The organism is Pseudomonas paraeruginosa PA7, from assembly GCF_000017205.1.
GTDB classification, from domain to species: domain Bacteria; phylum Pseudomonadota; class Gammaproteobacteria; order Pseudomonadales; family Pseudomonadaceae; genus Pseudomonas; species Pseudomonas paraeruginosa.
Genome location: NC_009656.1, coordinates 2,988,304 through 3,044,735 on the forward strand (window position 1 = coordinate 2,988,304; position 56,432 = coordinate 3,044,735).

A 56,432-nucleotide genomic window follows, 5' to 3' on the forward strand; every position below is an offset into this window, starting at 1 on the left:
CAACTGCGGTGCCTTCGCCGAGAGCCTGGTGGAGAGCGAGCTGTTCGGCCACGAGAAGGGCGCCTTCACCGGCGCGTTGCAGAGCAAGGCCGGCTGGTTCGAGGCGGCCAACGGCGGCACCTTGTTCCTCGACGAGATCGGCGACCTGCCGCCGAGCATCCAGGTCAAGCTGCTGCGCGTGCTGCAGGAACGCGAGGTGGTGCGGCTCGGTTCGCGCCGGCCGATCCCCATCGACGTGCGGCTGGTGGCGGCGACCAACGTCGACCTGGCCGACGCGGTGGTCGCCGGACACTTCCGCGAGGACCTGTTCTACCGCCTGCACGTGGCGACCATCCAACTGCCGCCGTTGCGCGAGCGCCGTGGCGATATCCTGCCGCTGGCCGAGTACTTCATCGTCGAGCACTGCCGGCGCCTCGGCTACACCAGCGCGAGCCTGAGCCCGGAAGCCGAGCGCAAGCTGCTCGGGCATTCCTGGGCGGGCAATATCCGCGAGTTGGAGAACGCCATCCACCACGCGCTGCTGGTCTGCCGCAACCGCCTGATCCAGCCGGCCGACCTGCACCTCATCGACATGCGTGCGCGCCAGGAGCCGAACGGCTTGCGCCGCGCTCCCGAAAGCGCCGCCGGCTCGGCGTTGGAGGCGGCGCTGCAGGCGCTGTTCGAGGAAAACCGCGAGGATCTCTACGAGCACATCGAGGAAACCGTGTTCCGTGCCGCCTATCGCTTCTGCCACGGCAACCAGTTGCAGACCGGACGCCTGCTGGGGATCAGCCGCAACATCGTGCGCGCCCGCCTGGAGAAGATCGGCGAGCTGGAAACTTCGCCACGGCACAACGTGGTCTCGCTGCTGGGCAAGTGAGCGTGGCGCTTTACAGTCTTTCACAATTCCCCCACAAAACCGGCAAGAACCCGGACGGCGGTTGTTCTACAACGGAGCGGTGAATCTCGTTGGCCGGACCAGGGACGTCGCCATGCTTCGCTCCGCTCGCCTGTGTCGCTCGCTCCCGGTAGCCGCTTTCCCGGCCGCGCCGAGTCCGCCCGGTCCTCCAGTCACAGCAACCTTGGTTTCCCTACCCGGCGAAGAGGATCGCTGCATGCCGTACTGTTCGCCGGAACAACTCGCCGACCTCGGCCCGCTGCTGGATTGCCTGCGCCGCTGGCCGCGCATCCGCGAGCCGCGGCTGGGGGTGTTCTACCTGGGCGACCAGCCGTTCTGCCAGTTCCATTCGCGCAATGGCCAGCGCTGGGCCGACGTCAAGCGCCGCAAGGGGCGCCTGCCGCCGTTCGTCCTGCCGCCGGGCGACCAGCATTCGGCGCGGGCATTCCAGATATTCCTGCTCCAGGCCTACAAGCTGAACTGAACTGTTGCCCGGGCAACAGTCGGACAGCAGCGCTGTTGCGTGGCTGACAGGCCGAGGCCGGAAACCCGCCGCAACTGCCCGGAAAACGCACATTTCCCCGTTGGTACGGCCCTTGCTCCAAGGCACTGCACCTAGCGCAACAGTCCACAGGGAAATCCCATGACCAGCCCCTTCAAAGTCGTCGCCGTCTCCGGCGGCACCTATCGCCCGTCCCGCACCCTGGTACTCACCCAGGCCCTGATCGCCGAGCTTGGCCAGTCGCTGCCGATCGACAGCCGGGTCATCGAGCTGACCGACATCGCCGCGCCGCTGGGCGCTACCCTGGCGCGCAACCAGGCGCCGGCGGAACTGCAGGCGGTGCTCGACGAGATCGAAGGCGCCGACCTGCTGCTGGTCGCCTCGCCGGTCTACCGTGGCTCCTATCCGGGCCTGCTCAAGCACCTGTTCGACCTGATCGACCTCAACGCCTTGATCGACACCCCGGTGCTGCTCGCCGCCACTGGCGGCACCGAGCGCCACGCGCTGGTCCTCGACCACCAGTTGCGCCCGCTGTTCAGCTTCTTCCAGGCGATCACCCTGCCCATCGGGGTCTACGCCAGCGAGGCCGACTTCGACAACTACCGGATCGTCAGCGAACCGCTGAAGGCGCGCATCCGCCTCGCCGCCGAGCGCGCCGCGCCGCTGTTCGGCGGACGCTCCGAACTGTTGAAGATCGCCTGAGGTGCGCCGATGAACGTGTTCTGGTTCCTCCCGACCCACGGCGATGGCCACTTCCTCGGCACCAGCCAGGGCGCGCGGCCGGTCTCGCTGCCTTACCTGAAGCAGGTGGCACAGGCGGCCGACAGCCTCGGCTATCACGGCGTGCTGATCCCCACCGGACGCTCCTGCGAGGACTCCTGGGTGGTGGCCTCGGCGCTGGCGCCGCTGACCGAGCGCCTGCGCTTCCTGGTGGCGATCCGTCCGGGAATCGTTTCGCCGACCGTCTCGGCGCGGATGGCGGCGACCCTCGACCGCCTGTCCGCCGGGCGCCTGCTGATCAATGTGGTCACCGGCGGCGATCCCGACGAGAACCGCGGCGACGGCATCCATCTCGGCCACGCCGAGCGCTACGAGGTCACCGACGAGTTCCTTCGGGTCTGGCGGCGCGTCCTGCAGGGCGAGGCGGTGGACTTCCACGGCAAGCACATCCACGTGGAGAACGCCAAGGCGCTCTATCCGCCGCTGCAGCGGCCGTATCCGCCGCTGTACTTCGGCGGCTCCTCGGAGGCCGCCCATGAATTGGCCGGCGAACAGGTGGACGTCTACCTGACCTGGGGCGAGCCGTTGCCGGCGGTGGCGGCGAAGATCGCCGACGTGCGCCAGCGAGCGGCTCGCCATGGGCGTACGGTGAAGTTCGGCATCCGCCTGCATGTGATCGTCCGCGAAACCGCCGAAGCAGCCTGGCGCGCCGCGGACAGGCTGATCGAACACATCTCCGACGAGACCATCGCCGCCGCGCAGCAGTCCTTCGCCCGTTTCGACTCCGAAGGCCAGCGACGCATGGCCGCGCTGCACGGCGGCCGCCGCGATCGCCTGGAGATCCAGCCGAACCTCTGGGCCGGGGTCGGCCTGGTGCGCGGCGGCGCCGGCACCGCGCTGGTCGGCGATCCGCGGCAGGTGGCGGAGCGGATCGGGGAATACGCCGAGCTCGGCATCGACAGCTTCATCTTCTCCGGCTATCCGCACCTGGAAGAGGCTTACCGCTTCGCCGAACTGGTCTTCCCGCTGCTGCCCGAACCCTACGCGAGCCTGGCCGGCCGTGGGCTGACCAACCTGACCGGGCCGTTCGGCGAGATGATCGCCAACGACGTGCTGCCGGCTCGCGCCGGCGCTTGAGCGGCCGAGCCACGAGGAGAAACGCCCTGTGAATGCGAAGACCCGCCCCGAGGCGCAAACGCCGTTGCAGATCGCCCGGCGCCTGGCTGCCGATTTCGCCGAGAACGCCGCCGAGCGCGACGTCGCCGGTGGCACCCCGAAGGCCGAGCGCGACGCGTTGCGCCGCAGCGGCCTGTTGTCGCTGATCATCCCGCGCGAATACGGCGGCCTGGGGGCGAGCTGGAGCGAAACCCTGCAAACCGTGCGCGAACTGGCCCGGGTCGACAGCTCGATCGCCCACGTCTACGGCTTCCAGCACCTGATGCTGGCCACCGTGCGCCTGTTCTCGCGGCCCGAGCAATGGCAGCCGTGGTTCGAGCTGACCGCGCGCAACCGCTGGTTCTGGGGCAACGCGCTGAACCCGCTGGACAACCGTACCGTGGCCCGGCGCTTCGACGGCTGGCGCGAGTTCTCCGGGAAGAAGAGCTTCTGCTCCGGCGCCCGCGATTCGGAGATGCTCATCGCCTCGGCACTGGACGGCGAGGGCGGGGCGCTGCTGATCGCCGCCATCCCCACCGCGCGCAGCGGTATCAGCCTGGGCCAGGATTGGGACAACATGGGCCAGCGGCAGACCGACAGCGGCAGCGCGATCTTCGAGCGGGTGCGGGTGGAGGAGAGCGAGTTGCTGCTTGATCCCGGGCCGCTGAGCACGCCGTTCGCCTGCCTGCGGCCGCTGATCGCCCAGTTGATCTTCACCGAGGTGTTCCTCGGCATCGCCGAAGGCGCCTTCGAGGAGGCTCGCCAGTACACCCTGCGCGAAGCGCGACCGTGGTTCCGCTCCGAGGTCGCCGAGGCCAATGCCGACCCCTATGTGCTGGCGCGCTACGGCGAATTCTGGGTCGGCCTGGAAAGCACCCGGGCGCTGGTCGAGCGCGCCGCGCAGCGCCTCGACGCCGCCTGGTCCAAGGGTCCGGCGCTGGACGCCAGCGAGCGCGGCCAGCTGGCCCTGGCCATCGCCGCCGCCAAGGTCGCCGCGACGCGCAACGGCCTCGACCTGTGCAACCGCATGTTCGAAGTCACCGGCGCCCGCTCCACCCACGCCGCCCTGCGCCTGGACCGCTACTGGCGCAACCTGCGCACCCAGACCCTGCACGACCCGCTGGACTACAAGATCCGCGAGCTGGGCGACTGGGCGCTGAACCAGTCACCGCCGCAACCGACCTTCTACTCATGAACGCTTCTACCCGTACTCCCGACCGGCTGCTGACGCTGCCACGTTCGCCGAACCTGGCGACCTCGATCCGCGCCACCGCCCAGGTCTTCGAGGACCCGAAGTCCCAGGCCCTGCTCGAACACCTGCGCCAGGTGGCGCCGAGCGAGGCCAGCGTGCTGGTGATCGGCGAGACCGGCACCGGCAAGGAACTGGTGGCGCGGCATATCCACAACCTCAGCGCGCGGCGCAACGGCCCGTTCGTGGCGGTCAACTGCGGGGCCTTCTCCGAGTCGCTGGTGGAAGCCGAGCTGTTCGGCCACGAGAAGGGCGCCTTCACCGGCGCCCTGGCGGCCAAGGCCGGCTGGTTCGAGGAGGCCAACGGCGGCACCCTGTTCCTCGACGAGATCGGCGACCTGCCGATGCCGATCCAGGTCAAGTTGCTGCGCGTGTTGCAGGAGCGCGAGGTGGTGCGCCTGGGGTCGCGCAAGAGCATCCCCATCGACGTGCGCGTGCTGGCGGCGACCAACGTGCAACTGGAGCGGGCGATCAATGCCGGGCACTTCCGCGAGGACCTGTACTACCGGCTCAATGTCGTCAGCCTCGAGCTGTCGCCGTTGCGCGAACGACCCGGCGACATCCTGCCGCTGACCCGCCACTTCATCGCCGAATACAGCCGTCGCCTGGGCTACGGCCAGAGCCAGTTGAGCCCGGAGGCGGCGCAGAAGTTGCGCGCCTATTCCTGGCCGGGGAACATCCGCGAGCTGGAGAACGTCATCCACCATACCTTGCTGATCTGTCGCGACGGGCTGATCCGCGCGGATGACCTGCACCTGTCCAACCTGCGCCTGGAGCGTGGCGAGGAGCCGGCGCGCGGGGCCCCGGCGAGCGGCGCCGCCGAGCACCTGTTGCAGCAGGCTTTCCAGCGTCTGTTCGAAGAGCAGGGCGAGAACCTCCATGGGCGGGTCGAAGATGCCCTGCTGCGCGCGGCGTACCGTTTCTGCCACGGTAACCAGGTGCATACCGCCAACCTGCTGGGACTCAGCCGCAACGTCACGCGCACACGGCTGATCGCCATCGGCGAACTGGTGGTGAACAAGCGCGGTGGCCAGCGGATCGATGGCGAGCGGGCGGTGCGGTTGTCGATCTGAGTTCAGGCGCTCGGGATCGCGGCGGATAAGCGCAAGCGGTTATTCGCCCAACCTCCCGCGACTATCCGCCGTGCCGGCGCTGCGGCATTCGCCCAAACCCAGCCGGGCGCAGTAGACTCGGCGCTTTGCGGAGCGTCTGGCTCCGCGCTCTGCGCCAGGTGGAACTGCCCGATGCCCGATACCTCTCCCGATCTGCCGGCCACGTCGCCGCTCGCCGTCTATCGCCAGGCCGTGGAACAGCGCGGTTTCGCTCCCGACGAGGCGCAGCGGCGCGCGGCCGAGGCGCTGGAGCGTTGTTTCCAGGCCCTGCACGAAGCTCACCGCCACGGCGCGATCCAGGGGGTCTACCTGTGGGGACCGGTAGGGCGCGGCAAGACCTGGCTGATGGATCACTTCTACCAGTGCCTGCGCGTGCCCGCGCGGCGCCAGCACTTCCACCACTTCATGCAATGGGTGCACCAGCGCCAGTTCGAACTGACCGGTACAGCCGACCCGTTGCGCGCCCTGGCCCGCGAGTTGGCGCGGGACGTGCGGGTGCTGTGCTTCGACGAGCTGTTCGTCAGCGACATCGGCGACGCCATCCTGCTCGGCAGCCTGCTGCGCATCATGTTCGAAGAGGGCGTGGTGCTGGTGGCCACTTCCAACCAGCCGCCGGAGCAGTTGTACGCCGACGGTTTCAACCGCGAACGCTTCCTCCCGGCGATCGAGGCGATCCAGCGGCACATGGCGGTGGTCGCGGTGGATGGCGGCCAGGACCACCGCCTGCATCCCGGCCGGGCCGAGCAACGCTACTGGGTGGTGGAGGCGGGGCAGGCGGGCGGTTTCGCCGAACTCTTCGCGCGCCTGAGTGCCGGCGAAGCGGCATCCACGCAGCCCATCGAGCTGGGTCACCGCCCGCTGGCGGTGCACCGGCACAGCGAATCGGTGCTCTGGTGCAGCTATGCGCAGCTCTGCGAGGAGCCGCTGTCGGCGCTGGACTTCATCGGCCTTTGCGACCGCTACCGGGCGATCCTGATGGACGACCTGCCGTGCCTGAGCGCCAGCCAGCGCGAAGGCCGCATAGCCCGTGGCACCGAGAACGGCGCGCAACTGGTGGAGGCGGGGGATCGCGAATTGCCGCAGCTGTCGGTGCACGACGATGGTGTGCGGCGCTTCATCGCGCTGGTGGACGAATGCTACGACCGTAAGGTGCCGCTCTACCTGGAAGCCAGGGTGCCGTTGGAGGCACTCTATACCGAGGGCTACCTGGCCTTCGCCTTCCGTCGCACCCTCAGCCGGCTGCGCGAGATGCAGCTGGCACGCTTCGGCAGCGACAGCGCCGGCTAGCGCCGCGCCGCCGAAGCGGGAACTGCGGATCGCCGCCCGCGCTCATCCGCCGGCCAGGCCGAGGCTCAGTAGCCGTGCCGGCGCAGCAGCGCGTCCATGTCTTGCGCCGCCGGGCGGCCCTGGAACTTCAGCAGTTCCGAGGTGCGGTTGGTGAAGAAACCGTCGACGCCGGCCGCGCCTAGGGCCTTGAAGTCTTCCGCCGAGTCCACCGAGTAGGCATGGATGAACAGCCCGCGCGCGTGGGTCATGCGGTTCATCCAGGGTTTCACCAGGTCGGCGTAGCTCTGTTCGCCGCGTTCGCTGAGGCTCGCCGAGGGCCCGGTGCCCAGCGCGCCGTGGGCCTTGGCCCAGTCCAGCCAGGCGCCGAACTCGGCTTCGGACTTCACTTCCTGCCTGGCGTAGAAGGCCGCCTTGTCGGTTTCCCCGGATTCCTTGAAAGTCACTGGCGAGCGGGCTTCCAGGTAACCGTCGCCGAGCCACAGCAGGAGAATCTTCGGCACTTGCGGCATGCTTTCTTGCAGCAGTTCCAGGCTGCTCTTCTCGAAGGTCTGCAGGATCACCCGGCCATTGCCGTGGGCCACGTCGACATGCCCGGCGGCGGCGCGCTCGCGAGGTTGCAGCCAGCCGCGGCGTTCCAGCAGCTTGCGCAGGTCGTCTTCGATGCCGGGGAATTGCGCCGGTACCTTGGTTTCCAGGTACAGGCCCGGCTTGTTGGCGCCGCCCTCGGCGATATCGAGCATCTCGTCGAGGGTGAGGATGCGCAGGCCGACGAAGCCGGGCCGGGCGCGCTCGGGGAAGGCGCGATTGAACCAGGAGCCGGCGTCCAGGCGCTTGAGTTCGGCGAGAGTGAAGCTGCTCACCGGGTCCTTGGCGCGCCCCGGGAAGACCTCGGCGACGTCGGTGGTGCGCTCCAGGGTGTCGTCGTGGAGGGCGACCAGCACGCCGTCGCGGCTGCGCTGCACGTCGGCCTCCAGATAGTCGGCGCCGAGGTCGCGGGCCAGCAGGTAGGCCGCGGCGGTTTCCTCGGGGGCGTCGTACGAGGCGCCGCGGTGGGCGATGACCGCCGGCCAGGGCACGCCGGCGGCGGCGCTGAGGGCCTTGCCGGACGGCTCCGTGGCCTGGGCGGCGAGCCCCGCCGTCAGGCCGAGGAGGCCCAGGGTCTTGAATGTTCCTTGCCAGAATCTTTGCCGCATGAGGCGCCTTTCCTTCTTTCTTTTCACGGGATTGCCGACCAGTCTGGCGTCGCCGGATGACCGGAGGACGACAGATACAGGTCTGTCCGGCGCGGGGAAAGATGCGCTGTCGCGGCGACGCTGGTTCCTGTCGCCCTCGGCAAAGCACCAGCCCTCCCAGGCCGGGAGGGCGGATTCTACAGGCGTTTGTTCAGCAGGCGGGCCAGGCGGTCGCCGCCGAACTGGATCAACGTGACCAGCAGCACAAGGACGATGATCACGGTGAGCATCACCTGGGTGTCGAAGCGCTGGTAGCCGTAGCGGTAGGCCAGGTCGCCCAGGCCGCCGGCACCGATCGCGCCGGCCATGGCCGAGGAGTTGATCATGGTCACCAGGGTGATGGTGAAGCCGCCGACGATGCCCGGTCGCGCCTCCGGCAACAGTACGTTGCAGATGATGTGGCGGCGTTCGCAGCCCATCGCCTGGGCCGCTTCCACCAGGCCGTGGTCGACTTCGCGCAGGCTGACCTCGGCGATCCGCGCGAAGAACGGCGTGGCGGCGATGGTCAGCGGCACCACCGCGGCCCAGACTCCATAGCTGGTGCCGACGATCATCCGGGTGAAGGGAATCAGCGCCACCATCAGGATCAGGAAGGGTACCGAGCGCAGCACGTTGACCAGACCGCCCAGGATGCGATTGAGCAGGCGCGCCTCGAAGATCCCGCCCGGCCCGGTGGTGACCAGTACCAGGGCCAGCGGGATACCCACCAGCAGGACGATGGCGGAGGACGCGCCGATCATCAGCAGCGTATCGAGGAAACCTTGCCAGAGCCGTTCAAGCATGGGCGACATGGCCGAGCACCTCCACCTTGTCCGCCACCAGCGCGGCCTTGGCCAGCACGCCGGGAAGCTCGCCGGGCGGCGCGCCGACCTGTAGCAGCAGGCGCCCCAGGGCGCGGCCCTGGATCCGCTCTATGCCGCCGTGGAGCAGGTCGACGCGCTGGCCGATGGCCCTGGCGATGGCCAGCAGGTCCGGCACCCGTCGGCTGGCGCCGGTGTACTGGAGATCGAGCAGCACTGGGTCGCCGGCGCCGGGAGCCTGGCGCAGGCGCGCCTGGAGGTCGGCCGGGAGGGCGGCGCGCAGGCTGCCGAGCAGGCTTCGGGTGACGGCATGGCGCGGATCGCCGAAGACTTCCCAGACTTCGCCCTGTTCGACGATGCGGCCGCATTCGAGGACCACCACGCGGTCGCAGATCTCGCGGATGACCGCCATCTCGTGGGTGATCAGGACGATGGTCAGGCCCAGCCGGCGGTTGATGTCGCGCAGCAGCGCGAGGATCGCCTGGGTGCTCTCCGGGTCCAGCGCCGAGGTGGCTTCGTCGCAGAGCAGGATCTGCGGCTGGTGCACCAGCGCGCGGGCGATGCCGACGCGCTGTTTCTGTCCGCCGGAGAGCTGTGCCGGATAGGCGTCGCGTTTTTCCTCCAGGCCGACCAGTTGCAGCAGCCCGGCGACCCGCTCCTCGATCCGTGCCCGGGGCACCCCGGCCACCCGCAGCGGCAGGGCGATGTTCTGCCATACGGTCTTGGCCGACATCAGGTTGAAGTGCTGGAAGATCATGCCGATGCGTCGGCGCAGGGCGACCAGGCGCTGGCCGTCGTAGCCGCCGATGTCTTCGTCGTCGATCAGCACCTGCCCCTCGCTGGGACGCTCCAGGCGATTGAGGGTGCGGATCAGCGAGGACTTGCCGGCGCCGCTGCGGCCGATGATGCCGAACACTTCGCCGCGGTGGATTTCCAGGTCGATCTCCCGCAGGGCCTGGACCCCGCCGGGGTAGCGCTTGCCCAGGCCGTGGAGGCGGATGTGCGGCGTGGAGGCGCGCGTGTCGGGCGCCGTCGGGAACGGTCCGAGGGGCAGCAGGCTCGGGGGAACGGTCATGGTCGTCACTCCCAGCCCGGCTGGTACAGCGTGCCATGGGCCTTGTCCAGCGCGGCGCGGACCACCGGCGAATGCTGGTAGATGTCGACGAAGCGCGCCAGGCGGCCGTCGCGGTCCTGGTAGTCGCCGCGGGTGACGAACTGGATCACGTATTCCCGGTTGTCGACCCCGTCGAACAGCAGTGCCCGGGTCGGGTCGATGGTCCCGGCCAGGCGCAGGTAGTGCGGGTAACCCTGGGCCAGGTCGAAATCGTCGAGGGCGCGCGCCAGTTGCACCGCCTCCAGCTCGGTGATGCGGATGTCCTTCGGGTTGTCGACGATATCGTCGAGGGTCGCCTTGTAGCCGACGCCGTCCCTGAGCTTCAGCAGGCCGGCCTTCTGTAGCAGTTGCAGGCCGCGGCCGCTATTGATCGGGTCGTTGGCGATGGCCACGCTGGCGCCTTCCGGCAACTCTGCGAGGCTGGCGTAGCGCTTCGAATAGAGCCCGACGTTGTTGATGATCCCCGGCGCGAACGGCTTCAACTGGAAGCCGCCTTCGCGGTTGGCGTTTTCCAGGAAGGGCACGTGCTGGAAGTAGTTGGCGTCGATGTCGCCCTGGGCGAGGGTGATGTTGGGGGCGTTCCAGTCGCTGAACTCGACCAGTTCGACCTTCAGTCCCTGCTTGCCGGCTTCGCTCACGGCGACTTCCAGCGGCGGGGCGAAGGCGGCGGTGGTGCCGATCTTCAGCGGGGCGTCGGCGGCCTGGGCCGGGCCGCTGCCGAGGAGGACGGCCAGGCTCAGGGTTTTCAGGGTGTTCAGCATGGTGGGCTCCTGAACGAAAGGGAAAGTGGGGTCAGGCCTGGCGCTGGCGCGCGGCCGGGGGCTGGCGGAAGGCGGCGCCGGCGTGTTCCGCCTGCAGGCGCGCGCGGCCGCCGCCGAAGAGCTTCTCCCGCAGGGTGCCGGGGGCGTAGGCGGTCTTGTAGCTGCCGCGTGCCTGCAACTCGGGCACCACCAGGTCGATGAAGTCGGCGTAGCTCTCCGGCTCCACGGTGCGGGTCAGGTTGAAGCCGTCCAGGCCGGTATCGGCGATCCAGCCTTCGAGGTCGTCGGCGACCTGGCGCGGGTCGCCTACCAGGGTCACGTAGCGGCCGCCCAGGGCCAACTGGTCGAGGAGCTTGCGCACGGTGGAGTCGGTGCGCGCCACGGTGAGGTTCTTCACCACCGACTCGATGGCGTTGTTCTTCTCGTAGCGGATCGGTTCGTCGAGCCCGTAGCGCGACAGGTCGATGCCGCTGGAACTGGCGAAGTGCGCCAGGCCGGCCTCGGGGCTGGCGTAGCGGCGGTACTCGGCATGCTTGTCGCGGGCCTCGGCCGCGGTGGCGGCGACGATCACGTTGATGCCCATGAAGATCCTGATGTCCTCGGCGCGACGGCCGGCGCCGACCACCGCCGCGCGAATGCGCTGCACCAATTGGCGGGTGGCCTCGCGGGTCTGTCCGGAGACGAACACGCATTCGGCGTGGCGCGCGGCGAAGGCCAGGCCACGCTCCGAGGAGCCGGCCTGGAACAGCACCGGGGTGCGCTGTGGAGAGGGCTCGGCGAGGTGGTAGCCCTCGACCTGGTAGAACTCGCCATGGTGGCGGATCTTGTGGATCTTCTCCGGCCGCGCGTAGACCCGTCGCTGGCGGTCGGCGAGCACCGCGTCGTCTTCCCAGCTGCCCTCCCAGAGCTTGTAGAGGACCTCCAGGTACTCGTCGGCGCGGTCGTAGCGGCGGTCGTGCTCGATCTGCGCGGACTGGCCCATGGCCTTGGCCGCGCTTTCCAGGTAGCCGGTGACGATGTTCCAGCCGATCCGCCCGTCGCTCAGGTGGTCGAGGGTCGAGAGCCGCCGGGCGAACGGGTAGGGCGCCTCGTAGGTGAGGTTGGCGGTGACGCCGAAACCCAGGTGCTCGGTGACCTCGGCCATGGCCGAGACCAGCATCAGCGGGTCGTTCACCGGTAGCTGGACGGCTTCGCGGGCGGTCACCTCGATGCCGCCCTGGTAGACGTCGTAGACACCGAGGATATCGGCGATGAACAGGCCGTCGAACAGGCCGCGCTCCAGCAGCCGGGCCAGCTCGGTCCAGTGGCGCAGTTTGCGGTAGTCGCTGGAGCGGTCGCGCGGGTGGGTCCAGAGACCGTGGTTGATATGGCCGACGCAATTCATGCTGAAGGCGTTTAGGAGAATCTGCTTCTTGCTCATGGCGGTTCCTTCGGCGTTCAGAGCGTGCCGCGGCGCGGCGGCAGGCGGCCGTTGAGGTAGTAGTCGCCGACCGCGTGGTACTTCCAGCGCACCGGGTCGTGCAGGGTGTGTACGCGGGCGTTGCGCCAGTGACGGTCGAGACCGAGCTCGGCGAGACAGGCGCGGCTGCCGCCGAGCTCGATCAGCTTGCTGCCGGCCAGCAGGGCGACCTCGGTGGTCAGCGCGCGGGCTTCGGCGACGGCGATCGAGGCGGCCGCCACGCTTTCCGCGTCCGGTTCGGCGGTGGCCCGATCGAGCACCCGCCCGGCACGCTCCAGCAGCGCTTCGGCGGCGTGCAGGCGGATCGCCAGGCGACCGATCTCATGGATGGTCAAGGGGTCGTCGCTGGCCTTGTCGACGCCGGAGTCGACCCAGGGGCGGGCACGCTCGCGGACGAAACGCAGGGTGTCCTCGAAGGCGCCGCGGGCGATCCCGGCGTCGATCGCCGCGTGGAGGATCTGCGCCAACGGGCCGACGGTGGTCGGGCGCTCGAAGGCGTCCTGGAACGAGACCACGTCCTCGGCGGCCACCGCTACCCGGTCGAACAGCGCCGAACCGCTGCCGGTGGTGCGTTGACCGAAGCCGGACCAGTCGTCGACGATTTCCAGCCCGGCACTGTCGCGCGGGACGAAGACCAGTTGCTGGCGGCCCTCGTCGTCTATCGCCAGGGTCGGCACCCGCTGCGCGTAGAGTGCGCCGGTGCAGTAGAACTTGCGCCCGTCCAGGCGGTAGCCGTCGCCGTCGGCGCGCAGGCGGGTGCGGCGCTCGCTGGCGGTACGTGTACCGATCTCGGCCAGGGCGTTACCGAAACGCTCGCCGGCCAGGGCGGCGCCGAACAGGCGACGTTTCTGCGCCGGCGAGCCGTTCACCCGCAGCACTTCGAGGGCGTAGAAATGGTTCTGCGGAATCTGCCCCAGGGAACTGTCGGCGGCGCTGACGATCGCCACCACCTTCGCCAGGGTCACCCGCGAGACGCCGGCCCCGCCGTATTCGCGGGGCACCGCGATACCCCACAGGCCGGAACGGGAGGACAGCTCCAGTTCTTCCAGCGGCAGGCGCCGCTCGCGGTCGCGCTGGATGCTTTCGCGGGTGAACAGGGCGGCCAGCTCGCGGGCCGTTTCCAGGGCTTCGTCGTCGCTGCCGATGCGATGGGCAGTGGTCGTGGGATTGTCGCGCGTGGCGTGTGCGAGGCTCATCGGGCGCTCCTCAGATCCATGAGTGACGCGCCGGACGGGCGCCGTTCAGGTAGTAGTCGCCGACCGCGTGGACTTTCCAGCGCACCGGGTCGTGCAGGGTGTGGGTGCGGGCGTTGCGCCAGTGCCGGTCGAGGTTGAACTCGGCGAGCGTGGCGCGGCTGCCGGCCAGCTCGAAGAGCTTCTCGCTGGCGGCCAGGCTGATCTCGGTGCTCAGCACCTTGGCCTCGGCCACGGCGATCGAGGCGCGTGCCGCCGACTCGGCGTCCACCGGCCGCGCGGCCACTTCATCGAGGACCTGGCCGGCCTTCTCCAGCAGGGCGTTGGCGGCGTGCAGCTCGATTTGCAGGCGGCCGACCTCGGCGATGCTGTAGAGCTCATCGCTGGCGCGTTCGACCTGGGCGTCGATCCAGGGCCGGCTGCGTTCGCGGACGAACGCCTGGGCGTCGTCCAGCGCCGCCTGGGCGATGCCGGCGTCGATGGCGGCCTGGATCAGTTGCGAGACGGCGCCCTGGAGGCTCGGGATCTCGGCCAGCAGGCCGTTGTGGATCAGCATGTCGCCGGCTACCGGCACCTCGTCCAGCAGTACCGTGCCGCTGGCGGTGGTGCGTTGGCCGAAGCCGGACCAGTCGTCGACGATGCGCAGGCCGGGAGCGCCGCGCTCGACGAAGAGCATCACCGCGCGCTCTTCCTCGTCGATGGCCTTGACCGCCACCCAGTGGGCGAACAAGGCGCCGGTGGAGTAGAACTTCTCGCCGCTGACCCGGTAGCCGTCGCCGTCGCGACGGACCCGCGCCTTCAGCTCCAGGGTATGGCGGGTATTGCGCTCCGGTCCGGCATTGGCCAGCCGGCGGCCGTCGAGGATGCCACGGAACAGCTTGCGTTTCTGCGCCGGGCTGGCGACGTTGTCGATCACGCTGAGCAGGCCGAACTGGTTCTGCGGGATCTGCCCGAGGGCCGGGTCGGCGGCACAGATGACGCGGAACACCTCGGCCAGGGTCACGTGGGAAACCTGCGCGCCGCCATGGGCGCGGGGAATGCCGATGCCGCCCAGGCCGAGGCGGGTGAAGAGTTCCAGCTCCTGCCAGGGCAGGCGTCGTTCGCGGTCGCGTAGCGCCGCTTCGCGACGGGCCAGTCCGGCTACCTCGTGGGCGGCCTGCAACGCCTGGGCGTCGTTCTCGATGAGGCGTGCCGGGAGTAGCCGGGGCGCCTGGTCACGAAGATCCTTGGGTGCGGTGTCGTCGGTCATGGTTCAGCCTTGCAGCGTGGTGGTTCCGCCAGCGGCATCGGTGTGGCGCGGCTCGCGGGTTCGGTGGTGCGGGTGGAACGCCTGGAGGTGGGAGGGAAACAGGCGGTAACGACATGCTCGCCGGGCACCTCTGGCAGTTCGGATAGGTGGCTGGCGCGATCGCCAAGCCTCTGATGGGTCCGCTTGCACAAGCCGTGCCGTTCGATAATCAAATGAAAAATCAATGGCTTGCCGATTTTCTCCAACAGTTTTTGCTGGTCGGCGGGCGCTGCCTGTTGCTCCGCTGTTGCCTGGGCAACAGTTACCGGCGGATTACAGCCGGATGCCGCGCGCCGGCGCCGTGCTGCTAGGGTGATAGGGTTTCGCGCGCGGCGGTCTGTCGCGCGCCCACCCACCCGGACCGTCGAAGGAGCTCCCATGCAGAGCGCTAACGCTTCACAACTCACCACCGACATCGCCGTGATCGGCGGCGGCGCGGCCGGCATCGGCGTGATCGCCAGCCTGCTGAAACGATCGCCGGGGTTGCGCATCAGCCTGGTCGAACCGGCGGACACCCACTACTACCAACCGGGCTGGACCCTGGTCGGTGGCGGCGCCTACTCCCAGGGCGACACCGCGCGGCCGATGGCCGCGCTGGTGCCGGCCGGCGTGGAGTGGCTGCGCACCCGCGTCGAGCGGGTCGAGCCCGGGGAGCGGCGATTGCTGCTGGAGAACGGCGGCAGCCTGGAATACCGCAACCTGATCGTCTGTCCCGGCCTGCGCCTGGCCTGGGAGCGCATCGAGGGGCTGGAGGAGAGCCTCGGGCGCAACGGCGTCACCTCCAACTACCGCTACGACCTGGCGCCCTATACCTGGGAGCTGGTGCGCGGACTGCGTGGTGGCAAGGCGCTGTTCACCCAGCCGGCGATGCCGATCAAGTGCGCCGGGGCGCCGCAGAAGGCCATGTACCTGTCCTGCGACCACTGGCTGCGGGAGGGCGTGCTGCGGGACATCGAGGTCGAGTTCGACCTGGCCGGCGCGGCGCTGTTCGGCGTCGCCGACTTCGTCCCGCCGCTGATGGAGTACGTGCGCAAGTATTCGGCCGAGCTGGTGTTCAACTCCAACCTGGTGAAGGTCGACGGCGCGGCGCGCAAGGCCTGGTTCGAGGTGAAGGACGCCGACGGCAACGCCAGCCGGGAGGAGAAGGATTTCGACCTGCTGCACGTGGTGCCGCCGCAATTGCCGCCGGACTTCGTCGCCGCCAGCGGCCTTGGCGATGCGGCCGGCTGGTGCGAAGTCGATCCGGCGACCCTGCAGCACGTCCGCCATCCGGAGATCTTCGCCCTCGGCGACGTCTGCGGCACCGCCAACGCGAAGACCGCGGCGGCGGCGCGCAAGCAGATCGTGGTGGTCGCTGAGAACCTGCTCGGCCTGCGCAGCGGCCGTGGCCTGCCGCTGCGCTACGACGGTTACGGCGGTTGCCCGCTGACCGTGGAACGCGGCCGGGTGGTGCTGGCGGAGTTCGGCTATGCCGGCAAGCTGCTGCCGACCTTCCCGCTGGAGCCCACCGCGGCCAGCCGCTTCGCCTGGCTGCTCAAGCGCCACGTACTGCCCTGGGTGTACTGGAACGCCATGCTCAAGGGCCGGGAGTGGCTGGCGCGGCCGGGGCGCTAGACCGGGCGGCAGCTCTCGGCCTGACCCTCCGCACGGCCGGCCTCAAAACTCGTGGGCGAACGGCAGGTCCGGCCCCACCCGCGAGCAGGTGACCGCCGCCGCGCGGATGGCGAAGGCGAGCATCGCGTCGATCGCTTCCCGCGACAGCGTGGCTAGCCCGGCCGGGCTGTCGGCGTCGAGGCGGCGGAGGTAGGCGAGGGTCGCCGCCTGGAAGGTATCGCCGGCGCCGACCGTATCGCGCAGCGCCAGGGTGCTATCCGCCGGGCGACTCCAGCTGCCGTGGGCGCAGTGCACGCTGGCGCCGGCGCCGCCGTGGGTGACGAAGACCAGCCGGCAGCGCGGGTTCAGCCAGTCGCGGGCCACCTCGCCGGGGTCGCGGCCGGGGTAGAGCAGGGCCAGGTCTTCCTCGCTGGCCTTGATCAGGTGCGCATGACTGGCGAAGGCCTCGACCCGGCGTCGCCAGAGGTCGATGTCCGGCTGCGGGTCGAGGCGCACGTTGGGATCCAGGCTGACCAGACGCCGGCCGCTCTCGCGCCGGACCAGCGCCAGCAGGGTGTCGGCCACCGGTGTCACCACCAGGGTATAGGAGCCGACGTGCAACCCGCGTATCCGCCCATCCAGCGTCGGCAGGTGTTCCAGGCGCACCTGGCGGTCGGCGCAGCCGTCGCCGCGGAACTGGTATTGCGCCGAGCCGCTGGCGTCGAGGCCGACCATCGCCAGGGTGGTCGGGGCGTCGCTGGGCACCAGGAAGCCGCAGTCCACGCCTTCTTCTTCGAGCACCCGGCGCAGCCGCGCGCCCAGGTAGTCGCCGGACAGCCCGCCGAACAGCGCCGCCTCCACGCCCAGCCGGCGCAGGCCGACGGCGACGTTGAACGGCGAGCCGCCGGCGATCGCGGTGAAGCCCAGCTCGTTGCTGCGCGCAGCGCTTTCCAGGCTGAAGACATCGAAAAGGGCCTCGCCACACACCAGGTACATGCAGTTCTCCAGAACGCCAGAAGAGGAAGGAAAGCCGGCCATTATCGCGCAGGCAGGTGCTCCAGGTAACGCCGGTAGGCCTGTTCGTAGGCCGCCTGTTGTCGCGCCTGGGGCTGGGTGCGGGTCGACTCGTCGAGCGCCACGCAGCGCCGGCACAGGGCTTCCAGGCTTTCACCGGCGCCGCTTTCGCGGCCCAGGCTCCAGGCCGCCTGGAGCGCCGCGCCAAGGGCGGCGGCCTCGGTCTGCCGCGGACAGACCAGCGGCAGGCCGAGCAGGTCGGCGAGCGTCCGCCGCCACAGCGGGTTCTTCGCCGCGCCGCCGACCAGGCGGATTTCCTCGCCCGGCAGGCCGCTGGCGCGCAGCAGGTCGAGGCCGTAGCGCAGGCCGAAGGCGGTGCCTTCGAGCACCGCCCGGCAAAGATTGGCGCGGCTCAGGTTGGCCGCGGTCATGCCGTGCAGGCTGGCGCTGGCGTGCGGTAGCGCCGGAACCCGCTCGCCGTCGAAGAACGGCAGCATCAGCAGGCCCTCGGCGCCGACCGGCGCCTGGGCCGCCAGCCGGGAGAATTCGTCGAGGTCGAGATGCAGCAGGTCCTGTACCAGGCCGCAGGCACCGGTGAGGTTCATCGTGCAGGCTAGCGGCAGCCAGCCGCCGGACGAGGCGCAGAAGCTCGCCAGCTCACCGTGCGGGCTGACCAGGGGCCGCTCGGCATAGGCGGCCAGGGTGCCGGAGGTGCCCAGGCTGGCGGTGAGCAGGCCGGGGCGGATGTTGCCGGTGCCGATGGCGGCGAGCATGTTGTCGCCGCCGCCACCGGCCACCCGCGTGTGGGGAGCCAGGCCGAGGGCGGCGGCCGCTTCGGGGCGCAGGTTGCCGATGCAGGCGCCGGGCTCGATCAGCTCCGGCAGCGCCGCCGCCAGGCGTCCGCCCGGCTCGACCAGCTCCAGCACGTCGCTGGCCCAGGTGCGCCGGCGCACGTCGAAGTAGCCGCTGCCGGAGGCGTCGCCCGCTTCGCTGCAGGCGCGGCCGGTGAGCCAGTGGTTGAGGTAGTCGTGGGGCAGGAGGATGTGCGCGACGCGGGCGAACAGCTCGGGAAAGCGGCGCCTGCTCCAGAGCAGCTTGGACAGCGTGTAGCCCGGCGCGAGCACCAGTCCCAGGCGTTCCAGCGAGCCGGCCGGGCCGCCGAGGGCTTCCAGCAGCTCGCGGTTCTCCTCTGTGCTCTCGGTGTCGCACCAGAGCTTGGCCGGGCGCAACGCCCGGCCCTCGGCGTCGAGCAGGAGCAGCCCATGCTGCTGGGCGGAAACCGCCAGGGCGCGGACCTCGCGGCCGTCCACCGCGGCTTCCTCAAGGGCCATGCGTACCGCGCTGGCCATGGCTTCCAGCCAGTCCGCCGGGTCCTGTTCGCGGCGTCCGTCGCGGCCTTCCGGCGGGCGCTGCGCGGCGCTGCCCAGGCCCAGCGTGCGGCCGCTGCCGGCGTCGAGCAGCAGCGCCTTGCTGCCCTGGGTGCCGCAATCGATGCCGAGGAACAATCCGCGCATGCGGCCCTCCGGAGTCATTCGCCGAGTACCTGGCGCAGGGTTTCATTGACGCCGTGCCGGCGCAGGCTGTCGTAGAGCCGCTCGAAGGCCTCGACGAAGGCCTCCGAGGCCGGGATCGCCGGGCCGAACACGGTCTCCACGCCGAGCAGGCGCCGGCCCAGGCCGTGGCGTTCGGCAACCAGCGCCTGGCATTCGGCGGCGCGCGGATCGGGAATCGGGTAGCGCTCGCCATGCTCGTCGACCCCGCCCAGGTACAGCGCCCAGGCCGCCGCCACCAGGGCCACCCGTTCCAGCGGCCGGCCGGCGGCGATCAGCCGATTGGCGGTGGGGACGATGAACTTGGGAAACTTCGACGAGCCGTCCGAGCAGACCCGTTCCAGCTGGTCGGCGATGGCGCGGTTGGCGAAGCGCTCGACCAGGCTGTCCTTGTAGCGCTCCAGGTCGATCCCTGGCACCGGCGCCAGCAGCGGGGCCACGTCGCGGTCCATGAAGGCCCGCACGTAGCGGCGCAGCAGCGGGTCGCCGAGGGTCTCGTGGACGAAGCGGTAGCCGCGCAGGAAGCCCAGGTAGGTGAGCGCCAGGTGGCTGCCGTTGAGCAGGCCGATCTTCATCTCCTCGTAGGGCGTGACGTCGTCGGTGAACTGCACGCCGACCTTTTCCCAGGCCGGACGCCCGGCGCTGAAACGATCTTCCAGCACCCATTGCACGAAGGGTTCGCAGACCACCGGCCAGGCGTCCTCCACGCCGTGCCGCTCGGCCAGCTGGCGGCGGTGGGCGGGGCTGGTCATCGGGGTGATGCGGTCGACCATGGCGTTGGGGAAGCTGACGTGCGCCGAGATCCAGCGTGCCAGCGCCGGGTCGAGCCGTTCGGCGAAGGCCAGCAGCGCCTTGCGCGCCACCTCGCCGTTGTGCGGGAGGTTGTCGCAGGACATCACGGTGAACGCCGGCACGCCAGTGTCGCGGCGCCGCCGCAGAGCCTCGCAGAGAAAGCCGAAGACCCCGTGCGGGGTCCGCGGGTTGGCCAGGTCGTGGCGTACCAGCGGCAGTTCTGCGAGGAACTCGCCGCTGCCGTCGTCGATGCAGTAGCCGCCTTCGGTGATGGTCAGCGAGACGATGCGGATGGCCGGCTCGGCAAGCTTTTCCAGCAGCGCCTCGGCACCGTTCTCGGCGAGCAGCATGCCGCTGATGGCGCCGATCACGCGGACCTCGGTGTCCGGCTGGTCGCCCAGCTCGCAGAGGGTGTAGAGGTAGTCCTGGGCGGCCAGGGCGTCGTGCATGGCGCGGTCGTCGCTGCGCAGGCCGGCGCCGCAGATCGCCCAGTCGAGGGCTTCGCCGCGGTTCATCAGGGCGTCGGTGTAGGCCGCCTGGTGCGCGCGGTGAAAGCCGCCGACGCCGATGTGGACGATGCCCTGGCGCAGTTGCGCGGGGTCGTAGGACGGGCGGGCGACAGCGGTCGCCAGCAGGGGGAGGTGCTGCCGGTTGAGTTTCATCGGTGGGTTCCCGCTGGCGGCTTCAGGCCGCCTGTTGCAGTCGTTTGTCGAGGGCCTGGCCGTTGCTGTCGAACAGGTGGCAGTGCGCCGGATCGAAGCCCAGCTCCAGGGTTGCGCCGTAGTCCGGTGCGAAATCGCCGCGCACGCGCAGGGTGAGCATCTCCCCCGAGTCGGCGCGGACATGGCAGAAGCTGTCGCTGCCCAGGCGCTCGCTGACGTCGGCGGCGACCCGCAGCAGGCCCTGGAAGGCATGGCCCGGGCAGGCGAGGTTCAGGTGTTCCGGGCGGATACCGAGGGTCACCGGGCTGCCGGTGGCCAGCTCGCCGGCGCATAGCGGCAGGCCGACGCGCGCGCCGCATTCGAGGGCGACCTCGCAGTGCTCGCCCTGGTTGCGGCTCAGATGGCCGCGCAGGAAGCCCATCCTCGGCGTGCCGAGGAAGCCGGCGACGAACAGGTTGGCCGGATGGTGGTAGAGCTCCAGCGGCGAGCCGACCTGCTCGACGCGCCCGCCGTTGAGCACCACCACCTTGTCCGCCAGGGTCATCGCCTCGACCTGGTCGTGGGTCACGTAGATCATGGTCGCCGCCAGTTCCTGGTGCAGCCGCGCCAGTTCCAGGCGCATCTGCACGCGCAGGGCGGCGTCGAGGTTGGACAGCGGTTCGTCGAAGAGGAATATCTTCGGGTTGCGCACGATCGCCCGGCCGATCGCCACCCGCTGCCGCTGGCCGCCGGAGAGCTGGCGCGGCTTGCGCTCCAGCAGCGCTTGCAGTTCGAGGATATGCGCGGCGGCGTCGACCTTGGCGGCGACCTCGCGCTTGTCGACGCCGGCCAGGTCGAGGGCGAAGGAGAGGTTCCTGCGCACCGTCATGTGCGGGTACAGCGCGTAGGTCTGGAAGACCATGGCCAGGTCGCGCTTCGCCGGCGGAGTGTCGGTGATGTCCGTGCCGTCGAGGGCGATGCTGCCGCCGCTGGCCTCTTCGAGGCCGGCGATCAGGCGCAGCAGGGTCGACTTGCCGCAGCCGGAGGGGCCGACGAAGACCACGAACTCGCGGTCGCGGACGTCGAGGTCGATGCCCTTGATGATGGCCTGGCCGTCGAAGCCTTTCTGCAGGTTGCGGATCCTGAGATCAGCCATGGTGGAATACCTCCGTGGACGAAAGGATGGGGATGCGCTTCATTTCACGGCGCCGAAGGAAAGGCCGCGTACCAGTTGCTTCTGGCTGATCCAGCCGAAGACCAGGATCGGCGCGCAGGCGAGGGTGGAGACGGCCGAGAGCTTGGCCCAGAACAGTCCTTCGGGGCTGGAATAGGAGGCGACCAGGGCGGTCAGCGGGGCGGCGGCCGAGGAGGTCAGGTTGAGCGACCAGAAGGCCTCGTTCCAGCACAGGATCAGCGACAGCAGCAGGGTCGCGGCGAGCCCGCCGCGGGCGATCGGCAGCAGTACGCGGACGATCTCCTGCCAGGTGCCGGCGCCGTCCAGGCGCGCCGCTTCGAGGATGTCCACGGGGATGTCCTTGAAGTAGGTGTACACCATCCAGACCACGATCGGCAGGTTGATCAGGGTGTAGACGATGATCAGCGCCAGCCGCGAGTCGAGCAGGCCGAACTGCTTGGCCAGCAGGTAGATCGGCATCAGTACGCCGACCGGCGGAAGCATCTTGGTCGACAGCATCCAGAGCAGCGTGCGCTTGGTGCGGCGGGTCTCGAAGAAGGCCATGGAGTAGGCCGCCGGCACCGCGACGAGCATGCACAGGAGGGTCGCCGAGAAGGAGATCAGCAGCGAGTTCCAGGCGTAGGCGAAGTAGTCGCTGCGCTCGTTGATGTGCAGGTAGTTCTCCAGGGTCGGCTGGAAGATGAACTGCGGCGGCGTGGCGAAGGCGTCGATCTCGGTCTTGAAGCTGGTCAGCAGCATCCAGAAGATCGGGAAGAACAGCAGCAGGGCGATGCCCCAGCAGAGCAGGCCGAGCAGGCCGTTGCGCAGGCGGCGGGATTGCTTGAGTGTCAGCATGGCGGGCTCCTCAGCTGCGCTCGGTAAGGTTCTTGCCGATCATCCGCACCAGCACGATGGCGGCGATGTTGGCGATCAGCACCGCGATCAGGCCCCCGGCCGAGGCCATGCCGACATCGAACTGCAGCAGCGCCTGGTTGTAGATCAGGTAGGCGAGGTTGGTCGATTCGTAGCCGGGGCCGCCGCTGGTGGTGGTGAAGATCTCGGCGAATACCGAGAGCAGGAAGATCGTCTCGATCATCAGCACCACCGCGATGGGCCGCGCCAGGTGCGGCAGGGTCAGGTGCCAGAAGATCGCCAGCGGACCGGCGCCGTCGAGGCGGGCGGCCTCCTTCTGCTCCTGGTCGAGGGACTGCATGGCGGTCATCAGGATCAGGATGGCGAAGGGCAGCCATTGCCAGGAGACGATGAGGATGATCGACAGCAGCGGATAGTGCGCCAGCCAATCCACCGGCTCGGCGCCGAACAGGCGCCAGACGGCGGCGAGGATGCCCGATACCGGGTGGAAGATCAGGTTCTTCCAGAGCAGCGCGCTCACCGTCGGCATGATGAAGAACGGCGAGATCAGCAACACCCGCACCACGCCGCGGCCGAAGAACTCGCCGGCTTCCAGCAGCGCGGCGATGAGCACGCCGAACGCCACGCTGATCGCCAGCACGCTGCCCACCAGCAGCAGGGTGTTCAGCGCGCCGGGCAGGAAGCCGGCGTCGGTGACGAAGAAGGTGAAGTTCTCCAGGCCGACGAAGGCGTTCTCGCCGGGATACAGCAGGTTGTAGCGGATCAGCGAGAAATACAGGGTCATGCCCAGGGGCACGATCATCCACAACAGCAGCAGCGCCACCGAGGGGCTGACCAGGAGCCAGCCGGGTCCGCGCCGGCGGCGCTGGAGGCGGCGGGCGGGACGGGCCGGGAGCGGGGTATCGAGGGCCGAGGTGTTCATGGCGACTCCGTCTGGATCTTCAAGGGCAAGCGCTCGAGCAGGGCCGCGCCGGGCGTGGCCTTGCTCGTCGGCGGGCTACTTCGGATAGCCGGCGCGCTTCATCTCGCGGGCGGTGGTCTGCTGCGCGGCGGCCAGCGCCTGGTCGGTGCTCATCTGCCCGGTGAGGGCGGCGGAGAACAGCTTGCCGACCTGGGTGCCGATGGCCTGGAACTCGGGGATGGTCACCAACTGGATGCCGACGTAGGGCACCGGCTTCAGCGTCGGATGGTTGGGATCGGCGCGCTTCAGCGACTCCAGGGTGACCCGTGCGAACGGCGCGGCGGCCAGGTAGGCCTCGCTGTAGGTCGAGGCGCGGGTGCCGGGCGGCACGTTGGCCACGCCTTCCCGGTCCGCCACCAGCTTGCCGTACGCCTGCGAGGTGGCCCAGGTGGCGAAGGCCTTCGCCGCGTCCTTGGCGCGGGAGCTGGCGGGTATCGCCAGGGCCCAGGAATACAGCCAGGAGGCGCCCTTGTCGGTGACTTCCCGGGGCGCGAAGGCGAAGCCGGTGGCGTCGGCGACCTTGCTCTGGCTCTTGTCGGTGACGAACGAGCCGGCGACGCTGGCGTCCACCCAGATCGCGCACTTGCCGCTGTTGAACAGCGCCAGGTTCTCGTTGAAGCCGTTGCTGGAGGCACCGGGCGGGCCGTAGCGCCTGAGGGTGGAGACATAGAAGTCGAGGGCCTTCTTCCATTCGCCGCCGCTGAATTCGGGCTGCCATCGCTCGTCGAACCAGCGTGCGCCGAAGGCGTTGGCCAGGGTGCCGATCAATGCCATGTTCTCGCCCCAGCCGGCCTTGCCGCGCAGGCAGATGCCGTACTGGCCCTGGTCCGGGCGGTTGAGCCTGGCGGCGAACTCGCCGAGCTGGGTCCAGGTCGGTTGCTCGGGCATCCGCAGCCCGGCCTCCTGGAACAGGTCCTTGCGGTAGTAGGTGATCGAGGCTTCGGCGTAGAACGGCAGGGCGTACAGCGTGCCCTTGGCGGAGAGGCCGTCGCGCACCGAGGGGAACAGGTCGTCCAGGGCGTAGTCGGCGGGCAGCTCGCTCATCGGCTCCAGCCAGCCCTTGGCGCCCCACAGCGCGGCTTCGTACATGCCGATGGTGAGCACGTCGAACTGCCCGCCCTGGGTGGCGATGTCGGTAGTCAGGCGCTGGCGCAGGACGTTCTCTTCGAGCACCACCCATTTCAGCGCGATGTCCGGGTGGCTTTCCTCGAACACCTTGGACAGACGCTGCATGCGGATCATGTCGTTGTTGTTGACCGTGGCGATGGTCAGGGTCTCGGCGCCCTGGGCCAGCAGCGGCAGGACGAGGCAGGCGGCGGCCAGGCAGGTCTTGATCGAGTCGTTCATCGGTGAACTCCTCTTCCGGGCCGGCGGGCGGCGCGGAAGACATTATTGTTTTTGTGTCGCTCGCTGCCGATTACACAGGCGCGTCAGGCAACCGACAAAGCCTCGACTGCACTTCGACCGATACTTTTTTGCACTCCGGGGCTGGAGCGCTGGACGCTCAGAGCAGGTTCTGCTCGGTCAGCCGCTGGGTCACCAGGCGCCGGTAGCCGGTGGGCGTCATGCCCTTGAGCTGCTGGAAGCGCCGGTTGAAATTGGACAGGTTGCTGAAGCCCGACTCGAAGCACACCTCGGTCACCGGCAGTTCGCTGCGGGCCAGCAGCTCGCAGGACTTGCTGATGCGCAGGCGATTGACGAACTCGACGAAGCCGCGCCCGGCGGCCTGCTTGAAGAAGCGCGAGAAGTAGGTGGGCGTCATGCCCAGGTGGGCGGCGACCTGTTCCTGGGTGAGGTCCTGGGCGTAGTGCTGGAAGATGTAGTCCACCGCCCGGTTGATTCGTTCGACGTTGTGCTCGTCGGCCAGCTGCGAGGAGGTGACGGTGGAGAGCAACTGGTAGTCCTCGCATTCGGCGAGCTGTTCCAGGAGGATAAAAAAGTATCCCAGGCGGGTCATGCCGCCGCTGTCGGCGATGCGTTGCAACAGTCGCCGGCTTTCGCCGATCAGCGCCGGGTCGCGGAACTCGATGCCGTAGCGCGCCCGCGCCAGCAGCGGGGCCAGGCGGTTCAGCTCGGAGAACACGCCGCTGCCGTCCTCCAGCACCTCGTCGGTGAAGTTCACCAGCATGTCGCGCCGGGCCACCACCTCGCCGGGCTCGACCTGGCTGATCCAGTTGTGCGGCAGGTTGGGCCCGGTGAGGAACAGGGTGTCGGGGGCGAAGTTGCCGATGTAGTCGCCGATGAATACCTTGCCGGAGCTGGCGACGATCAGGTGCAGCTCGTATTCCTTGTGGAAGTGCCAGCGCACCAGCGGGCTGGGGAAGCCGTGCTGGCGATAGATCAGCGAATGGCCTTCGTGGTCGTCCATCAACTCGTAGGACGGATCGGTGACTTTGCTGGCTCTGGGCATGGGCGCGGGCCGATCGGGGGAACGAAGGCACATCCTAGCCCGAAGCGACGGGGCTGGGCAGGAGACCTGGCGGTATCGGCGCAGGACCGCGGGCGCCGATCCCCTGCCTGGCCTGTGCTCAGCGACTGGCCTTGCGGTAGGCCCCCGGTTGCTGCCCGGTGGCCTTGTGGAAGGCGCGGGTGAAGGCGGCGGTGGACTGGTAGCCGACCGCCGCCGCGACCTCGGCGACACTGGCGTCGGCGCGCAGCAGGGCGCAGGCGCGGTGCATGCGCAGGACCAGCAGGACCTGGCCCGGCGACTGACCGCTGAGTTCGTTGAAGCGCTTGAAGAAGGCCGAGCGCGACAGCCCGGTGCGCTCGGCCATCTGTTCCAGGCTCCAGGGCTGCTCGGGTGCCTCGATCAGCGCTTCCAGCAGGCCGGCGAACTGCGGCTGGCGCGCCAGTGCCACCAGGCCGCCGAGGGTCGGATCGTCGAGCACCTGCTGGCGTAGCACGTAGAGGAACAGCAGGTGGCTGAGGCGTTCCAGCAGCACTGGCGACGGCGCCGGCTGGCGGCGGCATTCGTCGACGATCAGGGCGAACAGGCGCCGCGCCGCGTCCAGCGCCGGATCGCCGGCACGCAGGATCAGCCAGTCGGGCAGGGCGTCGACGATCAGCCCGGAAAGACCCGAGTGGAAATGAAAGAAACCGCAGACCAGCCCGGCCCCGTCGGCGGCATTCCATTCCAGCGCCTGCATTTCGCCGCGCGGCTGGCAGCGCGCGGCATCGGCATCGGCCTCGCTGGACAGGCGGAATTCCACGTCGCGCAGGAAGAACAGCGCGTCGCCGCTGTCCAGCCGCCAGCCCCGCGCGCTGCCGGCGACGTGCGCCCAGCAGTGTCCCTGCACCACCAGATGGAAGCTGGCGCGCGCCAGTCCGTGGGTGGAAGCGTGCCAGCCGCCGCAATAGCGGCCGACGTGGAACAGGCTGGTGTCGATTTCGAGGCTGTCTAATAACCAATCGACGAGGGGGTTGGACGGATTCATCTAAGGGAAAGACTCAAGAGCAAGTGATAGCGACTTTAGAATATTGAATGGATTTCTTATTACCAAGAGACTTCCTCGACACCTCAACCATCGGAGTCGAAAGCATGTCACGCGTTCCCGTGCTCACCCTGGAAAACGCCCCCGAGGCGGCGCGTCCGTTCCTGCAGACCGCGTTGAACAACTCGGGTTATATCCCGAATCTGCTCGGTGTGCTGGCCAACGCGCCGGCCGCCCTGGAAACCTACCTCAGCGTTTCCGGGCTGAATGCCAAGGCCAGCCTCGGCCTGCCCGAGCGCGAAGTGGTGCAGCTGGTGGCGGCCACCACCCATGGCTGCGACTTCTGCGTCGCCGGGCATACCGCGGTGGCGCGCAACAAGGCGCGCCTGCCGGAGCCGGTGATCGAGGCCCTGCGCGCTCGCGGCGAGCTGCCCGACGCGCGCTACGAGGCGCTGGCCGACTTCACCCGCGCGGTGATCGCCAGCCGTGGCGCGGTCACCGATGCGCAGTTCGAAGCCTTCCGCGCCGCCGGTTTCGACCAGGCACAGGCCCTGGAAGTGATCCTCGGGGTGAGCCTGGCGACGCTCTGCAACTTCGCCAATGTGTTCGCCCGCACGCCGCTCAATCCCGAGCTGCAGCAATATCGCTGGACCAACCCGCAGGCCTGAGCCTGCGCTTGCCGGGCGGTGCGCCGCGCCGGCGCAAGGAGTGACGACCATGCTTGACCCGACCCTGAGCGACTGGCTCGACCAACACGCCGAGGCCCTCGACCGCGGCGACGCCGATCCTGCCGCGCTGCTGCCTCGCCTGGCCGCCGCCGGCGTGCTCGGCGTGGCGGTGGAGGAGCGCCTCGGCGGCAGCGGCGGCGCGCTCGCCGACGCGGTGGAGCGGGTCGCTGCGCTGGCGGCGCGTTCGCTGACCGCGGCGTTCGTCTTCTGGGGCCAGCGCGCCTTCATCGAGTATCTGTTGCAGAGTCCCAACCAGGTCCTGCGCGAACGCCTGCTCGGCGACCTGCTGGCCGGCCGCCTGGCCGGCGCCACCGGATTGTCCAACGCGATGAAGTTCCTCTCCGGGATCGAGGCGCTGCAGGTGGTCGCGCAGCCGGAGGAAGCCGGCTGGCGCCTGGATGGCCGCCTGCCTTGGGTGACCAACCTGCGCCGCGGCGACTTCGTGGTGGCGGCGGCGATCGAGCACGGCGCCGGCGGCTTGCCCTTCGTCCTGGCGATTCCCGAGGGCCTGGCCGGCCTGCGGCGCTCCGACGACCTGCGCCTGCTCGGCCTGCAATGCAGCAACACCGCCGCCCTCGACCTGCGCGCGGTGGTGGTCGGCCGCGACTGGCTGCTGCACGACGACGCCCGCCAGTTCCTGCCACGGGTGCGCCCGGCCTTCCTCGGCCTGCAATGCGGCATGGCCATCGGCCTGGCGCGCCGCGCGCTGGACGAAGTGCGGCGGCACCTGGGCGGCAGCCGTTCGCTGTTGGATGGCGAGCTGGTGGCACAGCGCGAAACCCTCGACGGGCACGTGGCGGCGCTGCACGCCGGACTGGCCAGCGGCGAGTTCGCCAACCAGCCGGCACGCCTGTTCCGCATCCGCATCGGGCTCGCCGAAGCCGCCGCCAATGCCGTGCAACTGGAGCTGCAGGCCAGCGGCGGCAAGGCCTACCTGAGCGAGCACGGCGCCGGCTTCGCCCGCCGCTGGCGCGAGTCGGCGTTCGTCCCGATCGTCACCCCGAGCCTGGTGCAGCTGCGCGCCGAACTGCAACGCCAGGCCGAGGCCAAGGCATGAGCGAGGCGCTCCTCGATGCTCGCGGGATCGCCCTCGGCTATCCGCGCGGTGCCGGCTGGCAGGCGGTGCTCGGCGATTTCGAATTGCGCCTGGGCGCCGGCGAGGTAGTCTCGATCCTCGGTCCCAGCGGCGTCGGCAAGTCCAGCCTGCTGCGCGTGCTGGCCGGCCTGCAGGAGCCGGCCGCCGGCAGCGTGCGGGTACTCGGCGAGCCCCTGCGCGGACCGCATCCGGGCGTCGCGGTGGCGTTCCAGGACCCCAGCCTGCTGCCCTGGCTGAACCTGGAGAAGAACGTCGCCTTCGGCCTCGATTTCGCCCGCCAGCCACACCTCGACGCGGCCACTCGCCAGGCCCGCGTCGACCAGGCGATCGCCGCGGTCGGCCTGGAGCACGCCCGTGCCCGCTACCCGGCGCAACTCTCCGGCGGCATGGCCCAGCGCACCGCGCTGGCCCGCTGCCTGGCGCGGCAGCCGAAAGTGCTGCTGCTCGACGAACCTTTCGGCGCGCTGGACGAAGTGACCCGCGCCGACATGCAGCAGCTGCTGCTGCGGGCGATCCACGAGCGCGGCACCGCCGTGGTCCTGATCACCCACGATATCGACGAGGCCCTGCTGCTCTCCGAACGCATCCTGCTACTGGGTGACAGCCCGGCGCGGAGCCTCGGCGAGTGGCGCATCGACCTGCCGCAGCCACGCGCGGAGCTGGTCGAGGAACTGGGCGCGTTGCGCATCGAGATCCTGAAAACCCTACGGCGGGCGAGCCGCACCCATGCCCATCCCATCGCTCAGCCGGAGGCCTCCCATGTGCCTGGACGACCCGACCCATTCCCGACGTGACATCCTCAAGCTCGCCGCGCTGCTCAGCGCTGCCGGCGCGTTGCCGCTGCTGAGCAGCCTGCAGGCGCGTGCCGCCGCCGAACCCGACGCGCCGGTGCGCATCGGCTACCTGCCGATCACCGACGCCACGCCCTTGCTGGTGGCCCATGCCAACGGCCTGTTCGAGGCCGAGGGGATCCAGGCCGAACGGCCGGTGCTGTTGCGCAGCTGGGCGCAGGTGATCGAGGCGTTCATCTCCGGCCAGGTCAACGTCATCCACCTGCTGTCGCCGATGACCGTCTGGGCCCGCTACGGCAGCAAGGTGCCGGCCAGGGTGGTGGCCTGGAACCACGTCGGCGGCTCGGGGCTCACGGTGGCTCCGGAGATCGCCGAGGTGCGCCAGCTCGGCGGCAGGAGCGTGGCGATCCCGTTCTGGTACTCGATCCACAACGTGGTGCTGCAGCAACTGCTGCGCGACAACGGCTTGCGCGCGGTGAGCCGCGCGGTGGGCGCGGCGCTGGCCGCCGACGAGGTCAACCTGGTGGTGCTGCCGCCTTCGGACATGCCACCGGCGCTGGCCAGCAAGCGCATCCACGGCTACATCGTCGCCGAGCCGTTCAACGCCCTGGCGGAGAACCTCAAGGTCGGTCGGGTACAGCGCTTCACCGGCGATGTCTGGCGCAACCACGCCTGCTGCGTGGTGTTCATGCACGAACACGACCTGGAGCGGCGGCCGCAGTGGTCGCAAAAGGTGGTCAACGCCATCGTCAAGGCCCAGTTATGGACTCGCGGGCACCGCGCCGAGGCCGCACAGTTGCTGTCCAGGGCTGGAGCCAACCGCTACACGCCGCACGCGCCGGAGGTCCTCGGCCGGGTGCTGGCGCCGGGCGCCGAGGAGCAGCAGGCCTATCTCGCCAGCGGCGCGATCCGTCACGCCGACTGGCAGGAGCGGCGCATCGACTTCCAGCCCTATCCGTATCCGAGCTATACCGAGGAACTGGTGCGGCGGCTGAAGGACACCCTGATCGAAGGCAATAATGCCTTCCTCGCCAGCCTCGATCCGCGCCAGGTGGCCAGTGACCTGGTGGACGACCGCTTCGTCCGCCAGGCCCTGGTAGAGGTCGGCGGGTTGCAGGCGTTCGGCCTCGCCGAGGGCTTCCAGCGCAGTGAGGAGATCAGCCCGTGAGGCAGGCCCTGCGCCAGGGCGCGCTAGGCGTCGCCGGGCTGCTGGCGCTGTTCGCCCTGTGGTGGCTCGGCGTGGCCCTGTTCGGCGCCGCCGACGGCCTTTCGGCACGCTTCTCGCCGCAGGCGACGTTGCTCAGCCTGGGTGAACTGCTGGAACGCCGCGAACTCTACGAGCACGTGCTGGTGAGCCTGAAACGGGTCCTGCTGGGCTTGTTCCTGGCGCTGCTGGTGGGAGTGCCGCTGGGGTTGCTGGTGGGCGCCTCGCGCAACCTGGAAGCGGCGACCACTCCGGCGTTCCAGTTCCTGCGGATGATCTCGCCGCTGTCGTGGATGCCCATCGCGGTGATGCTGATGGGCGTGGGCGACCAGCCGATCTATTTCCTGCTGGCCTTCGCCGCGCTCTGGCCGATCCTGCTCAATACCGCCGCCGGCGTGCGCCAGCTCGACCCGCGCTGGCTGCAACTGAGCCGCAGCCTCGCCGCCACGCCCTGGGAAACCCTGCGCCGGGTGATCCTGCCGGGCATCCTCGGCCATGTGCTGACCGGCGTGCGCCTGGCCATCGGCATCCTCTGGATCGTTCTGGTGCCCTGCGAGATGCTCGGCGTCAGCGCCGGGCTCGGCTACTACATCCTCGATACCCGCGACCGGCTGGCGTACTCCGAGCTGATGGCGATGGTGCTGCTGATCGGCCTGCTCGGCTACCTGCTCGATGCGGCGGCGCGCGGACTCTACCGGCGCTGGGCGCACGGAGCGTTCGGGTAGGGCGAATAGCCGCTCGCGGCTATCCGCCGGACGGGGTACCGGTGCGCTGGCGGATAGCGCCGGGGCGCTATTCGCCCTACGGGTCGATGGGGATGCTCGGGTGGGGCGGGCGAATGTGTTGATCCACCAACACTTGCCCAGCAGTTGCGCCCGCCCAGCGACAGGGGGGGCTGTCGCCCAGACCTGCGCGGCGCGGCCTCGCGGCCCGGCACGGGCTGTGCACGGGGTGCCGGATGCACAGGCAAGCCAAGGAGTCCCCATGCCGCGTGAAATCCGTCTCAATGCCTTCGAAATGAACTGTGTCGGCCACCAGTCGCCCGGCCTCTGGGCGCATCCGCGCGACCGCTCCTCGCAGTACAAGGACCTGGAGTACTGGACCGACCTGGCGCGGTTGCTCGAACGCGGCCGTTTCGACGGTCTGTTCATCGCCGACGTGCTGGGCATCTACGATGTGCTCGACGGCAATGGCGACGCGGCGATCCGCCAGGCCGCCCAGGTACCGGTGAACGACCCGCTGGCGCTGATCACGCCGATGGCCGCGGTGACTCGCCACCTGGGCTTCGGCCTGACCGCCTCGCTGTCCTTCGAGCATCCCTATCCCTTCGCCCGCCGACTCTCGACCCTGGACCACCTGACCAAGGGCCGGATCGGCTGGAACGTAGTGACCTCCTACCTGGAAAGCGGCGCGCGCAACCTCGGCCAGCAGGCCCAGCTCGACCACGACCGCCGCTACGACTATGCCGACGAATACCTACAGGTGCTCTACAAGCTCTTCGAAGGCAGTTGGGAGGACGGCGCGGTGCTCCGCGACCGTCGCCGAAGGATCTTCAGCGACCCGGGCAAGATTCACGAGATCCGTCATGTCGGCGAGCACTTCCAGGTACCCGGCATCCATCTCTGCGAACCGTCGCCGCAGCGCACGCCGGTGCTCTACCAGGCCGGCGCGTCGAGTCGTGGCAAGCGCTTCGCCGCCGAGCACGCCGAGTGCGTGTTCGTCGCCGCGCCATCGAAGACCGTGCTCAAGCAGGCGGTCGCCGACATCCGCCAGCGCGTCGCCGAGGCCGGCCGCGATCCGCGCAAGGTACTGGTGTTCAACCTGCAGACGGTGGTACTGGGCGAGACCGACGCCAAGGCCAGGGCCAAGTTCGACGAATACCGCGCCTTCGTCAGCTACGAAGGGGCCCTGGCGCTGATCTCCGGCTGGACCGGGATCGACTTCGGCCAGTATCGGCCGGACCAGGTGCTGCGGCATATCCATACCAATGCGATCCAATCGGCGGTGGAAGCGTTTTCCAGCGCCGATCCGACGCGCACCTGGACGGTCCGCGAGCTGGCCGACTGGGTCGGTATCGGCGGCTTCGGCCCGCTGTTCGTCGGCAGCCCGGCGACCGTCGCCGACCTGTTGCAGGAGTGGGTGGAGGACACCGACGTGGATGGCTTCAACCTGGCCTATGCGCTGGCTCACGAAACCTTCAGCGACGTGGTCGAATTGCTGGTGCCGGAGTTGCAGAAGCGCGGGGTGTACAAGACCGAATACGCGCCGGGAACCCTGCGCGAGAAGTTGTTCGGCGACGGCCCGCGTCTGCCGGACTCCCATCCGGCGGCCGGCTATCGCGACCTGCGGGCGCTCTGGGGAAAGGAGGCCGGGCGCAACGCGCTGCCGGCCTGACCTGGACGGACGGCGGATGACGCCGGTGGCGATATCCGCCCCAGGGCCCGGGACGGCTCCTAGAGCCAGGCGTGCCGCGGGGGCTTCACCCCATTCAACTGGTAGTTGCCGATGGCATGGTATTTCCAGCGCACCGGGTCATGCAGGGTGTGGGTGCGGGCGTTGCGCCAGTGGCGGTCAAGATTGAGTTCCTCCAGGGTCGAGCGCGTGCCGGCCAGTTCGAACAGCCGGTTGGCGGCGAGCAGGGCGGCTTCGGTGGTGAGCACCTTGGCCTCGGCCACCGCGATCGAGGCGGCGGCCACGCTCTCCTCGTCGGGGGCGGCGAGCGCCGCTTCGATGGCGTCGGCCGCCAGGTCGAGCACGGCTTCCGCGGCGCGCACGCGGATGCGCAGGTCGCCGACCTGCTGGATGGTGTAGGGGTCTTCCCAGGCATGCTGCTGGTTGGCGTCTATCCATGGCCGCGCGTGGCGGCGCACCTGCTGCACGGTCTCGGCGAGGATGCCACGGGCGATGCCGGCGTCGATGGCGGCCTGGATGAACTGCGATACGGCGCCGGCGGCGGTGGGGCGGTCGAAGGCGCGGTGCACCGGGATGACGTGCTCGGCCGGCACCCGCACGTTGTCCAGGATGACGGTGCCGCTGGCGGTGGTGCGCTGGCCGAAGCCGGACCAGTCGTCGATCACCGTCAGCCCCGGCGCGTCGCGCGGGATGAACGCCAGGTGCGCGCGCTGCTCGGCGTCGAGGCCGACGGCCGGTACCCAGTGGGCGAGCAGGGCGCCGCTCGAATAGAACTTGCGGCCGTCGATGCGGAACCCGTCGCCATCCGCCAGCACTCGTGTCTGGAATTCGGCGACGGTACGGCTGTGGCGTTCGGAGAAGGCGTTGCCGAAGCGCACGCCGTCTAGCACCAGGCCGTAGAAGAAGCGTTTCTGCTCCTCGCTGCCGTCCAGGCGCAAATGGTCGAGCACCGCCAGGTGGTTCTGCGGCAACTGCGCCAGGGACGGGTCTACCGCGGCGATGGTCTTCAGTACTTCGGCCAGGGTCCGGTAGTCGACCTCGGCGCCGCCGTAGGCGCGCGGTACGCTGATGCCCCATAGGCCGCTCTGCGAGAAGGCTTCCAGTTCGGCCACCGGCAGCCGGCGCTGGCGGTCGCGCAGCGAGGCTTCCTCGGCGAACAGCCCGGCCAGTTCGCGGGCGACGCGGATCGCCTCGGCGTCGTCGGCGATGCGCCGGGCCGGGGTCCGTGGCAGCGGTTGCCGATAGGGATCGGCGGCGTTCTTTTCCAGTGCGCTCATGGCAACTCCTTGCGATGGGATGGGCGAGGTTCAGCGGGACGCCGTGGCCGGACCGCTGCCGATCTGCCAGACGTAGGGCGGCTCGCTGCCGTTGATCTCCCAGTCGCCGACGATCCGTTGCTTGTAGATCAGGGGATTGTGCGAGGCGGCGGTGCGCGCATTGCGCCAGTGGCGGTCGAGCTGCTTGCCGCGGCCGACGGCGGAAGCGCCGCTGGCGTCGAACAGCTCGCTGGTGGCCTGCAACACCAGTTCGGCGACGATCGCCTGGGCCTTGGCCGATTCGATCTCGGCGGCGATATTGGCCTCCTTCTCCGCCTGCGGGTCGCCTACGAAGCGCGCCAGGTAGGCGCGCTGGGCCGCTTCGGCGGCGCGCAGGGTGGCCGCCTCGGCGGCGTAGACGCGCGCGGCGATGCGCCCGACCACCTGCTGCACCTGCGGATCCCGGCTGGCTCGCGGGGCATTGCCGTGGCTGTAGATGCGGGTTCGCCCGCGCACCTCGGCGGCGACGTCGCGTAAGGCGGCGCGGCCGGTACCGGCCAGTACCGCGAGCAGGACCAACTGGTAGAACGCAGTCTGGTACTTGAAGCGGCTGGCGAAGTCGATGAGGTTCTCTTCCTCCACCTCGGCGTCCTCGAACAGCGACGTACCGCTGCCGGTGGTGCGCTGGCCGAAGCCGTCCCAGTCGTCGCTCTGGCGCACGCCGGGCTGGTCGGTGCGGATCGCCGCGATCACGTCGGCGCCGGTGTCGTCGCGCTGGGCATACAGATCGATCCAGTCGGAGAAGAGGCTGCCGGTGCTGTAGTACTTGCTGCCGTTCACCACCCAGCGACCGTCGTCCTTGCGCGAGACGCGGGTGAGCACTTCGCCCAGCCGTACCGAACCGACCTCGGTCCAGGCGCAGCCGACCAGGTCGCCCTCGACGAAGCGCCGCAGCCAACGGTCGCGGCCAGGGCCGGGCTCGGCATTGAGACGGTCCTCGACGAAGGCGAAGTGGCCGCGCAGGGCCTGGGTGATGTTGGAGTCGGCCTCGGCCAGTTCGATCAGCAACCGAACCAACTGCGGCAGCGAGGCGCCGGCGCCGCCGTGCTCGCGCGGCACGCGCACGGCGCCGAAGCCGGCCTGCTTGAGCCAGGCGATCGCCTCGTGGGGCAGTTCGCGTTGCCGTTCGCGCTCGACGGCGTCTTCGGCGATGCGCGCGAAGATCGGTCGGAAACGCTGGACGAGCAGTTCGTAGTCGGCGCCTTCGGAGAGACTGGCGGCGGTGGCTTCGGGATGGACGCGGGCGTTCATGCGGACTCCTGGTAGGCAGCGGGGCCGTCCGGTCGACGGCTACCCTGGAGTCCGGGCCGTTGCACAGCCTGTGCCGACCCGTGCAGGCCACTGGTTGCGCGGGTTCGCGCGAGCAGGAGGTGTTGCCGGGGCGGCAGCCTGTTGCGCGGCTGCTGCCTGGCGGACAGTAGCGGGCGGCGGCCTGTCCCCCTCCCGGTGGGAGAGGGACAGGCGCCTCAGAAGATGTAGTCGGTGGTGAGGAAGTTCGACGCGCGGTTGCGGATGATTTCGCTGACCAGGGTCTTGTTCGCCTCGGTGTCGCGGGTCGCCACCAGGGTGCGGATGGAGAACACCCGCAGCGCGTCATGGACCGACAGGGTGCCTTCCGCCGAATTCTTCCGGCCGTTGAACGGGTAGCTGTCCGGGCCGCGCTGGCACTGGGCGTTGAGGTTGATCCTGCCGACCTGGTTGGCGAAGGCGTCGACCAGCCGGCCGATCTGCGCCGGGTCGTTGCCGAACAGGCTCAACTGCTGACCGTAGTCGGAGCGCAGGACGTAGTCGATCACCTCGTCCAGCTCGCGATAGGGCACCACCGGCACCAGCGGACCGAACTGCTCCTCGTGGTAGAGGCGCATGTCCGGGTTCACCGGACTCAGCAGGGCGGGGTAGAAGAAACTCTGCCGATGCTCGCCGCCGCCCGCGTTGACCACCCGCGCGCCCTTGGCCAGGGCGTCGTTCAGCAGGCCCTGGAGGTAATCGACCTTGCCCGGCTCCGGCAGCGGCGTCAGCGCCACTCCGGGTTCCCAGGGCATGCCCGGCTTGAGGCTGGCCAGGCGCGCGCTGAACTTGTCGAGGAACGGTTGCAGCACGCTTTCGTGGACGAACAGGATCTTCAGCGCGGTGCAGCGCTGGCCGTTGAAGGACAGCGCGCCGGTGACCGCCTCGTTCACCGCGTTGTCCAGGTCGACCTGCGGCAGGACGATACCCGGGTTCTTCGCGTCCAGGCCGAGGGCGGCGCGCAGGCGGTGCGGGCGGGGGTGCAGCTTCTTCAGGTCGCTGGCGCCGGAATGGGTGCCGATGAAGGCGAACACGTCGACCTTGCCGCTGGCCATCAGCGCCGACACGGTTTCCCTGCCGCGCCCGTAGATGACGTTGATCACTCCTGGCGGGAAGCTGTCACGGAAGGCTTCCAGCAACGGGCGGATCAGCAGCACGCCGAACTTGGCCGGCTTGAACACCACGGTATTGCCCATGATCAGCGCCGGGATCAGGGTGGTGAAGGTTTCGTTCAGCGGGTAGTTGTACGGCCCCATGCACAGCGCCACGCCCAGCGGCACCCGGCGGATCTGGCCGAGGGTGCCCTGTTCCAGTTCGAAACGGCTGGAGCGGCGGTCGAGTTCCTTCAGCGCCTCGATGGTGTCGACGATGTAGTCGCAGGTGCGGTCGAACTCCTTCTCGGAGTCCTTGAGGTTCTTGCCGATTTCCCACATCAGCAGCTTGACCACCGCCTCGCGCTGCTCGCGCATCCGCACCAGGAAGCGTTCGACGTGCTGGATGCGTTCGGCCACCCGCAGGTTCGGCCACAGGCCCTGGCCGTGGTCGTAGGCCCGCACCGCGGCGTCGAGGGCGGCGAGCGCGGCGTCGGCGTCGAGCAGCGGGGTGCTGCCGAGGATCACCTGGCGCTCGCCGTCGGCCTCGGCGAGGAATACCGGGCTGCGTACCGGCGCCAGCGGGCCGTCCCAATGTCGCAGTTGGCCGTCGACCAGGTAGTCGCGCTGCTCGATGGGGGCGTCGGGGCGGTACTGTTCGGGAATGGCGTCGAGGCTGGGAAACAGCGAATCGAGGTGGAGCGGGGCGGTCATGGCGGGTCCTCGAATGATGTGGATGAAAGGCGTGGGACTGTTGTAGCGCGGTCCGGGGCGAAGGTAAATCGTTTCAGCAGGAAAACCGTCGCGCCCTTGCCGGAAGTCAGCCTTTGCTCCCGCTTCGTGGGGAGGCGGGAGCAAAGGCATGGCGCCGGCTGGCTTCAGGCGTCGGCGGTAGGCTCTTCGCGGGGCTGCGCCGGCGGTGGCTCAAGCAGTTCCTGCTGCTCGGCATAGCGCTGGCGGATATCGAAGTCGCGCGGCCAGCGCGAGGTTTCGTGGTCGGGGCGTTGCATTGGTTCGGTCATGGCTGGACTCCGGTCGGGCTGGTGCTCAGAGCACCAGCGACAGCAACAGGATGAAGACCAGGCCGACCACCGAGAGGATGGTTTCCATCGCGGTCCAGGTCTTGAAGGTCTCGCTGACGCTCATGTTGAAGTACTGCTTGACCAGCCAGAATCCGGCGTCGTTGACATGGGAAAGGATCAGCGAGCCGGCGCCGGTGGCGAGCACCAGCAACTCGCGGTTGACCCCGGGGATCAGGTCGATCACCGGCACCACGATGCCGGCCCCGGTGATGGTGGCGACGGTGGCCGAGCCGGTGGCGATGCGGATCACCGCGGCCACCAGCCAGGCCAGCAGGATCGGCGAGATCTGCGCGTTCACCGCGAGATGGCCGATGACATCGCCGACCCCGCTGGCCACCAGCATCTGCTTGAAGCCGCCGCCGGCGCCGATGATCATCACGATGGCGGCGGTCGGTGCCAGGCTCTGGTCGAGCAGCCTGAGGATCTTCTTCGAGTCGAAGCCGCGGGCGTAGCCGAAGGTATAGAGCGCCACCAGCAGGGCCAGGAGGAGGGCGCTGATCGGGTGGCCGATCATATCCATCCAGGCGCGGAACGCGTGGCCGTCGGCGAAGGCGACGTCGGCGAAGGTCTTCAGCAGCATCAGGAACACCGGCAGCAGCACGGTCGCCAGGGTCACGCCGAAGCTGGGCAGGTCCTGGGTCTCCGGCTCGTGGGCGATCTGCTCGACCAGTTCCGCCGATGGCGTGCCGGGGATATAGCGCGAGACCAGCGAACCGAACAGCGGGCCGGCGATGGCGGCGGTGGGCAGGGCGACGATCAGACCGTAGAGGATGGTCTTGCCGATGTCGGCGCCGAACACGCCGATCGCCAGCAGCGGGCCGGGGTGTGGCGGCACCAGACCGTGCACCGCGGAGAGGCCGGCGAGCAACGGGATGCCGATCTTGATCAGGGACACGCCGCTGCGCCGGGCGACGATGAACACCAGCGGGATCAGCAGGATGAAGCCGATCTCGAAGAACAGCGGGATGCCCACCAGGAACGCGGCGAGCATCATCGACCAGTGCACCCGCTCCTTGCCGAAGGCGCGGATCAGGGTGCGGGCGATCTGGTCGGCGCCGCCGGAATCGGCCATCAGCTTGCCGAGCATGGTGCCCAGGGCGAGGATCACGCCGACGAAGCCGAGCACGCCGCCGAAGCCGTCCTGGAAGGATTTGACGATCTTCTCCACCGGCATCCCCGAGGTCAGGCCGAGGAAGCCGGCGGCGATGATCAGGGCGATGAAGGGATGCACCTTGAAGCGGGTGATCAGCACGATCAGGCCGATGATGGTCACCAGGGCGTCGAGGAGCAGGTAGGCATCGTGTGACATGCCGAACATGGAGGGCTCTCCTTTTGTCGTTGTTCTACCGGAGTTGCTGTTTTGAAGCGCTTTGGGATAGCGCTATCTTTGTCGGACAAGCGAAAGACTTCAGGCGGCGGCGTGCTCCAGCCACCAGGCATGGGCGGCCTGCGCCAGGCGTTCCACCGGCAGGGTGGCGTCCAGGCGCAGGGTCAGGGGTTCGTCGAGCGGTGGCTCGAGGGCGGCGAACTGGCTGTCGATCAGGGTCGCCGGCATGAAGTGGCCGGGGCGCTGGGCGACGCGCTCGGCGGCGACTTCCGGGGTCAGTTCCAGGTAGACGATGCCCAGTCCGGGCACCGCGCGGCGCAACCGGTCGCGGTAGGCGCGCTTGAGGGCGGAGCAAGTCAGTACCGGCAGCTTGCCGGCGGCCACCGCCTGGCGCAGCTGCTCGGCGAGGGTGTCCAACCAGCCGGCGCGGTCGTCGTCGGTCAGGGGAATGCCGGCGCTCATCTTGCGGATGTTGGCGGCGGGATGGAAGCTGTCGCCTTCGATGCCGTGGGCGCCGCTGCGCTGGCAGAGGGCCTGGCTGACGCTGGACTTGCCGCAACCGGCGACACCCATGATGACCAGGGCTTGGAGGGGTGGATGCATGGAACACCTCAAGCGTGAGACAGCGCTGTCTTTGCGACCTGGAAAAAATCGCGCGAGCCTGGCTCCGCCTTCTTGTCGTTGTGGTCTGTCGAATCCCGCGCGGGCTGTGGCGGAAGACCGCCTCAGGCGATTGCCCAGGTCGCGAGACAGCGCTACCTTAGTGCCTGGAATTTTGTTTGGCAAGCAGGCCACGATGAGCATCACCAAGAACGACAAGAACACGCGAACCACCGGACGTCCCACCCTCAACGAAGTCGCGCGTCGCGCCGGGGTCAGCCCGATCACCGCGTCGCGCGCGCTGCGCGGCGTCGCCAGCGTCGCCGAGGAACTGGCGCAGAAGGTCCGCGACGCCGCCCGCGAACTCGGCTACGTGGCCAACCCCGCGGCGCGCGCGCTGGCCTCGGCGCAAAGCCACAGCGTGGCGGTGCTGGTGCCGTCGCTGGCCAACCTGCTGTTCATCGAGACCCTCGAGGCGATCCACGCGGTACTGCGGCCGCAGGGCCTGGAGGTGCTGATCGGCAACTTCCACTACTCGCGCAACGAGGAAGAGGACCTGATCCGCAACTACCTGGCCTACCAGCCGCGCGGCCTGCTGCTGACCGGCTTCGAGCGCACCGAGAGCGCCCGGCGGATGATCGAAGCCAGCGGCATTCCCTGCGTGTACATGATGGATCTGGACTCCGGCGCCGGGCTCAATTGCGTCGGCTTCTCACAGTTGCGCGCCGGCGAGGCCGCTGCCGAGCACCTGCTGGCACGCGGCCGCAGGCGCCTGGCCTACATCGGCGCCCAGCTCGACCAGCGCACCCTGCTGCGCGGCGAGGGTTTCCGCCGCGCCCTGCAAAAGGCCGGCTGCTACGACCCAGGGCTGGAAATCCTTACGCCGCGGCCGTCCTCGGTGGCCCTCGGCGGCGAGCTCTTCGTGCAGTTGCTGGCCAGCCAGCCGCAGGTCGACGGGGTGTTCTTCTGCAACGACGACCTGGCCCAGGGTGCGCTGCTGGAGGCCCTGCGCCGTGGGGTGAAGGTGCCGGAGCAGATCGCCGTGCTCGGTTTCAACGACCTGCCCGGTTCGGACTGCATGGTCCCGCGCCTGAGCAGCATCCGCACCCCGCGCGAAGCCATCGGCCGGCGCGCGGCGGAGCAGTTGCTGGCGCTGATCGCCGGCAAGGAGGTGCGCGATAGCGCGCTGGACATGGGGTTCGAGCTGATGGCGCGGGAGAGCACCTGAACCCGCGGCCCGACGGTGCGGCCGTTCAGGGGCGTGTCGAGGGCTGGGTAGCGTCTCCGGCCGGAACGGCTCGCCGGGTAGGGCGAATAGCGCCGCAGGCGCTATCCGCCGTTACGCCGGATTTCACGGCGGATAACCGCGAGCGGTTATTAGCCCTACGGAGACATATCGAGGGTTGGGCCGCGCCGCAGGCGCACGCCTTGCGTAACGGCTCGCCGTCTCTTCGGTGTCTCAAGCCACCGCGTAGTAGTGCTTGACGAAGCCGCCGTCGGCAACCTCCCAGAGCACCGTGGTGCCTTTGCTGACGAACCAGCTGTCGCCGGCCTTGTAGAGCGTGCTCTGGCCGGTGGACTCGTCGGTGAGGCGGACCTCGCCACTGACCACCGTGGCCTGTTCGCTGAACGGGTAGGTCATGCGGAACCTGCCGGCGGTGGTGCCGAAGTAGGCGGCGCTGACCGGGTCGGTGGGGGCTCCGGCGGTCATCTTGCCGAAGGCTTTCACCTCGCCTTCGAGGATCTCCGAACCGAGGTCGGCGACGCTGCCCCAGGCATCCAGTTCGTCGAGGGTGATGCCGTGGCGGATGGCGATAATGGCCATGGGAATGCTCCTTGTAGAAGTGATAGGTAGGTTTCAGCGCCGGCCGTTCCAGTAGCCGGAGAGCTGGTGCCAGGTCTTGCCCGCGCTGAGCAGCAGCGGGCGGAAGTGGTCCTTGCCGCGGATCGGGATGCGCCGCACCGAGCTGAGCAGGTCGTAGCGCGCCGAGCCTTCGCTCATGCCTTCGGCAAGTACCTTGCAGACGATGTGGCTGGGGGTGACGCCGAACCCGGAGTAGCCCTGGACGAAGAACGCGTTGGGCCGCCCCGAGAGGCTGCCGATCTGCGGGAACAGGTTGGCGCTGCAGGCCATCGGTCCGCCCCAGGCGAGGTCGATGCGGACGTTCTCCAGGTAGGGGAAGATCTTCAGCATCAGCTTGCGATTCCAGGCCTTGAGGTCGCCGGGAATGCGTTCGACGAAGGGCGTGGCGGCGCCGAACAGCAGGCGGTTCTCGTTGGTCACCCGGTAATAGTCGATGACCGGGCGGATGTCGCTGTAGGCGCCGCGGATCGGGCTGATCCGCTGGATCAGTTCGTCCGGCAGCGGCTCGGTCATCATCTGGAACGCGTAGGTATTGATGGTGGTGCGGTGCAGCTCGGGTTCGAGCCGGTTGAGGAAGCTGTCGCAGGCCCAGAGCAGCTTGTTCGCGCTGACCGAGCCCTTGCCCGTGCGCACGCGGATGCGCTCGCCGTATCGCACCTCCAGCGCCGGGCTGTATTCGAAGATCCGCGCGCCGAGGCCGGCCAGCGCCTTGGCTTCGCCGAGCAGCAGGTTGAGCGAGTGCACGTGGCCGCCGCCCATGTGCAGCAGGGCGCTGCCATAGGCGTCCGAGCCGATGATCTGGCGCACCTCGGCCCCGTGCAGGTAACGGATCTCATGGGCCGAGCCGAGCGACCGGAATTCCTTTTCCCAGGCCTGCAGGGTCTTCGCCTGGCGCGCGTTGAAGCCCATGTAGCCGTAGCCGTGCTGGAAGTCGGCGTCGATGGCGTATTTCTCGATGCGGTTCTTGATGATGTCGGCGCCGAGGTCGCTGATCTCGAAGATCGCCCGCAGGCCGTCCTCGCCGACGTCCTTGCGGATCTTCTCCAGGTCGTGGCCGATGCCGGCCATGATCTGCCCGCCGTTGCGCCCGGTGCCGCCGAAGCCGAGGTGGCGGGCCTCCAGCACGACGATGTCGGTGATGCCGTGCTCGGCCAGTTCCAGCGCGGTGTTGATGCCGGAGAAGCCACCGCCTATGACGACCACGTCGGCGTCCAGATCGGTTTCCAGGGAAGGGAAGGACAGCTCGTATTTCTTGGTCGCGGTGTAGTAGGTCGGCGTCTCGATGTTGATCATGGATGCGGCCCGGCAAGGTATGGATGATCTTATTAGACGATCGGCCGCCGCCGCGGTCTTGATCCTGTCTGCCGCCGGCTTGACCGGCCCTGCCAGGCGCGCCTCAGCCCAGTGTGGCGATCATCCGTGGCGCGACGAAGTCGATGAAGGCGCGCAGCTTGGGCGAGACCTGGCGGCCGGACGGCCAGAGCAGGAAGAACCGCGCACGGCGTTCGCAGAAAGCGTCGAGGACGCTGACCAGGCGTCCTTCGCGCAGCGCCTCGCGGATCGAGAAGTCCGGCAGGCAGGCGATGCCCTGGTCGCGCAGGGCGAAGCAGACGCGGGTCTCGATGTTGTTGCAGACCATCGACACCGGGATCTGCGGCGGGGCTTCGCCGTCCGCGCGGCGCAGCGGCCATTCCTCGAGCCGGCCGGTACTGGAGAAACGGTAGTGCAGGCAGGTGTGCCGCAGCAGGTCTTCCGGGCATCGCGGCGTACCGTGGCGGGCGAAGTAGCCCGGCGAGCCGACCAGCTTCAGCTGGAACTCGCCCAGTTCGCGCATGGACAGCCGCGAATCCACCGGCTGGCCGGTGCGCAGTACCACGTCGAAGCCTTCATCGACGACATCCACCACGCGATCGCTGAAGTCGAGGTCGAGCTCGATGTCCGGATAGGTCTGCATGAAGTCGGCGAGCGCCGGCAGGACCAGCCCGCTGACCAGCGGCAGGCTGACCCGCAGGCGCCCGCGCGGGGTCTCGCGGCTTTGCGACAGCTCCAGCTCGGTGGCTTCGATCTCGGCCAGGATGCGCCGGCTGCGCTCGAGGAACAGGCTGCCTTCGGCGGTCAGGGTGATGCTGCGGGTGCTGCGGTGGAACAGGCGCACGCCGAGTTTCTCTTCCAGGCGGGCGACCCGCTTGCCTACCGCCGAGGCGCTGACCCCAAGGGTCCGGGCGGCGCCTACGATGCTGCGGGTCTCGGCGACGCGGACGAAGACGGTGAAACCGCTGAGGCTGTCCATGCAAGACTCCGATTACGGACATCAAAGTCCGGATAGAGCGGAACTCTATCCGTCTTTTTCCGCTTTTGCAGCGCTTTTAGCCTGTCCGCATCTTTCATCCGCGGAGAGTCCCGCATGTGCGGTTTCGAACAAGGGCCAGGCCGCAGCCTGGCGGAAAATGTCGATCAGGCGATCGAGGCGGCAGTCGCCGACCAGCGCCTGGTGGGGGCGGTGGTGCTGGTGGCGCACCGGGGGCAGTGGCTCTATCGGCGGGCCGCCGGCCTGGCCGACCGCGAGGCCGGCCGGATGATGGGCGAGGACAGCGTCGGCATCCGCTGCGAGCCGCGTCGGACCTTCGAACCGTCTGCCTATGCGTCCGGCGGAGCGGGGATGATCGACAGCGCCGGCGACGTGCTGCGCCTTCTGGAAATCCTCCGCCAGGGCGGCGCGCCGTTGCTGACGCCTGGCCTGGTGGAGAAGATGGGACGCGACCAGGTGCCCGGCATGGAACTGCCGGCCAATCCCGGTTTCGGCTTCGGCCTGGGCTTCTCCGTGCTGCGCGACCCGGCCATCGCGCAATCGCCGGAGTCTCCCGGCACCTGGTGCTGGGGCGGCGCCTATGGGCATTCCTGGTTCGTCGACCGGACCCGCGAACTGTCGGTGGTGGCGCTCACCAACACCCTGTTCGAGGGCATGTCGGGTCGCTTCGTCAACGACCTGCGCGACACCGTCTACCGTTTCGCGGAGGTGCGCTGATGGGATGTCGCGAAGCATTTCCGGAGAACACCGGGGCCGCTGCGTCGGCCGTGACGCCGCGGCTGCCGCTGAGCGCGCTGCTGGCGATGGCGATGTCCGGCTTCGTCGCCATTCTCAGCGAAACCCTGCCGGCCGGCCTGCTGCCGCAAATAGGCGCGGGGCTGGCGGTCAGCGAGGCGCTGGCCGGGCAACTGGTCAGTGTCTACGCCCTGGGTTCGCTACTGGCCGCGCTGCCGGCAGCGAGCCTGACCCAGGGCTGGCGGCGGCGCCGGGTGCTGCTGCTGGCGCTGCTGATCTTCTTCGTCTGCAACAGCTTCACCGCCGTCTCCACGGATTATCGCCTGACCCTGCTGGCGCGCTTCGGCAGCGGCGTCGCCGCCGGCCTCGCCTGGGGCCTGCTGGCTGGCTACGCGCGGCGCCTGGTGCCGCCGGAACAGCAGGGGCGGGCGCTGGCGGTGGCCATGCTCGGTGCGCCGCTGGCGCTGTCGCTCGGTGTTCCGCTGGGCACCTGGCTGGGCGGCCTGCTCGGCTGGCGCTGGGCCTTCGGCCTGTTGTCGCTGACCGCGCTGCTGCTGGTCGGCTGGGTGCTGCGCAGCGTGCCGGACTTCCCTGGCCAACCGGCCGGGCGGCGCCTGCGCCTGCTCGGGGTGCTGCGCACGCCGGGCGTGCGCCCGGTACTGCTGGTGATCGTCGCCTGGGTGCTGGCCCACAACATCCTCTACACCTATATCGCGCCGTTCCTCGCCAAGGTCGGCCTGGGCGCCTCGGTGGACCTGGCGCTGCTGGTATTCGGCAGCGCCGCGGTGGCGGGAATCTGGCTGGTCGGCGCACTGGTCGACCGGCATTTGCGGCGGATGGTCCTGGCCAGCCTGGCGCTGTTCGCCGTGGCGGCGCTGGCGCTGTGCCTGGGCGCTCGCTGGAGCTGGCTGGCGTTCGCCGGCCTAGCCCTCTGGGGGCTGACGTTCGGTGGCGCGGCGACGCTGCTGCAGACCGCCTCGGCGGACGCCGCCGGGGAGGGCGCCGACCTGGCCCAGTCGATGATCGTGGTGGCCTGGAACCTGGCCATCGCCGGTGGCGGAGCGTTGGGCGGCATGCTGCTGCAGCGCTGGGGCAGCGAGATCCTGCCCTGGACCCTGCTACCGCTGATCGGCCTGGCCGCCGCGCTGGCCTGGAGCAATGCCGAGCACGCTTTCCGCGTTGGCCCGCGCAGAGGTGACGAGTAGGGAGTGTTACGGCAACTTTCTCGGCAACTGTTGCGCTGGCGCGGCGGCGAAGCGGAGTAACGTCTTGCCCGCACCCACTTCAAAGGATGGAACGAATGTCGCTCTCCGTGGATCTGCTGCTGGCGTTCTCCCTGTTCGCCTTCGTCACCTCCGTCACGCCCGGTCCGAACAACACCATGCTGCTGGCCTCGGGGGTCAACTTCGGTTTCGTCCGTTCCATCCCGCATATCCTCGGGATCAGCTGCGGCTTCTTCATCATGGTGATGGCGGTGGGCTTCGGCCTGGGCACGGTGTTCGAGGCCTACCCGGTGCTGTACACCATCCTGCGCTACGTCGGCGCGGCCTACCTGCTGTACCTGGCCTGGAAGATCGCCACTTCCGGCCCGGCCGGCAACGACCCGGAGGGGCGCGGCAAGCCGCTGAGCTACTGGGGCGCGGCAGCGTTCCAGTGGGTCAACCCGAAGGCCTGGGTGATGGCGGTCGGCGCCATCAGCACCTACACCCCTCTGCAGGGCTATTTCACCAACGTGGTGGTGATCTCGACGATCTTCGCCGTGATCAACGCGCCGACCATCGGTATCTGGGCCGGTTTCGGCAGCATGCTGCGCAACGTGTTGCGCGACCCGCGCTGGCTGCGGCTGTTCAACATAGCGATGGCGCTGCTGCTGGTGGCCTCGTTGTATCCGATCCTGGCCGAGCATCATTCGACCTGACCTGGCACCACCCTATCACGCGTATTAGCTCGCCACCGCCGCCACTGCGTGAAGGGTTCTTCGCTCGCTTCCCAGCCTCGGAAGAGACGTGCGATGCATGAGCGGCATGGCTTACCGTTACGCAGCCGGCCGTCCGTCGAACTGCGGGTGTTCGCCGCCCGCGAGGTCGCCGCCGAGCTGACCGGCATGCAGTTCGGCGGCATCACCGCGTTCGGCTTGTCCGAAGGCATGCCGCTGCTGGTCGATGCGGCGGCCCTCGAACGACCGCTGGCCGGAGATGGGCGCCGGGATCCGCGGGACCAAGCTGCTGCTGTCCCCGGAACTGCTGAAAGGCCCTCCCGGAGTCGTGGTCGCCGAGCTCAGCGAAGCCGGTTGAGCCCGGCGCGGCTCTGCCAATTGTGGTAGGTGAAGCCTTGCGTCGTCTCTGCAACCATGCCCCCGCCCTGATCGCGACAAACGCCGAATGCCCCGTGGTAGACGCTCGTGCCTGTTTTCCCAGGCGCTCGCGGCGGCCACGGGGCGCTTCGTCGAGCAGCCCCTCCGGATGCGTTTCCTACCTTCATCCGAGGAGCGTTACATGACCAGGATCGACTTTTCCCAGCTGGACCAGGCCCGCGAAGACGCCGCGGCGGCTATGCCGAGCATCGCCGGCAAGAAGATACTCATGGGCTTCTGGCACAACTGGCCGGCGGGCGCCGCCGACGGCTACCAGCAGGGCTCGTTCGCCAACATCGCGCTGGAAGACGTGCCGAGCGAGTACAACGTGGTCGCCGTAGCCTTCATGAAAGGGCGCGGCATCCCCACCTTCCAACCGTACAACCTGTCCGACGCGGAGTTCCGCCGCCAGGTCGGCGTGCTCAACGCCCAGGGCCGCGCGGTGCTGATCTCGCTGGGTGGCGCCGACGCGCACATCGAGTTGCATGCCGGCCAGGAGCAGGCGCTGGCCGCCGAGATCGTCCGCCTGGTGGAAACCTACGGCTTCGACGGCCTGGACATCGACCTCGAGCAGAGCGCCATCGACCTGGCCGACAACCAGCGGGTGCTGCCGGCGGCCCTCAAACTGGTGCGCGAGCACTATGCGGGGCAGGGCAAGCACTTCATCGTCAGCATGGCGCCGGAGTTCCCCTATCTGCACACGAACGGCAAGTACGTGCCCTACCTGCAGGCCCTGGAAGGCGTCTACGACTTCATCGCGCCGCAGTACTACAACCAGGGCGGCGACGGCCTGTGGGTCCAGGAAGCGAACGGTGGCAAGGGCGCCTGGATCGCGCAGAACAACGACGCGCTGAAGGAGGATTTCCTCTATTACCTCACCGAGAGCCTGGCCACCGGCAGCCGCGACTTCGTGCGGATCCCGGCGCAGCGCCTGGCCATCGGCCTGCCGAGCAACGTCGACGCGGCGGCCACCGGCTACGTGATCGACCCCGTTGCGGTGAGCAACGCGTTTCGCCGTCTGGAGGCCGCCGGTCACGCGATCAAGGGCCTGATGACCTGGTCGGTGAACTGGGACGACGGCCTGAACAAGCGCGGCCAGCGCTATAATTGGGAGTTCCGCAATCGCTATGCCGGCCTGATCCACGGCGAGCAGGGCGGCGATGAACGCCCTCGTGCGCCACAGGGCCTGCGCCTGCTGGAGCGCGGCGAGACCAGCCTGGTACTGGCCTGGAACGCCTCCAGCGGGCAGCGCCCGATCGATTACTACAGCCTCTATCGCGATGGCGCCATGGTCGGCCAGAGCGCCGCGCTGGGTTCCACCGACAGTGGCCTGACGGCGGACACCCGCTACAGCTATTTCGTCACCGCCACCGACACCCAGGGCAACCAGTCGCTGCCCAGCGAAGGCCTGGAGGCCAGCACCAGCGGCGGCGAGGTCGACCCGCAGTTCCCGCAATGGCAACTGAACCACGCCTACCGGGTGGACGACGGAGTGACCTACGAAGGGCTGCGCTATGTCTGCCTGCAGGCGCACACCTCGAATGCCGGCTGGACCCCACCGGCGGCCTTCACCCTCTGGCGGCCGCTGCGCTGAGCCGGCGGGCCGGTCCATTCGCCGGAAGCCGAGTCTGATACCGGCAGGGCTGGCTCGTCCCGGGCCTTCCTTCAAGGGAGGCCTGGCTCTTTGGGGGCGTTCCGAGAGGAGCGCGGTGGCAGGGGAGGATCATTCCTTTCTGGATACAACGTGAACCATGCTCATGGATTTCCGTTTGTTTCCGGCTTCGCGTGCTTTCACGGCATTTCTCCGTGCGTCCGGCTTCCAGGGTGGGAATGCCGAGGCTGGGCTTCGTTATCGTTTTCGTAACACTGTTTTCCAACCTGAAACGTTTCAGCTTTGCCTGCAAAGTCCTTATCATTCGCAAATCAACCATTGTTCTGCTTGGCTCAGCTCATGAGCCCTCTTCATGAGTCCTTGCTCCTTGCAAGGCTATCGAGGGAGTAGAGCGGTCGCTGCGCGCGGCCAGTCGACCATTCGCAACGAGGAAGCGCTCGCGTGAAATCCCATCTTCTCCGCCCGGCCCTGCGCCCCGTGGCCGGCGGCCTGTTGTCCGCCTCCCTGCTGTGCAACGCGGCGCACGCCGCCGAGGCCTTCGACCCGCATTCGAAATGGATGCTCGGCGACTGGGGCGGCAAGCGCACCGAGCTGCTGGAGAAGGGCTACGACTTCAAGCTGGAGTACGTCGGCGAGGCGGCGGCCAACCTCGATGGCGGCTATGACGACGACAAGACCGGGCGCTACACCGACCAGTTCGCCCTGGGCGTGCACATGGACCTGGAGAAGATCTTCGGCTGGAAGGCCACCGAGTTCCAGTTCATGGTCACCGAGCGCAACGGCAAGAACCTCTCCAACGATCGCATCGGCGACCCGCGCGCCGGACACATCAGCTCGGTGCAGGAGGTCTGGGGCCGCGGGCAGACCTGGCGGCTGACCCAGCTGTGGCTCAAGCAGCAGTACTTCGACGGCGCGCTGGATGTGAAATTCGGCCGTTTCGGCGAGGGCGAGGACTTCAACAGCTTCCCCTGCGACTTCCAGAACCTGGCCTTCTGCGGCTCGCAGGTGGGCAACTGGGCGGGGAGCATCTGGTACAACTGGCCGGTCAGCCAGTGGGCGCTGCGGGTGAAGTACAACTTCGCGCCGGACTGGTACGTGCAGGTCGGCGCCTACGAGCAGAACCCGTCGAACCTGGAGACCGGCAATGGCTTCAAGATGAGCGGCAGCGGGACCAAGGGCGCGCTGCTGCCGGTGGAGCTGATCTGGCAGCCGAAGGTCGGCGCCGAGCAACTGCCGGGCGAGTACCGGCTGGGCTACTACTACAGCACGGCGAAGGCCGACGACGTGTACGACGACGTCGACGGCCAGCCGCAGGGGCTGACCGGCAACGACTTCAAGTCGCGCGGCAGCAAGCATGGCTGGTGGGTGGTGGCGCAGCAGCAGGTCACGTCGCACAACGGCGATACGTCGCGCGGGTTGAACCTGTTCGCCAACCTGACCGTCCACGACAAGGCGACCAACGTGGTGGACAACTACCAGCAGCTCGGGGTGGTCTACAAGGGCCCGTTCGATGCGCGGCCGAAGGACGACATCGGCCTGGGCATCGCGCGCATCCACGTCAACGACGATGTGAAGAAGCGCCAGCGCCTGGTGAACCAGGTGAACGGCATCGACGACTACGACAACCCGCTGTACCAGCCGCTGCAGGACACCGAGTACAACGCCGAGCTGTACTACGGGGTGCACGTGACCGACTGGCTGACGGTGCGGCCGAACCTGCAGTACATCAAGCGCCCGGGCGGGGTCGACGAGGTCGACAACGCGCTGGTGGCGGGGATCAAGATCCAGACGGTGTTCTAGGCTGTTGCTTCGGACAACCGCGATTCGGTCATGGCCAGCGGCCATTTTTTCAGCGCCGCCCAACGCGGCGCGGCGGGCTGAACAGCCCTGCGTGCAGAACGTAATAGGAGAGCAAGCAATGCCTGTCATCAACCCCGAACGGAGTACCGGACGATGAGCGAAGGTAACCGGAGTCGATCGCGCCTGCTGCCGAGCCTGCTCGGCCTGTTGATCCTGCTGTCCGGCCTGGCGCTGCTGGCCGGCGGCATCAAGCTGGCGAGCCTGGGTGGCTCGCTGTACTACCTGCTGGCCGGCATCGGCCTGGCCCTGAGCGGACTGTTGCTGCTGCTGGGCAAGCGCGCGGCGCTGGGCCTGTATGCCCTGGTGCTGTTCGCCAGCACCGTCTGGGCGCTATGGGAAGTCGGCCTGGACTGGTGGCAGCTGGTGCCGCGCCTGGCCCTGTGGTTCGTCTTCGGCCTGCTGCTCTGGCTGCCCTGGTTCCGCCGTCCGCTGCTGGCCGACGGTCCGGCGCCGCTGGGCACCGCGGCGCTGGGCGTGGCGGTGGTCCTGGCCGGCGCCACCGCGGTGGGCAGCCAGTTCACCAATCCCGGACAGATCGTCGGCCGCATCGACCGCGACAGCGGCATGACCAGCACCGCCCCGGCGATGCCGGACGGCGACTGGCAGGCCTACGGCCGTACCGAGTTCGGCGACCGTTACTCGCCGTTGAAGCAGATCACCCCGGCCAACGTCGGCCAGCTCGAGGAAGCCTGGCGCATTCGTACCGGCGACCTGCCGACCGCCGACGATCCGCTCGAACTGACCAACGAGAACACCCCGCTGAAGGTCAACGGCATGCTCTATGCCTGCACCGCGCACAGCAAGGTGCTGGCCCTCGACCCGGACACCGGCGCGGAAATCTGGCGCTTCGATCCGCAGATCCAGAGCCCGGTAGGCTTCAAGGGCTTCGCCCACATGACCTGCCGTGGCGTCTCCTACTACGACGAAGAGCAGTACGCCAGGAGCGACGTCGGCGCGCCGCCGGCCGCGCTCTCCGAGGCCGGCAAGGCGGTCGCCGCCAGTTGCCCGCGGCGGCTGTTCCTGCCCACCGCCGACGCCCGCCTGATCGCGATCAACGCCGACAACGGCAAGGTCTGCGAGGACTTCGGGGTCAAGGGCGCGGTCGACCTGAAGGCCGGCATCGGTCCGTTCACCCCCGGCGGCTACTACTCCACCTCGCCGGCGGCGGTCACCCGCAACCTGCTGATCATCGGCGGTCACGTCACCGACAACGAGTCGACCAACGAGCCGTCCGGGGTGATCCGCGCCTTCGACGTGCACGACGGCAAACTGGTGTGGAACTGGGACAGCGGTAACCCGGACCAGACCGAGCCCCTGGCCCCCGGCAAGTTCTATACCCGCAACTCGCCGAACATGTGGTCGCTGGCCAGCGTCGACGAGAAGCTCGGCCAGGTCTATCTGCCGCTGGGCAACCAGATGCCCGACCAGTGGGGCGGCAACCGCACCCCCGGCGCCGAGAAGTTCAGCGCCGGCCTGGTGGCTCTCGACCTGAACACCGGCAAGCTGCGCTGGAACTACCAGTTCACCCACCACGACCTGTGGGACATGGACGTCGGCAGCCAGCCGACCCTGCTCGACCTGAAGACCGCCGATGGCGTCAAGCCGGCGCTGATCGCGCCGACCAAGCAGGGCAGCCTGTACGTGCTGGATCGCCGCGACGGTACGCCGATCGTGCCGATCCGCGAGGTGCCGGCGCCGCAGGGGGCGGTGGAGGGCGACCATACCGCGCCGACCCAGGCGCGTTCCGACCTCAACCTGCTGCGCCCGCCGCTGACCGAGCGCGACATGTGGGGCAGCAGCCCGTTCGACCAGATGCTCTGCCGCATCCAGTTCCGCTCGCTGCGCTACGAGGGCCAGTACACCCCGCCGTCGGAGCAGGGCAGCCTGATCTATCCGGGCAACGTCGGGGTGTTCAACTGGGGCGGGGTATCGGTCGACCCGGTGCGCCAGATTCTCTTCACCAGCCCCAACTACATGGCTTTCGTCTCGCAGATGGTGCCGCGCGACAAGGTGCCCACCGGCAGCAAGCGCGAGGGTGAGACCAGCGGCGTGCAGCCGAACACCGGCGCGCCCTACGCGGTGATCATGCATCCGTTCATGTCGCCTCTCGGCCTGCCGTGCCAGGCGCCGTCCTGGGGCGACGTGGCCGGTATCGACCTGACCACCGCCAAGGTCGTCTGGCAGCACAAGAACGGCACCAGCCGCGACAACACCCCGGTACCGATCGGCCTCTCCGTCGGCGTGCCGAGCATGGGCGGCTCGATCACCACCGCCAGCGGCGTGGCTTTCCTCAGCGGCACGCTCGACCAGTACCTGCGCGCCTACGACGTGAAGGACGGCAGGCAGCTCTGGCAGGCGCGCCTGCCGGCCGGCGGCCAGGCCACGCCGATGAGCTACACCGGCAAGGACGGTCGCCAGTACGTGCTGATCGTCGCTGGCGGACACGGCTCCTTCGGTACCCGCATGGGCGACTACATCATCGCCTACGCCCTGCCCAGGCAATGACCCGCCCAGCGGGAGCCCGATGCGGCTCCCGGCCTTCCGGGCTGCGGCCCGGAAGGGGCTTTGCCAAGGGCGGTTACGCGCCCGCCCTTGGCAAAGCCCCTTCGATACCTGTGATTCGCGGAACCCTGCATGCCGTCCCGACCCCGCCTTACCACCGTTTCCCACCTGTTGCCCGGTTCCCTGGCCCTCTGTGGCCTGGCCTTCGCCTGCGCCGCCCAGGGCGAGGAGCGACGCAGCCTCGAACCCATGGTGGTGACCGGCAGCTACAACCCCAGCGACACCTTCGACCTGCCGTTCTCGGTGAATAGCGTCGAGCGCCGGCAGATCGCCGACGGCCAACTCGGCATCAACCTCTCCGAAGTCCTGCCGCGGGTACCCGGCCTGGTGGTGCAGAACCGCCAGAACTACGCCCAGGACCTGCAAATCTCCTCGCGCGGCTACGGCGCCCGCTCGGCCTTCGGCATCCGCGGCCTGAAGCTGCTCGCCGATGGCATCCCGGCGAGCACCCCGGATGGCCAGGGCCAGGCCGCCACCCTCAACCTCGACGTCGCCGAGCGCATCGAGGTACTGCGCGGGCCGGCCTCGACGATCTACGGCAGCAACGCCGGCGGGGTGATCCAGATGTTCTCCCGCGACGGCCAGGGCGCCCCGCGAGTCGGCGCGGAAACCACCGTCGGCAGCGATGGCCTGAGCCGCAACCACCTGTACACGGAAGGCGAGGGCGACGGCGTCGGTTTCCTGGTGGATGCCTCGCGGATGGACACCGACGGCTACCGCGACCACAGCGCCGCGCGCCGCGACCAGACCTTCGCCAAGCTCAACTTCAGGCCCGACGCCGACAGCCGCCTGGCGCTGATCTACAGCAGCCTGGAACAGAACGACACTGAAGATCCGCTGGGGCAGACCTGGGACGCCTACAAGCACGACCCGCGCTCCGTCACCGCCAACGCCGAGCTGTACGACACGCGCAAGAGTATCGACCACCAGCAGGCCGGGATGAACTACGAGCGCTACTTCGGCGAGGCGACCTTGCAGGTCAACGCCTACGTGGGCAAGCGCAGTGTCGTGCAGTATCAGGCGATACCCAAGCAGATAGGATGCGAGAGTAATCCGCGTTGCCAGAGGAATGGCGCGGTGATCGACTTCGACCGCGACTTCCACGGTGGCACCGTGCGCTGGCTGCAACCGGTACGCCAGGCGCCGGGCGAGCTGAACCTGACCGTCGGCCTCGACTACGACCAGAGCCGCGACGACCGCCGCGGCTACCAGAACTTCAACGGCGACCAGCTCGGCGTGAAGGGCGAGTTGCGTCGCGACGAGGTGGACACCGCCACCAGCCTCGATCCCTACCTGCAGGCGAGCTGGGCCATCGACGCCTGGACCCTGCAGGCCGGGGTGCGCCACAGCACCATGAAGATGGAGGTCGACGACCGCTACCTGAGCAACGGCGATGCCAGCGGCTCGCGGCGCTACCGGAAGAACACCCCGTCGTTCTCGGTGATGTACGCCTTCACCCCCGACCTGCACGGCTACCTCAGCGCCGGCAAGGGCTTCGAGACCCCGACCCAGGCGGAGATGGCCTATGCGCCGGTGGCGGCGAACGCGCCGGACGTCTTCAACTTCGGCCTCAAGCCAGCCACCAGCAGCCAGTACGAAGCCGGGCTGAAGGCGCGCCTGTGGGGTAATACGCGGGTCAACGCGGCGATCTTCCAGATCCGCACCGAGGACGAGATCGTCGTCGCCAGCTCCCTCGGCGGTCGTACCAGCTACCAGAACGCCGGCAAGACCCTGCGCCGCGGCTTCGAACTGGGCGTGGAGAGCGAACTGAGCGAGCACTGGAACGCCAACCTGGCCTATACCCGGCTATCCGCCACCTACGATTCGGATTTCGAGGCCGGCGGCAAGACCATCGGCAAGGGCAAGCACCTGCCGGGCGTGCCGGCAAGCAGCCTGTTCGGCGAACTGGTATGGAAGCCCGTGGAGGGCATCAGCATGGGCTGGGAAGGCATGTACCGCAGCCAGGTCTACGTCGAGGACAGCAACAGCGAAAAGGCCGCGCCGAGCTATGCGGTATTCAACTGGCGCACCCGCTTCGAACAGCGCCTGGGGGCCTGGACCTTCCACCAGCTGGTGCGCCTGGACAACCTGTTCGACCGCCAGTACGTCGGCTCGGTCATCGTCGGCGACGGCAACCGGCGCTATTACGAAGCGGCGCCAGGCCTGTCCTGGTATGCCGGGGCGGGCCTCGAATACCAGTTCTGAAGTGCCGGACGCGCTTGTTCGCGCTACCCGGCCAGCCCTTGTCAGCGTCGTCAATTCCGATTACTGTATGGATGTACAGTAATCGGAAATCGCCTGCCTGCGCGACAAGGAGCACCGATCATGAGCCACAACCTTGCCGAACTGCCGCTGTCCCGACGCCGCGCCCTGGAGCGCGAGAAACAGGCCTGCCTGCGCCTCCACCTGTCCCGCAATCGTGCCAGCGAACGCCTGGAGCGCGCTGTGCGCGACGAAGTCGAGCGCCTGCTGGGTGCCCGCGAACGCCAGGGGGCCGGCTGGCCGGAGTGGGTCAGCGCGGAACTCTGCGTGGCGGACGACCCGCTCTTCGTGCGCAAGGTGGTGGCGCGCCTGAAAGCCGCGGTGGACTGGCAACGCCAGCGCGCGGCCTGAGCCGCGCTTCAGGGCAGGGTGGGGGCCGTCGGCGGCGCGCGATGGTACTGCATGGCGCGCTGGTGGTGGCCGGCGAGAATGTAGCGGTAGATCAATTGCGCGAGCGGCTCCAGGGACATCTTCTCGCCGTTCACCTCGGCTCCGCACAGCGCCAGCTTCACTCGCTTGCCACCGGCTACCGCGCGCGCTTCCGGCCTGGCCAGGCCCCTTGGATCGAAGCGCGGATGGCTGGAGAAGCGTGGCGCGGTACAGTCGAAGGTGGTCGCGAAGGTCAGCTCCAGCCAGCGCCCGCGCTCGATCTCCAGCGACTGGAAGGTGTACATCGGCACCTGCGGCGCGTTGGCGAAGGCGATGCTCTCCGGCGTCAGGGTCAGCGCGACCTGGCCGTGGCGCCGGAACAGGAACAGCCCCACGAGGCTGGCATACAGGCCCCCGGCCAGCAGCAGCGCGGCCGGCAGCCAGAACAGCCATTGGCCGCTGGCGAGATGCCAGGCGTGGGGCAGCGAACCGAGCCAGAGACCGGTGACGCCAGCGGCCAGGCCAGCGAGCAGGGCGACCCAGGCGGTGCCCCGCGAGACCTCGCGGATCACGCAGCGGGCTTGCAGCGGGGGTAGTTCGTCGAGGGTTTCGTCAGTTTCTTGCATGGGGATTCTCACAGGTCTTGCCGAGCAGGTCGGCGCTGAGCGCTCGGCTCAACGCCAGGGGGTCGCCGAGCCAGACGCTCAGCGCCTGGCTCGGCGGTCGTGTCGCAACGGCCCGGCCGGCGGTCCCGGCCCAGGTGCGTTCGAAGCTCTCTCCCAGCGCCTTGCAGCG

Annotated in this window: 50 protein-coding genes and 1 pseudogene (2 of these 51 only partly in view); 24 read left to right on the forward strand and 27 right to left on the reverse strand. The window is 68.8% G+C overall.

Features of this window, described 5'->3' with window-relative positions; translation table 11 throughout:
* The 7 genes from PSPA7_RS13815 to zapE form a co-directional block, all read left to right on the forward strand.
* On the forward strand, positions 1-859 hold the 3' portion of the coding sequence (locus PSPA7_RS13815; RefSeq protein ID WP_003157599.1) for a sigma-54 interaction domain-containing protein. The gene continues 227 nt to the left of window position 1, outside the view; 859 of the gene's 1,086 nt are visible here — the last part of the coding sequence; the start codon falls outside the window, past its left edge; the stop codon is at positions 857-859.
* 235 nt (positions 860-1,094) lie between these two features.
* Positions 1,095-1,361, forward strand: coding sequence for a hypothetical protein (locus PSPA7_RS13820; protein WP_012075694.1), 267 nt, complete (start codon positions 1,095-1,097; stop codon positions 1,359-1,361).
* A 159-nt stretch (positions 1,362-1,520) separates the two neighbouring features.
* Positions 1,521-2,081: an FMN reductase gene (msuE, locus tag PSPA7_RS13825; RefSeq protein ID WP_012075695.1), complete on the forward strand. Its 561-nt coding sequence runs from the start codon at positions 1,521-1,523 to the stop codon at positions 2,079-2,081.
* 9 nt (positions 2,082-2,090) lie between these two features.
* Entirely contained in the window at positions 2,091-3,236 is a 1,146-nt protein-coding gene (gene ssuD / locus PSPA7_RS13830) for an FMNH2-dependent alkanesulfonate monooxygenase (protein ID WP_012075696.1), read from the forward strand.
* 28 nt (positions 3,237-3,264) lie between these two features.
* Positions 3,265-4,449 (forward strand): acyl-CoA dehydrogenase family protein, encoded by a 1,185-nt coding sequence (locus tag PSPA7_RS13835; protein ID WP_003104714.1) that lies wholly within the window; start codon positions 3,265-3,267, stop codon positions 4,447-4,449.
* Positions 4,446-5,576 carry a sigma-54 interaction domain-containing protein gene (locus PSPA7_RS13840; protein WP_003156824.1) on the forward strand — a complete coding sequence of 377 codons (1,131 nt, stop codon included), beginning with the start codon at positions 4,446-4,448 and terminating at the stop codon, positions 5,574-5,576. The genes PSPA7_RS13835 and PSPA7_RS13840 overlap by 4 nt, the downstream gene beginning before the upstream one ends.
* A gap of 171 nt (positions 5,577-5,747) precedes the next feature.
* On the forward strand, positions 5,748-6,902 hold the full coding sequence (gene zapE / locus PSPA7_RS13845) for a cell division protein ZapE (RefSeq protein ID WP_012075697.1): 1,155 nt from the start codon (positions 5,748-5,750) through the stop codon (positions 6,900-6,902).
* A 65-nt stretch (positions 6,903-6,967) separates the two neighbouring features.
* Here zapE and PSPA7_RS13850 read toward each other — a convergent pair whose 3' ends face one another.
* The 7 genes from PSPA7_RS13850 to PSPA7_RS13880 form a co-directional block, all read right to left on the reverse strand.
* Positions 6,968-8,095: a glycerophosphodiester phosphodiesterase gene (locus tag PSPA7_RS13850; protein ID WP_012075698.1), complete on the reverse strand. Its 1,128-nt coding sequence runs from the start codon at positions 8,093-8,095 to the stop codon at positions 6,968-6,970.
* A 176-nt stretch (positions 8,096-8,271) separates the two neighbouring features.
* Complete coding sequence (locus PSPA7_RS13855; RefSeq protein WP_003111646.1) at positions 8,272-8,925, reverse strand: methionine ABC transporter permease; 654 nt, start codon at positions 8,923-8,925, stop codon at positions 8,272-8,274.
* Positions 8,909-10,018 (reverse strand): methionine ABC transporter ATP-binding protein, encoded by a 1,110-nt coding sequence (locus tag PSPA7_RS13860; protein WP_074197285.1) that lies wholly within the window; start codon positions 10,016-10,018, stop codon positions 8,909-8,911. The genes PSPA7_RS13855 and PSPA7_RS13860 overlap by 17 nt, the downstream gene beginning before the upstream one ends.
* Positions 10,015-10,809, reverse strand: coding sequence for a MetQ/NlpA family ABC transporter substrate-binding protein (locus tag PSPA7_RS13865; RefSeq protein ID WP_012075700.1), 795 nt, complete (start codon positions 10,807-10,809; stop codon positions 10,015-10,017). Before PSPA7_RS13865 ends, PSPA7_RS13860 begins: the two co-directional genes overlap by 4 nt.
* Before the next feature lie 31 nt (positions 10,810-10,840).
* Complete coding sequence (locus PSPA7_RS13870) at positions 10,841-12,229, reverse strand: LLM class flavin-dependent oxidoreductase (protein ID WP_012075701.1); 1,389 nt, start codon at positions 12,227-12,229, stop codon at positions 10,841-10,843.
* A gap of 17 nt (positions 12,230-12,246) precedes the next feature.
* A complete protein-coding gene (locus PSPA7_RS13875) occupies positions 12,247-13,464 on the reverse strand; it encodes an SfnB family sulfur acquisition oxidoreductase (protein WP_012075702.1) in 1,218 nt (405 codons plus the stop codon).
* Between the two features lie 10 nt (positions 13,465-13,474).
* Positions 13,475-14,710, reverse strand: coding sequence for an SfnB family sulfur acquisition oxidoreductase (locus PSPA7_RS13880; RefSeq protein ID WP_012075703.1), 1,236 nt, complete (start codon positions 14,708-14,710; stop codon positions 13,475-13,477).
* Positions 14,711-15,127: 417 nt separating this feature from the next.
* On the opposite strand from PSPA7_RS13880, the gene PSPA7_RS13885 reads away from it, so the two are divergent.
* A complete protein-coding gene (locus PSPA7_RS13885) occupies positions 15,128-16,363 on the forward strand; it encodes an NAD(P)/FAD-dependent oxidoreductase (protein WP_012075705.1) in 1,236 nt (411 codons plus the stop codon).
* Positions 16,364-16,405: 42 nt separating this feature from the next.
* Here the strand turns inward: PSPA7_RS13885 and PSPA7_RS13890 are convergent, their stop codons facing one another.
* The 9 genes from PSPA7_RS13890 to PSPA7_RS13930 form a co-directional block, all read right to left on the reverse strand.
* The gene (locus PSPA7_RS13890) at positions 16,406-17,338 is read right to left on the reverse strand and encodes a carbohydrate kinase family protein (RefSeq protein ID WP_003157082.1); all 933 of its coding nucleotides are present in this window, start codon (positions 17,336-17,338) and stop codon (positions 16,406-16,408) included.
* A gap of 41 nt (positions 17,339-17,379) precedes the next feature.
* Positions 17,380-18,888, reverse strand: a complete 1,509-nt coding sequence (gene xylB / locus PSPA7_RS13895; RefSeq protein WP_074197284.1) for a xylulokinase — start codon at positions 18,886-18,888, stop codon at positions 17,380-17,382.
* Entirely contained in the window at positions 18,885-20,360 is a 1,476-nt protein-coding gene (locus PSPA7_RS13900; protein WP_012075707.1) for a mannitol dehydrogenase family protein, read from the reverse strand. The genes xylB and PSPA7_RS13900 overlap by 4 nt, the downstream gene beginning before the upstream one ends.
* A gap of 22 nt (positions 20,361-20,382) precedes the next feature.
* On the reverse strand, positions 20,383-21,495 hold the full coding sequence (locus tag PSPA7_RS13905; RefSeq protein WP_012075708.1) for an ABC transporter ATP-binding protein: 1,113 nt from the start codon (positions 21,493-21,495) through the stop codon (positions 20,383-20,385).
* 39 nt (positions 21,496-21,534) lie between these two features.
* The gene (locus PSPA7_RS13910) at positions 21,535-22,368 is read right to left on the reverse strand and encodes a carbohydrate ABC transporter permease (protein ID WP_012075709.1); all 834 of its coding nucleotides are present in this window, start codon (positions 22,366-22,368) and stop codon (positions 21,535-21,537) included.
* Between the two features lie 10 nt (positions 22,369-22,378).
* A complete protein-coding gene (locus PSPA7_RS13915) occupies positions 22,379-23,308 on the reverse strand; it encodes a carbohydrate ABC transporter permease (RefSeq protein WP_012075710.1) in 930 nt (309 codons plus the stop codon).
* A gap of 75 nt (positions 23,309-23,383) precedes the next feature.
* Positions 23,384-24,694: an ABC transporter substrate-binding protein gene (locus PSPA7_RS13920; RefSeq protein WP_012075711.1), complete on the reverse strand. Its 1,311-nt coding sequence runs from the start codon at positions 24,692-24,694 to the stop codon at positions 23,384-23,386.
* Positions 24,695-24,851: 157 nt separating this feature from the next.
* Complete coding sequence (locus PSPA7_RS13925) at positions 24,852-25,757, reverse strand: AraC family transcriptional regulator (RefSeq protein ID WP_033997601.1); 906 nt, start codon at positions 25,755-25,757, stop codon at positions 24,852-24,854.
* 118 nt (positions 25,758-25,875) lie between these two features.
* On the reverse strand, positions 25,876-26,781 hold the full coding sequence (locus tag PSPA7_RS13930) for an AraC family transcriptional regulator (RefSeq protein ID WP_012075713.1): 906 nt from the start codon (positions 26,779-26,781) through the stop codon (positions 25,876-25,878).
* 104 nt (positions 26,782-26,885) lie between these two features.
* On the opposite strand from PSPA7_RS13930, the gene PSPA7_RS13935 reads away from it, so the two are divergent.
* From PSPA7_RS13935 to PSPA7_RS13960, 6 genes are all read left to right on the forward strand, one after another.
* Positions 26,886-27,446 (forward strand): carboxymuconolactone decarboxylase family protein, encoded by a 561-nt coding sequence (locus PSPA7_RS13935; protein ID WP_041025350.1) that lies wholly within the window; start codon positions 26,886-26,888, stop codon positions 27,444-27,446.
* Positions 27,447-27,495: 49 nt separating this feature from the next.
* Positions 27,496-28,563, forward strand: a complete 1,068-nt coding sequence (locus PSPA7_RS13940; protein ID WP_012075715.1) for an acyl-CoA dehydrogenase family protein — start codon at positions 27,496-27,498, stop codon at positions 28,561-28,563.
* Positions 28,560-29,396, forward strand: coding sequence for an ABC transporter ATP-binding protein (locus PSPA7_RS13945; RefSeq protein ID WP_003158085.1), 837 nt, complete (start codon positions 28,560-28,562; stop codon positions 29,394-29,396). Before PSPA7_RS13940 ends, PSPA7_RS13945 begins: the two co-directional genes overlap by 4 nt.
* The gene (locus tag PSPA7_RS13950; protein ID WP_012075716.1) at positions 29,362-30,561 is read left to right on the forward strand and encodes an ABC transporter substrate-binding protein; all 1,200 of its coding nucleotides are present in this window, start codon (positions 29,362-29,364) and stop codon (positions 30,559-30,561) included. Before PSPA7_RS13945 ends, PSPA7_RS13950 begins: the two co-directional genes overlap by 35 nt.
* Entirely contained in the window at positions 30,558-31,322 is a 765-nt protein-coding gene (locus PSPA7_RS13955) for an ABC transporter permease (protein WP_003157783.1), read from the forward strand. The genes PSPA7_RS13950 and PSPA7_RS13955 overlap by 4 nt, the downstream gene beginning before the upstream one ends.
* A 259-nt stretch (positions 31,323-31,581) precedes the next feature.
* Complete coding sequence (locus PSPA7_RS13960; RefSeq protein ID WP_012075717.1) at positions 31,582-32,991, forward strand: LLM class flavin-dependent oxidoreductase; 1,410 nt, start codon at positions 31,582-31,584, stop codon at positions 32,989-32,991.
* 59 nt (positions 32,992-33,050) lie between these two features.
* Here the strand turns inward: PSPA7_RS13960 and PSPA7_RS13965 are convergent, their stop codons facing one another.
* The 6 genes from PSPA7_RS13965 to PSPA7_RS13985 form a co-directional block, all read right to left on the reverse strand.
* A complete protein-coding gene (locus PSPA7_RS13965; protein WP_012075718.1) occupies positions 33,051-34,286 on the reverse strand; it encodes an SfnB family sulfur acquisition oxidoreductase in 1,236 nt (411 codons plus the stop codon).
* Positions 34,287-34,316: 30 nt separating this feature from the next.
* The gene (locus tag PSPA7_RS13970) at positions 34,317-35,576 is read right to left on the reverse strand and encodes an acyl-CoA dehydrogenase family protein (protein WP_012075719.1); all 1,260 of its coding nucleotides are present in this window, start codon (positions 35,574-35,576) and stop codon (positions 34,317-34,319) included.
* A gap of 215 nt (positions 35,577-35,791) precedes the next feature.
* Positions 35,792-37,417 carry an NADP-dependent glyceraldehyde-3-phosphate dehydrogenase gene (locus PSPA7_RS13975; RefSeq protein ID WP_012075720.1) on the reverse strand — a complete coding sequence of 542 codons (1,626 nt, stop codon included), beginning with the start codon at positions 37,415-37,417 and terminating at the stop codon, positions 35,792-35,794.
* A gap of 164 nt (positions 37,418-37,581) precedes the next feature.
* Positions 37,582-37,725, reverse strand: a complete 144-nt coding sequence (locus PSPA7_RS32455; protein ID WP_003156839.1) for a hypothetical protein — start codon at positions 37,723-37,725, stop codon at positions 37,582-37,584.
* 25 nt (positions 37,726-37,750) lie between these two features.
* Positions 37,751-39,103, reverse strand: coding sequence for a GntP family permease (locus tag PSPA7_RS13980; protein WP_003156838.1), 1,353 nt, complete (start codon positions 39,101-39,103; stop codon positions 37,751-37,753).
* A 90-nt stretch (positions 39,104-39,193) separates the two neighbouring features.
* Positions 39,194-39,715: a gluconokinase, GntK/IdnK-type gene (locus PSPA7_RS13985; protein WP_012075721.1), complete on the reverse strand. Its 522-nt coding sequence runs from the start codon at positions 39,713-39,715 to the stop codon at positions 39,194-39,196.
* Between the two features lie 193 nt (positions 39,716-39,908).
* Here PSPA7_RS13985 and gntR point away from each other — a divergent pair, with 193 nt between their 5' ends.
* On the forward strand, positions 39,909-40,940 hold the full coding sequence (gntR, locus tag PSPA7_RS13990) for an HTH-type transcriptional regulator GntR (protein ID WP_033997594.1): 1,032 nt from the start codon (positions 39,909-39,911) through the stop codon (positions 40,938-40,940).
* Between the two features lie 231 nt (positions 40,941-41,171).
* On the opposite strand, the gene PSPA7_RS13995 is transcribed toward gntR, so the two are convergent.
* From PSPA7_RS13995 to PSPA7_RS14005, 3 genes are all read right to left on the reverse strand, one after another.
* Positions 41,172-41,537: a cupin domain-containing protein gene (locus PSPA7_RS13995; protein ID WP_003154044.1), complete on the reverse strand. Its 366-nt coding sequence runs from the start codon at positions 41,535-41,537 to the stop codon at positions 41,172-41,174.
* A 33-nt stretch (positions 41,538-41,570) separates the two neighbouring features.
* Entirely contained in the window at positions 41,571-42,869 is a 1,299-nt protein-coding gene (locus tag PSPA7_RS14000; protein ID WP_012075724.1) for an NAD(P)/FAD-dependent oxidoreductase, read from the reverse strand.
* A 103-nt stretch (positions 42,870-42,972) separates the two neighbouring features.
* Positions 42,973-43,866, reverse strand: a complete 894-nt coding sequence (locus PSPA7_RS14005) for a LysR family transcriptional regulator (RefSeq protein ID WP_012075725.1) — start codon at positions 43,864-43,866, stop codon at positions 42,973-42,975.
* A gap of 114 nt (positions 43,867-43,980) precedes the next feature.
* Between PSPA7_RS14005 and PSPA7_RS14010 the strand changes: the two genes are divergently transcribed.
* The 9 genes and pseudogenes from PSPA7_RS14010 (at position 43,981) to PSPA7_RS14050 (ending at position 55,619) form a co-directional block, all read left to right on the forward strand.
* Entirely contained in the window at positions 43,981-44,601 is a 621-nt protein-coding gene (locus tag PSPA7_RS14010; protein WP_012075726.1) for a serine hydrolase domain-containing protein, read from the forward strand.
* A complete protein-coding gene (locus PSPA7_RS14015; RefSeq protein ID WP_034000321.1) occupies positions 44,601-45,824 on the forward strand; it encodes an MFS transporter in 1,224 nt (407 codons plus the stop codon). The genes PSPA7_RS14010 and PSPA7_RS14015 overlap by 1 nt, the downstream gene beginning before the upstream one ends.
* Positions 45,825-45,919: 95 nt before the next feature.
* The gene (locus tag PSPA7_RS14020; protein ID WP_003157563.1) at positions 45,920-46,537 is read left to right on the forward strand and encodes a LysE family translocator; all 618 of its coding nucleotides are present in this window, start codon (positions 45,920-45,922) and stop codon (positions 46,535-46,537) included.
* 150 nt (positions 46,538-46,687) lie between these two features.
* Positions 46,688-46,913 (forward strand): annotated as a pseudogene (locus tag PSPA7_RS14025) (YbaK/EbsC family protein); the annotation flags it as partial.
* A 201-nt stretch (positions 46,914-47,114) separates the two neighbouring features.
* The gene (locus PSPA7_RS14030; RefSeq protein WP_012075729.1) at positions 47,115-48,566 is read left to right on the forward strand and encodes a carbohydrate-binding protein; all 1,452 of its coding nucleotides are present in this window, start codon (positions 47,115-47,117) and stop codon (positions 48,564-48,566) included.
* 459 nt (positions 48,567-49,025) lie between these two features.
* A complete protein-coding gene (oprB, locus tag PSPA7_RS14035; protein ID WP_012075730.1) occupies positions 49,026-50,384 on the forward strand; it encodes a carbohydrate porin OprB in 1,359 nt (452 codons plus the stop codon).
* 153 nt (positions 50,385-50,537) lie between these two features.
* Complete coding sequence (locus PSPA7_RS14040; protein WP_012075731.1) at positions 50,538-52,949, forward strand: glucose/quinate/shikimate family membrane-bound PQQ-dependent dehydrogenase; 2,412 nt, start codon at positions 50,538-50,540, stop codon at positions 52,947-52,949.
* Positions 52,950-53,078: 129 nt separating this feature from the next.
* On the forward strand, positions 53,079-55,211 hold the full coding sequence (locus PSPA7_RS14045; RefSeq protein WP_012075732.1) for a TonB-dependent receptor family protein: 2,133 nt from the start codon (positions 53,079-53,081) through the stop codon (positions 55,209-55,211).
* A 120-nt stretch (positions 55,212-55,331) separates the two neighbouring features.
* Positions 55,332-55,619, forward strand: a complete 288-nt coding sequence (locus PSPA7_RS14050; protein WP_003089338.1) for a hypothetical protein — start codon at positions 55,332-55,334, stop codon at positions 55,617-55,619.
* A gap of 8 nt (positions 55,620-55,627) precedes the next feature.
* On the opposite strand, the gene PSPA7_RS14055 is transcribed toward PSPA7_RS14050, so the two are convergent.
* Positions 55,628-56,263: a hypothetical protein gene (locus PSPA7_RS14055; RefSeq protein ID WP_012075733.1), complete on the reverse strand. Its 636-nt coding sequence runs from the start codon at positions 56,261-56,263 to the stop codon at positions 55,628-55,630.
* A protein-coding gene (locus PSPA7_RS14060) for a M48 family metallopeptidase (protein ID WP_012075734.1) crosses the window boundary here: on the reverse strand, positions 56,250-56,432 show its 3' end. It continues 1,362 nt past the right edge of the window; the window shows 183 of its 1,545 coding nt (coding positions 1,363-1,545); the start codon falls outside the window, past its right edge — the gene reads right to left on this strand; its stop codon occupies positions 56,250-56,252. Before PSPA7_RS14060 ends, PSPA7_RS14055 begins: the two co-directional genes overlap by 14 nt.

Coding starts and splice junctions, on each gene's coding strand:
- PSPA7_RS13935 (WP_041025350.1), top strand. CDS start 26,886: ATGTCACGCGTTCCCGTGCTCACCCTGGAAAACGCCCCCGAGGCGGCG.
- PSPA7_RS14020 (WP_003157563.1), top strand. CDS start 45,920: ATGTCGCTCTCCGTGGATCTGCTGCTGGCGTTCTCCCTGTTCGCCTTC.
- PSPA7_RS13870 (WP_012075701.1), bottom strand. CDS start 12,229: ATGAGCAAGAAGCAGATTCTCCTAAACGCCTTCAGCATGAATTGCGTC.
- PSPA7_RS13920 (WP_012075711.1), bottom strand. CDS start 24,694: ATGAACGACTCGATCAAGACCTGCCTGGCCGCCGCCTGCCTCGTCCTG.
- PSPA7_RS13910 (WP_012075709.1), bottom strand. CDS start 22,368: ATGCTGACACTCAAGCAATCCCGCCGCCTGCGCAACGGCCTGCTCGGC.
- PSPA7_RS13930 (WP_012075713.1), bottom strand. CDS start 26,781: ATGAATCCGTCCAACCCCCTCGTCGATTGGTTATTAGACAGCCTCGAA.
- PSPA7_RS14045 (WP_012075732.1), top strand. CDS start 53,079: ATGCCGTCCCGACCCCGCCTTACCACCGTTTCCCACCTGTTGCCCGGT.
- PSPA7_RS14015 (WP_034000321.1), top strand. CDS start 44,601: ATGGGATGTCGCGAAGCATTTCCGGAGAACACCGGGGCCGCTGCGTCG.
- PSPA7_RS13960 (WP_012075717.1), top strand. CDS start 31,582: ATGCCGCGTGAAATCCGTCTCAATGCCTTCGAAATGAACTGTGTCGGC.
- PSPA7_RS13980 (WP_003156838.1), bottom strand. CDS start 39,103: ATGTTCGGCATGTCACACGATGCCTACCTGCTCCTCGACGCCCTGGTG.
- PSPA7_RS14040 (WP_012075731.1), top strand. CDS start 50,538: ATGAGCGAAGGTAACCGGAGTCGATCGCGCCTGCTGCCGAGCCTGCTC.
- PSPA7_RS14005 (WP_012075725.1), bottom strand. CDS start 43,866: ATGGACAGCCTCAGCGGTTTCACCGTCTTCGTCCGCGTCGCCGAGACC.
- PSPA7_RS13940 (WP_012075715.1), top strand. CDS start 27,496: ATGCTTGACCCGACCCTGAGCGACTGGCTCGACCAACACGCCGAGGCC.
- PSPA7_RS13925 (WP_033997601.1), bottom strand. CDS start 25,757: ATGCCCAGAGCCAGCAAAGTCACCGATCCGTCCTACGAGTTGATGGAC.
- msuE (WP_012075695.1), top strand. CDS start 1,521: ATGACCAGCCCCTTCAAAGTCGTCGCCGTCTCCGGCGGCACCTATCGC.
- zapE (WP_012075697.1), top strand. CDS start 5,748: ATGCCCGATACCTCTCCCGATCTGCCGGCCACGTCGCCGCTCGCCGTC.
- PSPA7_RS13820 (WP_012075694.1), top strand. CDS start 1,095: ATGCCGTACTGTTCGCCGGAACAACTCGCCGACCTCGGCCCGCTGCTG.
- gntR (WP_033997594.1), top strand. CDS start 39,909: ATGAGCATCACCAAGAACGACAAGAACACGCGAACCACCGGACGTCCC.
- PSPA7_RS13905 (WP_012075708.1), bottom strand. CDS start 21,495: ATGGCTGATCTCAGGATCCGCAACCTGCAGAAAGGCTTCGACGGCCAG.
- PSPA7_RS13840 (WP_003156824.1), top strand. CDS start 4,446: ATGAACGCTTCTACCCGTACTCCCGACCGGCTGCTGACGCTGCCACGT.
- PSPA7_RS14050 (WP_003089338.1), top strand. CDS start 55,332: ATGAGCCACAACCTTGCCGAACTGCCGCTGTCCCGACGCCGCGCCCTG.
- PSPA7_RS14010 (WP_012075726.1), top strand. CDS start 43,981: ATGTGCGGTTTCGAACAAGGGCCAGGCCGCAGCCTGGCGGAAAATGTC.
- PSPA7_RS13850 (WP_012075698.1), bottom strand. CDS start 8,095: ATGCGGCAAAGATTCTGGCAAGGAACATTCAAGACCCTGGGCCTCCTC.
- PSPA7_RS13945 (WP_003158085.1), top strand. CDS start 28,560: ATGAGCGAGGCGCTCCTCGATGCTCGCGGGATCGCCCTCGGCTATCCG.
- PSPA7_RS14000 (WP_012075724.1), bottom strand. CDS start 42,869: ATGATCAACATCGAGACGCCGACCTACTACACCGCGACCAAGAAATAC.
- PSPA7_RS13985 (WP_012075721.1), bottom strand. CDS start 39,715: ATGCATCCACCCCTCCAAGCCCTGGTCATCATGGGTGTCGCCGGTTGC.
- PSPA7_RS13900 (WP_012075707.1), bottom strand. CDS start 20,360: ATGAAACTCAACCGGCAGCACCTCCCCCTGCTGGCGACCGCTGTCGCC.
- PSPA7_RS13975 (WP_012075720.1), bottom strand. CDS start 37,417: ATGACCGCCCCGCTCCACCTCGATTCGCTGTTTCCCAGCCTCGACGCC.
- PSPA7_RS13890 (WP_003157082.1), bottom strand. CDS start 17,338: ATGTACCTGGTGTGTGGCGAGGCCCTTTTCGATGTCTTCAGCCTGGAA.
- PSPA7_RS14055 (WP_012075733.1), bottom strand. CDS start 56,263: ATGCAAGAAACTGACGAAACCCTCGACGAACTACCCCCGCTGCAAGCC.
- PSPA7_RS13950 (WP_012075716.1), top strand. CDS start 29,362: ATGTGCCTGGACGACCCGACCCATTCCCGACGTGACATCCTCAAGCTC.
- PSPA7_RS13970 (WP_012075719.1), bottom strand. CDS start 35,576: ATGAACGCCCGCGTCCATCCCGAAGCCACCGCCGCCAGTCTCTCCGAA.
- PSPA7_RS13885 (WP_012075705.1), top strand. CDS start 15,128: ATGCAGAGCGCTAACGCTTCACAACTCACCACCGACATCGCCGTGATC.
- ssuD (WP_012075696.1), top strand. CDS start 2,091: ATGAACGTGTTCTGGTTCCTCCCGACCCACGGCGATGGCCACTTCCTC.
- PSPA7_RS13995 (WP_003154044.1), bottom strand. CDS start 41,537: ATGGCCATTATCGCCATCCGCCACGGCATCACCCTCGACGAACTGGAT.
- PSPA7_RS13880 (WP_012075703.1), bottom strand. CDS start 14,710: ATGACCGACGACACCGCACCCAAGGATCTTCGTGACCAGGCGCCCCGG.
- PSPA7_RS32455 (WP_003156839.1), bottom strand. CDS start 37,725: ATGACCGAACCAATGCAACGCCCCGACCACGAAACCTCGCGCTGGCCG.
- PSPA7_RS13915 (WP_012075710.1), bottom strand. CDS start 23,308: ATGAACACCTCGGCCCTCGATACCCCGCTCCCGGCCCGTCCCGCCCGC.
- PSPA7_RS13875 (WP_012075702.1), bottom strand. CDS start 13,464: ATGAGCCTCGCACACGCCACGCGCGACAATCCCACGACCACTGCCCAT.
- PSPA7_RS13865 (WP_012075700.1), bottom strand. CDS start 10,809: ATGCTGAACACCCTGAAAACCCTGAGCCTGGCCGTCCTCCTCGGCAGC.
- PSPA7_RS13965 (WP_012075718.1), bottom strand. CDS start 34,286: ATGAGCGCACTGGAAAAGAACGCCGCCGATCCCTATCGGCAACCGCTG.
- PSPA7_RS14030 (WP_012075729.1), top strand. CDS start 47,115: ATGACCAGGATCGACTTTTCCCAGCTGGACCAGGCCCGCGAAGACGCC.
- PSPA7_RS13855 (WP_003111646.1), bottom strand. CDS start 8,925: ATGTCGCCCATGCTTGAACGGCTCTGGCAAGGTTTCCTCGATACGCTG.
- xylB (WP_074197284.1), bottom strand. CDS start 18,888: ATGACTCCGGAGGGCCGCATGCGCGGATTGTTCCTCGGCATCGATTGC.